Source organism: Gemmobacter caeni (genome assembly GCF_003054195.1).
GTDB lineage: Bacteria > Pseudomonadota > Alphaproteobacteria > Rhodobacterales > Rhodobacteraceae > Gemmobacter > Gemmobacter caeni.
Map to the genome: position 1 here is coordinate 1 of NZ_QBKP01000011.1, position 55,823 is coordinate 55,823.

General features: G+C 65.5%; 54 protein-coding genes and 1 riboswitch. Of the genes, 26 read left to right on the plus strand and 28 right to left on the minus strand.

The annotated features are described in order from the left end of the window. From C8N34_RS26410 to C8N34_RS25975, 4 genes are all read left to right on the plus strand, one after another. The coding region (locus tag C8N34_RS26410) for a hypothetical protein (RefSeq protein ID WP_211317732.1) at positions 1 to 1,451 on the plus strand (1,451 nt) is incomplete at its 5' end. Then, positions 1,429 to 1,926: a phage tail assembly chaperone gene (locus C8N34_RS16190; protein WP_211317733.1), complete on the plus strand. Its 498-nt coding sequence runs from the start codon at positions 1,429 to 1,431 to the stop codon at positions 1,924 to 1,926. The genes C8N34_RS26410 and C8N34_RS16190, both read left to right, overlap by 23 nt. Positions 1,927 to 2,482: 556 nt before the next feature. Next, entirely contained in the window at positions 2,483 to 3,025 is a 543-nt protein-coding gene (locus C8N34_RS16195) for a LysR substrate-binding domain-containing protein (protein WP_277878252.1), read from the plus strand. Positions 3,026 to 3,052: 27 nt separating this feature from the next. Further along, positions 3,053 to 3,250 (plus strand): hypothetical protein, encoded by a 198-nt coding sequence (locus C8N34_RS25975; protein ID WP_145693636.1) that lies wholly within the window; start codon positions 3,053 to 3,055, stop codon positions 3,248 to 3,250. Here C8N34_RS25975 and C8N34_RS16200 read toward each other — a convergent pair. From C8N34_RS16200 to C8N34_RS16230, 7 genes are all read right to left on the minus strand, one after another. Next, a complete protein-coding gene (locus C8N34_RS16200) occupies positions 3,243 to 4,772 on the minus strand; it encodes a M81 family metallopeptidase (RefSeq protein WP_108129662.1) in 1,530 nt (509 codons plus the stop codon). The two genes, C8N34_RS25975 and C8N34_RS16200, sit on opposite strands and share 8 nt — an antisense overlap. 4 nt (positions 4,773 to 4,776) lie before the next feature. Continuing rightward, positions 4,777 to 5,730, minus strand: coding sequence for an ABC transporter ATP-binding protein (locus C8N34_RS16205; protein WP_108129663.1), 954 nt, complete (start codon positions 5,728 to 5,730; stop codon positions 4,777 to 4,779). After that, positions 5,723 to 6,703: an ABC transporter ATP-binding protein gene (locus C8N34_RS16210; protein WP_108129664.1), complete on the minus strand. Its 981-nt coding sequence runs from the start codon at positions 6,701 to 6,703 to the stop codon at positions 5,723 to 5,725. The genes C8N34_RS16205 and C8N34_RS16210 overlap by 8 nt, the downstream gene beginning before the upstream one ends. Beyond that, positions 6,703 to 7,584, minus strand: a complete 882-nt coding sequence (locus tag C8N34_RS16215; RefSeq protein WP_108129665.1) for an ABC transporter permease — start codon at positions 7,582 to 7,584, stop codon at positions 6,703 to 6,705. The genes C8N34_RS16210 and C8N34_RS16215 overlap by 1 nt, the downstream gene beginning before the upstream one ends. After that, positions 7,581 to 8,507 (minus strand): ABC transporter permease, encoded by a 927-nt coding sequence (locus C8N34_RS16220; RefSeq protein WP_054301908.1) that lies wholly within the window; start codon positions 8,505 to 8,507, stop codon positions 7,581 to 7,583. Before C8N34_RS16220 ends, C8N34_RS16215 begins: the two co-directional genes overlap by 4 nt. Positions 8,508 to 8,514: 7 nt before the next feature. Continuing rightward, on the minus strand, positions 8,515 to 10,077 hold the full coding sequence (locus tag C8N34_RS16225) for an ABC transporter substrate-binding protein (protein WP_108129666.1): 1,563 nt from the start codon (positions 10,075 to 10,077) through the stop codon (positions 8,515 to 8,517). A 62-nt stretch (positions 10,078 to 10,139) separates the two neighbouring features. Next, positions 10,140 to 11,036 (minus strand): MurR/RpiR family transcriptional regulator, encoded by an 897-nt coding sequence (locus C8N34_RS16230; protein WP_108129667.1) that lies wholly within the window; start codon positions 11,034 to 11,036, stop codon positions 10,140 to 10,142. A gap of 244 nt (positions 11,037 to 11,280) precedes the next feature. Between C8N34_RS16230 and menC the strand changes: the two genes are divergently transcribed. Together menC and C8N34_RS16240 are read left to right on the plus strand one after the other, a co-directional pair. Then, complete coding sequence (gene menC / locus C8N34_RS16235) at positions 11,281 to 12,414, plus strand: o-succinylbenzoate synthase (protein ID WP_108129668.1); 1,134 nt, start codon at positions 11,281 to 11,283, stop codon at positions 12,412 to 12,414. Then, positions 12,411 to 13,097 carry a GNAT family N-acetyltransferase gene (locus tag C8N34_RS16240; protein ID WP_108129669.1) on the plus strand — a complete coding sequence of 229 codons (687 nt, stop codon included), beginning with the start codon at positions 12,411 to 12,413 and terminating at the stop codon, positions 13,095 to 13,097. The genes menC and C8N34_RS16240 overlap by 4 nt, the downstream gene beginning before the upstream one ends. A 118-nt stretch (positions 13,098 to 13,215) precedes the next feature. Here C8N34_RS16240 and ugpC read toward each other — a convergent pair whose 3' ends face one another. From ugpC to C8N34_RS16260, 4 genes are all read right to left on the minus strand, one after another. Then, positions 13,216 to 14,334: a sn-glycerol-3-phosphate ABC transporter ATP-binding protein UgpC gene (ugpC, locus tag C8N34_RS16245; RefSeq protein ID WP_108129670.1), complete on the minus strand. Its 1,119-nt coding sequence runs from the start codon at positions 14,332 to 14,334 to the stop codon at positions 13,216 to 13,218. Further along, on the minus strand, positions 14,334 to 15,176 hold the full coding sequence (locus C8N34_RS16250; protein WP_108129671.1) for an ABC transporter permease subunit: 843 nt from the start codon (positions 15,174 to 15,176) through the stop codon (positions 14,334 to 14,336). Before C8N34_RS16250 ends, ugpC begins: the two co-directional genes overlap by 1 nt. Before the next feature lie 4 nt (positions 15,177 to 15,180). Further along, complete coding sequence (locus C8N34_RS16255) at positions 15,181 to 16,131, minus strand: ABC transporter permease subunit (protein WP_108129760.1); 951 nt, start codon at positions 16,129 to 16,131, stop codon at positions 15,181 to 15,183. Between the two features lie 75 nt (positions 16,132 to 16,206). Then, positions 16,207 to 17,505, minus strand: coding sequence for an extracellular solute-binding protein (locus C8N34_RS16260; protein WP_108129672.1), 1,299 nt, complete (start codon positions 17,503 to 17,505; stop codon positions 16,207 to 16,209). Between the two features lie 163 nt (positions 17,506 to 17,668). Here C8N34_RS16260 and C8N34_RS16265 point away from each other — a divergent pair, with 163 nt between their 5' ends. Next, complete coding sequence (locus C8N34_RS16265) at positions 17,669 to 18,421, plus strand: endonuclease/exonuclease/phosphatase family protein (protein ID WP_108129673.1); 753 nt, start codon at positions 17,669 to 17,671, stop codon at positions 18,419 to 18,421. On the opposite strand, the gene C8N34_RS16270 is transcribed toward C8N34_RS16265, so the two are convergent. Beyond that, positions 18,366 to 19,886 carry a phospholipase D-like domain-containing protein gene (locus C8N34_RS16270; protein WP_158640717.1) on the minus strand — a complete coding sequence of 507 codons (1,521 nt, stop codon included), beginning with the start codon at positions 19,884 to 19,886 and terminating at the stop codon, positions 18,366 to 18,368. The two genes, C8N34_RS16265 and C8N34_RS16270, sit on opposite strands and share 56 nt — an antisense overlap. Positions 19,887 to 20,112: 226 nt before the next feature. On the opposite strand from C8N34_RS16270, the gene C8N34_RS16275 reads away from it, so the two are divergent. From C8N34_RS16275 to C8N34_RS16285, 3 genes are read left to right on the plus strand one after another with little or no spacing between them, the layout of a single operon-like run. Continuing rightward, on the plus strand, positions 20,113 to 20,607 hold the full coding sequence (locus C8N34_RS16275) for a putative pterin-binding protein (RefSeq protein WP_158640716.1): 495 nt from the start codon (positions 20,113 to 20,115) through the stop codon (positions 20,605 to 20,607). Next, positions 20,604 to 23,204, plus strand: a complete 2,601-nt coding sequence (locus C8N34_RS16280) for a hybrid sensor histidine kinase/response regulator (RefSeq protein ID WP_108129676.1) — start codon at positions 20,604 to 20,606, stop codon at positions 23,202 to 23,204. The genes C8N34_RS16275 and C8N34_RS16280 overlap by 4 nt, the downstream gene beginning before the upstream one ends. A gap of 39 nt (positions 23,205 to 23,243) precedes the next feature. Next, positions 23,244 to 23,864 (plus strand): response regulator, encoded by a 621-nt coding sequence (locus C8N34_RS16285; protein WP_082400770.1) that lies wholly within the window; start codon positions 23,244 to 23,246, stop codon positions 23,862 to 23,864. Here C8N34_RS16285 and modC read toward each other — a convergent pair. From modC to C8N34_RS16305, 4 genes are read right to left on the minus strand one after another with little or no spacing between them, the layout of a single operon-like run. After that, positions 23,861 to 24,967, minus strand: a complete 1,107-nt coding sequence (gene modC / locus C8N34_RS16290) for a molybdenum ABC transporter ATP-binding protein (RefSeq protein ID WP_108129677.1) — start codon at positions 24,965 to 24,967, stop codon at positions 23,861 to 23,863. The two genes, C8N34_RS16285 and modC, sit on opposite strands and share 4 nt — an antisense overlap. Continuing rightward, positions 24,964 to 25,662: a molybdate ABC transporter permease subunit gene (gene modB, locus C8N34_RS16295; RefSeq protein WP_108129678.1), complete on the minus strand. Its 699-nt coding sequence runs from the start codon at positions 25,660 to 25,662 to the stop codon at positions 24,964 to 24,966. The genes modC and modB overlap by 4 nt, the downstream gene beginning before the upstream one ends. A gap of 18 nt (positions 25,663 to 25,680) precedes the next feature. Beyond that, complete coding sequence (gene modA / locus C8N34_RS16300; protein ID WP_108129679.1) at positions 25,681 to 26,436, minus strand: molybdate ABC transporter substrate-binding protein; 756 nt, start codon at positions 26,434 to 26,436, stop codon at positions 25,681 to 25,683. A gap of 60 nt (positions 26,437 to 26,496) precedes the next feature. Continuing rightward, positions 26,497 to 26,862 (minus strand): winged helix-turn-helix domain-containing protein, encoded by a 366-nt coding sequence (locus C8N34_RS16305; RefSeq protein ID WP_229825623.1) that lies wholly within the window; start codon positions 26,860 to 26,862, stop codon positions 26,497 to 26,499. Positions 26,863 to 26,966: 104 nt separating this feature from the next. Then, positions 26,967 to 27,181: riboswitch (cobalamin riboswitch) on the plus strand. A 33-nt stretch (positions 27,182 to 27,214) separates the two neighbouring features. Between C8N34_RS16305 and C8N34_RS16310 the strand changes: the two genes are divergently transcribed. From C8N34_RS16310 to C8N34_RS16325, 4 genes are read left to right on the plus strand one after another with little or no spacing between them, the layout of a single operon-like run. Beyond that, positions 27,215 to 27,583 (plus strand): DUF1636 family protein, encoded by a 369-nt coding sequence (locus C8N34_RS16310; RefSeq protein ID WP_108129680.1) that lies wholly within the window; start codon positions 27,215 to 27,217, stop codon positions 27,581 to 27,583. After that, positions 27,580 to 28,356, plus strand: coding sequence for an ABC transporter ATP-binding protein (locus C8N34_RS16315; RefSeq protein WP_108129681.1), 777 nt, complete (start codon positions 27,580 to 27,582; stop codon positions 28,354 to 28,356). The genes C8N34_RS16310 and C8N34_RS16315 overlap by 4 nt, the downstream gene beginning before the upstream one ends. Before the next feature lie 18 nt (positions 28,357 to 28,374). Next, positions 28,375 to 29,307, plus strand: coding sequence for an ABC transporter substrate-binding protein (locus tag C8N34_RS16320; RefSeq protein ID WP_108129682.1), 933 nt, complete (start codon positions 28,375 to 28,377; stop codon positions 29,305 to 29,307). A gap of 2 nt (positions 29,308 to 29,309) precedes the next feature. Beyond that, the gene (locus C8N34_RS16325; RefSeq protein ID WP_108129683.1) at positions 29,310 to 30,344 is read left to right on the plus strand and encodes a FecCD family ABC transporter permease; all 1,035 of its coding nucleotides are present in this window, start codon (positions 29,310 to 29,312) and stop codon (positions 30,342 to 30,344) included. On the opposite strand, the gene C8N34_RS16330 is transcribed toward C8N34_RS16325, so the two are convergent. After that, complete coding sequence (locus C8N34_RS16330) at positions 30,341 to 31,108, minus strand: ABC transporter permease (protein WP_108129684.1); 768 nt, start codon at positions 31,106 to 31,108, stop codon at positions 30,341 to 30,343. The two genes, C8N34_RS16325 and C8N34_RS16330, sit on opposite strands and share 4 nt — an antisense overlap. An 86-nt stretch (positions 31,109 to 31,194) precedes the next feature. Here C8N34_RS16330 and C8N34_RS16335 point away from each other — a divergent pair, with 86 nt between their 5' ends. From C8N34_RS16335 to C8N34_RS16355, 5 genes are all read left to right on the plus strand, one after another. Next, positions 31,195 to 33,273, plus strand: coding sequence for a 4Fe-4S binding protein (locus C8N34_RS16335; protein ID WP_108129685.1), 2,079 nt, complete (start codon positions 31,195 to 31,197; stop codon positions 33,271 to 33,273). A 13-nt stretch (positions 33,274 to 33,286) separates the two neighbouring features. Then, positions 33,287 to 34,156 carry an FAD:protein FMN transferase gene (locus C8N34_RS16340; protein ID WP_108129686.1) on the plus strand — a complete coding sequence of 290 codons (870 nt, stop codon included), beginning with the start codon at positions 33,287 to 33,289 and terminating at the stop codon, positions 34,154 to 34,156. 93 nt (positions 34,157 to 34,249) lie between these two features. Then, complete coding sequence (locus C8N34_RS16345; RefSeq protein WP_108129687.1) at positions 34,250 to 34,873, plus strand: LysE family translocator; 624 nt, start codon at positions 34,250 to 34,252, stop codon at positions 34,871 to 34,873. Between the two features lie 3 nt (positions 34,874 to 34,876). Then, complete coding sequence (locus C8N34_RS16350; RefSeq protein ID WP_054301885.1) at positions 34,877 to 35,773, plus strand: homocysteine S-methyltransferase family protein; 897 nt, start codon at positions 34,877 to 34,879, stop codon at positions 35,771 to 35,773. Beyond that, positions 35,773 to 36,423: an RluA family pseudouridine synthase gene (locus C8N34_RS16355; RefSeq protein WP_108129688.1), complete on the plus strand. Its 651-nt coding sequence runs from the start codon at positions 35,773 to 35,775 to the stop codon at positions 36,421 to 36,423. The genes C8N34_RS16350 and C8N34_RS16355 overlap by 1 nt, the downstream gene beginning before the upstream one ends. A gap of 1 nt (position 36,424) precedes the next feature. On the opposite strand, the gene C8N34_RS16360 is transcribed toward C8N34_RS16355, so the two are convergent. From C8N34_RS16360 to C8N34_RS16385, 6 genes are all read right to left on the minus strand, one after another. Beyond that, positions 36,425 to 36,841 carry a hypothetical protein gene (locus C8N34_RS16360; RefSeq protein ID WP_054301883.1) on the minus strand — a complete coding sequence of 139 codons (417 nt, stop codon included), beginning with the start codon at positions 36,839 to 36,841 and terminating at the stop codon, positions 36,425 to 36,427. Next, positions 36,841 to 37,233 carry a glycine zipper domain-containing protein gene (locus tag C8N34_RS16365; protein WP_054301882.1) on the minus strand — a complete coding sequence of 131 codons (393 nt, stop codon included), beginning with the start codon at positions 37,231 to 37,233 and terminating at the stop codon, positions 36,841 to 36,843. The genes C8N34_RS16360 and C8N34_RS16365 overlap by 1 nt, the downstream gene beginning before the upstream one ends. Beyond that, complete coding sequence (locus C8N34_RS16370) at positions 37,223 to 39,202, minus strand: AI-2E family transporter (RefSeq protein WP_108129689.1); 1,980 nt, start codon at positions 39,200 to 39,202, stop codon at positions 37,223 to 37,225. Before C8N34_RS16370 ends, C8N34_RS16365 begins: the two co-directional genes overlap by 11 nt. Before the next feature lie 74 nt (positions 39,203 to 39,276). Continuing rightward, on the minus strand, positions 39,277 to 41,253 hold the full coding sequence (locus C8N34_RS16375; protein ID WP_108129690.1) for an oxidoreductase: 1,977 nt from the start codon (positions 41,251 to 41,253) through the stop codon (positions 39,277 to 39,279). Positions 41,254 to 41,342: 89 nt separating this feature from the next. Beyond that, complete coding sequence (locus C8N34_RS16380) at positions 41,343 to 42,020, minus strand: 5'-methylthioadenosine/S-adenosylhomocysteine nucleosidase (RefSeq protein ID WP_108129691.1); 678 nt, start codon at positions 42,018 to 42,020, stop codon at positions 41,343 to 41,345. A gap of 57 nt (positions 42,021 to 42,077) precedes the next feature. Further along, positions 42,078 to 43,523, minus strand: coding sequence for an aldehyde dehydrogenase family protein (locus C8N34_RS16385; RefSeq protein ID WP_108129692.1), 1,446 nt, complete (start codon positions 43,521 to 43,523; stop codon positions 42,078 to 42,080). A 186-nt stretch (positions 43,524 to 43,709) separates the two neighbouring features. Here C8N34_RS16385 and C8N34_RS16390 point away from each other — a divergent pair, with 186 nt between their 5' ends. Together C8N34_RS16390 and C8N34_RS16395 are read left to right on the plus strand one after the other, a co-directional pair. Next, a complete protein-coding gene (locus tag C8N34_RS16390) occupies positions 43,710 to 44,609 on the plus strand; it encodes a glycosyltransferase family 92 protein (protein WP_108129693.1) in 900 nt (299 codons plus the stop codon). Between the two features lie 195 nt (positions 44,610 to 44,804). After that, positions 44,805 to 45,461 (plus strand): peroxiredoxin, encoded by a 657-nt coding sequence (locus tag C8N34_RS16395; RefSeq protein ID WP_054301877.1) that lies wholly within the window; start codon positions 44,805 to 44,807, stop codon positions 45,459 to 45,461. A gap of 92 nt (positions 45,462 to 45,553) precedes the next feature. Here the strand turns inward: C8N34_RS16395 and C8N34_RS16400 are convergent, their stop codons facing one another. Beyond that, the gene (locus tag C8N34_RS16400; protein ID WP_108129694.1) at positions 45,554 to 46,342 is read right to left on the minus strand and encodes a glycosyltransferase family protein; all 789 of its coding nucleotides are present in this window, start codon (positions 46,340 to 46,342) and stop codon (positions 45,554 to 45,556) included. Next, positions 46,335 to 47,534, minus strand: a complete 1,200-nt coding sequence (locus C8N34_RS16405; RefSeq protein WP_108129695.1) for a glycosyltransferase — start codon at positions 47,532 to 47,534, stop codon at positions 46,335 to 46,337. The genes C8N34_RS16400 and C8N34_RS16405 overlap by 8 nt, the downstream gene beginning before the upstream one ends. A gap of 115 nt (positions 47,535 to 47,649) precedes the next feature. On the opposite strand from C8N34_RS16405, the gene C8N34_RS16410 reads away from it, so the two are divergent. The 3 genes from C8N34_RS16410 to C8N34_RS16420 all read left to right on the plus strand — a co-directional run bounded on the left by C8N34_RS16410 (position 47,650) and on the right by C8N34_RS16420 (position 50,437). Then, complete coding sequence (locus C8N34_RS16410; RefSeq protein ID WP_108129696.1) at positions 47,650 to 48,987, plus strand: oligosaccharide flippase family protein; 1,338 nt, start codon at positions 47,650 to 47,652, stop codon at positions 48,985 to 48,987. Between the two features lie 108 nt (positions 48,988 to 49,095). After that, entirely contained in the window at positions 49,096 to 49,311 is a 216-nt protein-coding gene (locus tag C8N34_RS16415; protein WP_108129697.1) for a hypothetical protein, read from the plus strand. Between the two features lie 427 nt (positions 49,312 to 49,738). Continuing rightward, on the plus strand, positions 49,739 to 50,437 hold the full coding sequence (locus tag C8N34_RS16420) for a sugar transferase (RefSeq protein WP_369814578.1): 699 nt from the start codon (positions 49,739 to 49,741) through the stop codon (positions 50,435 to 50,437). A 74-nt stretch (positions 50,438 to 50,511) separates the two neighbouring features. Here C8N34_RS16420 and C8N34_RS16425 read toward each other — a convergent pair whose 3' ends face one another. Both C8N34_RS16425 and C8N34_RS16430 read right to left on the minus strand, forming a co-directional pair. Next, entirely contained in the window at positions 50,512 to 51,786 is a 1,275-nt protein-coding gene (locus C8N34_RS16425) for a Wzz/FepE/Etk N-terminal domain-containing protein (protein WP_108129698.1), read from the minus strand. Between the two features lie 6 nt (positions 51,787 to 51,792). Then, the gene (locus C8N34_RS16430; RefSeq protein WP_158640715.1) at positions 51,793 to 52,674 is read right to left on the minus strand and encodes a P-loop NTPase; all 882 of its coding nucleotides are present in this window, start codon (positions 52,672 to 52,674) and stop codon (positions 51,793 to 51,795) included. A 325-nt stretch (positions 52,675 to 52,999) separates the two neighbouring features. Between C8N34_RS16430 and C8N34_RS16435 the strand changes: the two genes are divergently transcribed. Beyond that, a complete protein-coding gene (locus C8N34_RS16435) occupies positions 53,000 to 53,953 on the plus strand; it encodes a glycosyltransferase family 2 protein (RefSeq protein ID WP_108129700.1) in 954 nt (317 codons plus the stop codon). Positions 53,954 to 53,968: 15 nt separating this feature from the next. Here the strand turns inward: C8N34_RS16435 and C8N34_RS16440 are convergent, their stop codons facing one another. After that, entirely contained in the window at positions 53,969 to 54,706 is a 738-nt protein-coding gene (locus tag C8N34_RS16440; protein ID WP_407646056.1) for a WecB/TagA/CpsF family glycosyltransferase, read from the minus strand. A 216-nt stretch (positions 54,707 to 54,922) separates the two neighbouring features. On the opposite strand from C8N34_RS16440, the gene C8N34_RS16445 reads away from it, so the two are divergent. Then, on the plus strand, positions 54,923 to 55,819 hold the full coding sequence (locus C8N34_RS16445) for an acyltransferase family protein (protein WP_158640714.1): 897 nt from the start codon (positions 54,923 to 54,925) through the stop codon (positions 55,817 to 55,819). Positions 55,820 to 55,823 lie beyond the last annotated feature (4 nt).

A 55,823-nucleotide genomic window follows, 5' to 3' on the forward strand; every position in this document is an offset into this window, starting at 1 on the left:
CCGCCTATGAGGTCAGCGCCCGGCTGATCTCGGGCCGCAAGACCGCCTGGACCGGCTGGCTCGGCGCCACCACCGCCAGCCTGAAGCTCGGCCCCACCGATCTCGACTGGTCGCAGCTGGAGACGGAACTCCTCGGCCAGCTCGATGACCTGCAGCAGTGGATCGACGGCGGGCTGGATCAGGCGGATGCGGCGCTGGATGATGTCCGGGCGGAACTTCTGGGGCAGCTGACCGACCTGCAGGGCTGGGTCAGCACCGAACTGGATCTGGTCGACGATACGCTGGACGATGTGCGGGCGGAGGTGGCCGGTCTCACCACCGCCCAGGCCGCGCAGGCGGCCGGGCTTGCGGCGCAGGCGGCGGCTTTGGCTGGTGAGGCGGCGGCGCGGGGGGATCTGGCCCTGACCACCGCGCAGCATTACCGCGATCTGGCCCGCTCGATGCAGGCGCTGCGCGATTATGTGGCCGAGCTGGATTATCAGTCCTACAGCGCCCGCGAGGAGCTGCGGCGCCAGATCGGCGTGGTGGTCGAGGGCTATGCCGCCTCGTTCGACGAGCGGATCACGGTCGGGGCCAGCGCCACCGGCGCCATTGCCGAACGGGTCACGGTTCTGGAGGCGGAGGGCCAGAGCCTCGGGGCGCAGATCCTCGCGGTGGATACGGCCCGGGTCGATGGCGAGAATGCGCTGGCCCAGCAGATCGCTGCCGTCTCCGTCGGCACCAATACCCAGTTCGACCATGCGAAGATCTGGTACTTCGACACGACGGCCGAAGGCTGGACCGGATCCCCCTCGGCGCCCGCTGCGGCGGGCGGATACCTGCGCCCGCCGACCGGCGCCGGGGCGTGGATCGCCTCGCCCGGCGGGCTTGCCGTGGACACGCAGGTCTATTCGCAGGTCCGGGCGCGGCTCAGGCGGGTCGGGTCACCCGGCTGGACGGGCATCCTGTGGTGGCAGGCCGCCGGTCAGGGCTGGGGCGCCGGGCGCAGCCTTGCCATCCCCGAGCCGGTCTGGGTCGACGGGATCACGGATATCACGGTCACGCCGGACTGGGCGGGCCTGCTCGACCAGATCCGGCTGGATCTGGCATCGGCACCCGACGGCAGCAACTATATCGAGATCGACTGGATCGCCATCGGCCGTCCCTCGCCGGGGGCCAGCCGGGCGGAGCTGGTGGCCGAACGCACGGCGCGGATCTCGGCCGATGCGGCGCAGGCCAGTGCCATCACGGAACTGCAGGCCAGCCTGACCGGCGTGGGCGGCGTGGCCAGTGCGACGGCCAGTGCGGTGCAGGCGCTGGATGGCCGGGTGAGTGTCGCCGAGGGGTATCCGCGCCCGCAAGCCGGACCCGTCGGTCACAGCTGGCTGGAACGCCAATATGCGGGTGTTCCGGCGCTATTTCTCCGCAGTCCAGTTCCAGAGGTGAACCATGGTCGCATTTGTCGTTTATGATCCGACAGATCCCTATTCGGGCGACGAATATGCCGTGCTGCGCTATGGCGATTGCGCCGCCGAGGACGTGTCGTCGCAAGGCGGATCTGACACCGCCATGGTGGTGCCAGAGGCCTCCATGGTCAATTTCCAGTTTGCGGCCCAGATCCTTGAGAACCCGCCCGAACCCAGCGGGTCATGGACGGCGCTCATGCTGGTGACGCCTGCCACCGGCCATATCGGCTTCATGTTCGGCTCAGCGATCAGCAGCGATGTCGATGTTCTTCAGCAGCGCGATCAGTTGCTGAGCGACAGCGACTGGACGCAGTTGGCCGATGCCCCCCTCACGCCCGCCAAACAGGCCCAATGGGCGACATATCGGCAGGAACTGCGCGATATCCCCTCCCAGCCCTGCTATCAGATGCACGCCGGAAGGCGGTGGCGGAAGGTGTGGTCAACATCACCCCGTCAAAGGCATCTCGCAGCACCGTGCTGAGGGTCGCCCCCTCGCGCCGCCCCTGCGCCAACACGCCCGCGAACTCGCTGATGTCGCACAGGAGGCGCTTGTCCAAGACGCCGGGGTCGTTGTGTTCCTTGTCACCAGTCGTCCACGAATAGGGGTCACGGACCTTCTGGATCAGCCCTTCGCCCGTTGACAGCGCCGTCAGCTTTTCAAGGGGAAGCAGGCCGTAGGGGCAGAGGTTGCGCTCGACTGCCTCGAACAGCCTGTTCGGCATTTCGGAACTGGTGCCTTTGCGACCCTTCGCTGTGGGACCGACGATCAGCGCGAACACCGTTGCTTTCGAGCCTACTGGTTCCAAGGTAGCCGTAAGCGCAGCCGGGGTTAAGATCGACGTCGCCTGGCAGTGGTTGACCTCGCTTGCACCAAGATTAGGCAAACACAGCGAATGCCCGGTTTAACGGGCCGTGCCGCAGTATTGCCTGATGCAGGCGAAGGGCCGATGTGGGTCGTCTTCCACATGGCGCTGAGCATCAGCAACGGAGCCAATGGGGTGTGGAGGCATGCAATTGGAGCATAGCTCTGCCTTCAGTTGCTGGCCCGGTATTTTTGTCGCGCTACAAATCCCCATGCCGATCAGCAAAACGCCCCCGCACCGCTTGGCGCGAGGGCGCTCCGTCACCAGCGTCATGGGCTCGGCGAAGGCCGATGGGCAGGGATTGAGGCGCATCATATCATGGATGCGCCCATGACACCGTTCTGCATGCCCGGGACGGACTTGCAAACCCCGGCAAACCTGTCCCGTCACACGCTTCTGCGAAGCTATCGTGTCGATGAGTGGCCTGCGTGGTTCGCGCAGGCGGGTGAGAGATGTCCCTCACTGACGGGGCCGGTTCTGGACAGTTCGATCGGGCTTGGAGACCTTGCTGCCAGTGGCTTCGGAGTTGCATTGCTTCCTGTGCCGATGTTCGAGCGTCATGTTCGGTCAGGCCGTCTGGTGCGGCCCTTCGCCACGACCGTCACCCTCGGGAGCTATTGGCTGACGGTTCCCAAAGAGCGACGAATGACAGACGCCCTGGTCACCCTGCTGGACTGGATGCGCGAAGCTTCGAGCCGCCAGGGGAGTCTTGAGTGACAGTGTCCGCAATGGGCTCCGAGCACCATGCTGCGCCACAGCAACTGGCAGGTTCGGAGCCCTCAGGGATTTGGTGAAGCCATCGAATTTGAGCGCCGCACCGTAAAGACATTCGACCACGCCAACTGGGCGAAGCGCGTCGAGCCTGCAATTCCAGCCGCTTTTGGCCCGATCTGCACCGGGATTGCAGCCATCGGCAAAGGCAGGCGTCCGGCTCTCAGCTGACGCGGAACTCAGGCGTGCCGGAAATCTCGTCGAGGGGCCAGATCGGTCTGCGGACCTTCGTGTAGGTGCGGATCTTGTAATCCGGTGAGGCGATGGCGCCGCAGTCACAGACGATGACCTCGGCTGCGATGGGCTCGAAGGCCGCGCGGAAGTGTTGCTGCGACTTCAGGCCCAGCACCGAGCATTGCTCGGGGATGATGCCGAAAGCCTTGAACTGTTGCAGGTCATAGGCCTGGCCGCGCTCGGTTACGATCAGGATATCGACCCCGTTCACCCGCAGCACGGCGGTCTTGCCGAACCGGAAGGTGATGCCACCGATCACCGGCCCGTCGCCAACCAGCAGGCCTTCGGCGGAGAGGTGGCGGATCTCGCCGGTCAGCATCAGCGGGTCGCCACCGAAACGCGGGTCGCTTTTGCCACCGACCGCGAGGGTGACGATGTCCCCCTCCTGAGACTGGTGCAGGATCGCAGCGGCTTCCGGGTCGATCATCGGGCCGAAGGCCGCATTCTCCAGCCCCAGATCCAGCATTCCGGTCAGAAGGTTGGTGGCATCGCCGTAGGCGCCAGCTCCGGGATTGTCCGCGAAATCGGCAATCACCAGCGGGCCGGGACGGGTGGGCTTGAAGGCGCGTACATAGTCAGCGGTCTCCGTCACGCTGAGGAAGCGGTTCACGCAGGAATTGCGCGCCTCCCAGATCGACTGTGCCAGATCGCGGGCGATCTCCTGTGCCCGCGCAGCGGCACCGGCGGTCAGCTCATCATAGCTGACGAGCACAGATGGCCCGGCTTCCAAAATATCGGCATCGGCAAAGCCCGCATTGACCGAAACCGCCAGGATACCCGGCTCGGTTTCGTAGCGGCGGGCGCGGTCGTAAAATTCCATCGTCGGCATCACATCCGACCGCCCGCCATTCGCCTCGTCCAGCATTGGCAACTTGAGCCGCAGAGTGCAGCCTTTTGCACTGCCCTCCATCAACCGCTTCAGGACGCGGGCTGCCTGCGCGCCGGTCTCGACATGGTCGATATGGGGGTAGGTCTTGTAGGAAACGGCCACATTGGCCCCGGCGGCCATTTCCGGCGTGGTATTGGTATGCAGGTCCAGCGTGATGCCGATGGGCAGATCCGGGCCGAGGATCGCCCGCAAGCGGGTGATCAGCTCGCCTTCGGGATCGTCAAACCCTTCTGCGCCCATGGCGCCGTGCAGGCCCAGCAGAACCCCGTGGATGCGGCCCTTCTGCGCGCGGGCCGCATCGGTGATGATGCCCGCCAGATGCTCGAAGGCCTCGGCGGTGACAATCGGGCCGGGGGTCGCGGTTGCCGAAAGTGCATGCGTCACCTGCCAGCCCTCGGCCTCGGCGACATCAAGAAACCCCTTCAGTTCGGCCCGGCCTTCCCGCCGCTGTGCGATGGCCTCGGTTCCGGTGGCCAGAATCTCCACCCGGTATTCGTCAAGCCCGGTGCGGCCCGTATTGAAGGTGCTGCATTCCTGGATCAGCTCGGCAGTCAGGATATGGAAAGACATGACATCAGGCCTCGATTGGGTTGAAACAGCTCACACGGCCGATGGTGGTGGCCGTGGGTTGCGGCAGTTCGCTGCGGCAGCGGTCCTGCACGCGGGGGCAGCGTGGGGCGAAGGGGCAACCCAGCGGCAGAGCGAAGGGCGAGGGGATCTCGCCCTCCAGTGGCACGATGGTGGCGCGGGCTTCGGGGTCGGGCACGAAGGAGGATTCCATCAGTGCCCGTGTATAGGGATGGCGCGGCGCGGCATGGGGATCTTCCATCACCTCGACCACGGACCCCAGATACATCACCACGATGCGTGAGCAGAAGTAGCGCACCAGCCCAAGGTCATGGCTGATGAACAGATAGGTCAGGTCGCGCTGCCGGTGCAGATCCTGCAAGAGCGCGATGATCTGCGCCTGGATCGAGACATCCAGCGAGGCGGTCGGTTCATCCAGCACCACAAAATCGGGTGCATAGGCCAGTGCGCGGGCGATCCCGACACGCTGGCGCTGGCCGCCGGACATCTGGTGCGGATAGCTTTCGGCAAAGCTGCGCGGCAGGCCCACCTGATCCAGCAGGTCTTCGACCCGGCCGGGGGGGACCGGCTCTCCCAATGCGCGGAACGGCTCCTTGATGCAGTCGCGCACGGTGTATCGCGGGTCCAGCGAGGAATAGGGGTCCTGAAACACCATTTGCAGCTTCTTGCGCAGGGATTTCAGGGCCCGCCCGCCAAGATGGGTCACATCCTGCCCCTCGAAACGGATCGTGCCATCGCTTGGCTCAAGCAGCCGCATGGCAAGACGGGCAAGGGTGGATTTGCCGCAGCCGCTTTCGCCCACCACACCCACGATATCACCGCGTGCCACTTGCAGGTCGACACCGCGCACGGCTGTCATGCTGCGGGCAGGGCGCAGAAAGCCGCCGCCGGTCGAGAAGCGCCGGGTCAGTCCCGACAGGGCAAGGATCGGTTCAGACATCGAGGGCCTCGGGCTGTGCGGCAGTGCCTTGCGGATGATGACAGGCGACCAGGGCGGCGCCCTGCGAATGCGGCAGGGGCCGGGTGGTGTGGCACAGGGCATCCGCGCGGGCGCAGCGGCTGGCAAAGCGGCAGCATTCGGCGCCGTAATTCAGCGCCGAGGGCACGGTGCCCGGAATGCCCTTCAGCGCACCGGGCGCCATGCATTCGCGCGGGATGCAGCCAATCAGCGCCGCCGAATAGGGGTGGCGCGGCGTGTCGAACAACTGCCCGACAGGCCCGCTTTCCGCCACGCGGCCCGCATACAGCACACAGACCTTGTCGCAGATCTGGGCCACCACGCCCATGTCATGCGTGATCAGGATGAGGCCGATGTTGCGCTTCCTCACCAGCTCGGAAAGGATCATCACGATCTGGGCCTGCACCGTCACATCCAGCGCGGTGGTCGGCTCATCCGCGATGATGAGATCGGCATCGGCGGCCAATGCCATGGCAATGACCACCCGCTGCTTCATCCCGCCGGAAAGCTGATGCGGATAGGCGCGGGCTACGGTCGCCGCCTCGGGGATGCGCAGCCGCGTCAGGATATCGACGGTATGTGCCCGCGCCGCCTTGCGCGACAGGCCCAGATGCAGCCGCGAGACCTGATCAACCTGATCGCCGATGGTTTTCAGCGCATCCAGCGCCGACATCGGGTTCTGGGTGATGAAGGCGATCCGTTTGCCGCGCAGCTTGCGGTAGGCCGGTTCGGGCAGGTCCGAAAGCTCCTGCCCGTCAAAGGCGATGCTGCCGCCGGTGATCCTGCCGCCGATGCGGCGCACAAGGCCGGTCAGCGCCAGCGCGGTCAGCGATTTGCCCGAGCCGCTTTCACCGACCAGACCCAGCACCTGCCCGCGATCAACCGAGAAACTGACCCGATCCAGCAAGGCGACCTTGCCGATGGACAGCGAGAGTTCCTTGACTTCCATCAGCATCAGGCGGTCCTCACCCGTTCGCGGACGTCCAGCTTGTGCAGCAGTGCGTCGCCGAACATGTTGATTGCCACCACCGTCAACGCGATGCAGAGGCCCGGGAACATGATGATCCACGGCCCCTTGAACAAAAGCCCGGACCCCGAGGACATCATGCCGCCCCAGGACGGGGTCGGGGGCTGCGCGCCGAGGCCGAAAAAGCCCAGCGTCGCCTCCAGAATGATCGCATCGCCGGTCGCCAGCATCCCGGCCACCAGAACCGGCCCCAGACAGTTCGGCAGCAGATGGCGGAACAGGATCGCGGCATTCGATGCCCCCATGCCGCGGGCCGCCTCGACAAAGGTTTCCGATTTCAGCGCCATGACCTGCGCGCGGGTCAGGCGGGTAAACTGCGCCAGATAGGCGACGCAGATCGCCACCAGCGTTCCGGTCGTGCCGGGGCCGATGATCGCCACCAGCATCAGCGCGACAAGGATTTCGGGAAACGCCCAGGTCAGATCGACGACGACCATCACCGCGCGGTCGAAACGCCCGCCGAAGTATCCGGCGCTGGCGCCCAGAACCATGCCGCAGAACAGCGAAATTGCGATGGCCACCGCCGAGACCGACAGCGAGGTCCGCGCGCCGTAAAGAATGCGGGTCAGCACGTCGCGTCCGAATTCATCGGTGCCCATGGGGTGGCTGAGGTTGGGGGCCTGAAAGGCTCCCGGCAGGTTCTGCACGTCAAAGCCGTAGGGCGTCAGCCAGGGTGCGAAAAGGGCGCCCAGCACGACAAGGATCAGGAAGGTGCCGGCCACACCGCCTTTCCAGCTTGCAAGAGCCTGGACAGGGGCCGAGCGGCGCAGCGCGGGCAGCAGGCCCGAAACAGGAGCGGTCACGGTCATTTCAGATTGTCCCGGATGCGCGGGTCCATGGCGGCCTGCAACAGGTCTCCCAGCAGGGTGCCCAGCAGAACCGCCATGGCGAGGATCAGCAGCGAGGCCTGAACGACCGGATAATCATGCTGGTTCAGGGATTTGATCAGAAGCGAGCCAAGGCCGGGCCGCGCAAACACCACCTCTACCGTAACGGCCCCGCCCAGAATCCAGCCGATCCGCAGCGCCAGAATGGTGACGACCGGGATCAGGGCGTGGCGCAGGACGTGCCGCAACTGGATGACCACGGGATGCACGCCCTTGGCATGCAGCAGCATCACGAAGTCGCGCCCCTGCGCGTCGATCATCGCCACCCGCGTCACCCGCGCCACCAGTGCGGTGCCGCCCAGACCGATGGTGACCACGGGCAGGATCAGGCTTTCCCAGCCACGGGCACCGGACACCGGGGTCCAGCCCAGCGATACTGAAAAGACAAGGATCAGCAGCAGCCCGATCCAGAAATTCGGCAGCATGGACCCAAAAAGCACCCCGCCCATCAGTCCCTGATCCAGCCAGCTTCCCTTGAAGCTGGCCGCGATGATGCCTACCGTGATGCCCAGCACGGTGGAGACCAGCAACGCCAGCCCGCCCAGTGTCAGCGAATAGGGCAGGGCCTGGCCGATCAGGCTGGCCACGGGGCGGCGCTGCACGATGGCATTGCCGAAATCCCCCTGCACCACATTGCCGATCCAGTAGAGGTATTGCTCGTACAGCGGGCGGTCGAGGCCGTATTTCTCGGTCAGGGCCGCCCGCTGATCGGGCCCCGCCCCGATCCTGAGCAGATTGTCGATCGGATCACCCGGCAGCATGTGGATCATCAGGAAGATGATCACCGACACCGCAAGGAACACCGGAACCAGCATCAGGATGCGTCGGATGGCGAAGCCCAGCATCTTGCGCTTATTCTTTCACTTCAAGCTGAAGGAAGCCCAGCGTGTTGAAGCGCGCAGCATGAAGCGGTTCCGGCAGGGTCACGCGGTCGGTATTGTAGCCCATCAACTGCACCGGCTCGTAGATCGGGGCATAGGGATACAGCGAGTTGATATACTCGTGATAAGCCCTGAAGTTCGCCTCGCGTTCGGCCGAGTTCTTGGCCCCCGTCATCGCCGCCGCCTTCAGCTCTTCCGCCTTGGGATCATTCAGCATCGAGATGTTGGGATAATAAAGCCGCTCGCCGCTGAAGAACCACTCCAGGATGTCGGCATTGTCCCAAAGATAGGTGCGCACTGCCAGCTGCTGTTCGCCGGTCTTGTATTGGTCGCGGATCGCCGCATTGTCGAAGGTCAGGATTTCGGCCTCAAGCCCCACCGCCTTCAGCTGCGCCTGCACCACTTCCGACAGGCGGCGGAAGATGCTGTCCGACTGGGTCCACAGCGTCACTTTCAGCTTCTCGCCGCCTTTTTCGCGGATGCCGTCAGCCCCTTTCGCCCAGCCCGCGTCATCCAGTGCCTTGTTGGCGCGCTCGGGGTCATAGGTCATGCGGTATTCCGGCGCGATCTGCGATTCCGGCAGCGCCGAAATCAGGAAGCCATCGGCCGCCTTGCCCCGCCCACCAAACACCGCCTCGACGATTTCCTGCCGGTTGATGGCAAAGGCCACCGCCTCGCGCACCTTGATGTCATCGAAGGGCGGCTTGGTCACGTTGATCGGCATGTAGACAAGATCGGTGCCCGGCAGTTCCAGCAATTTCAGATTGCCGCTGCCTTCGACCTCGCCCACGAAATCGGTGGGCACGTTCATCAGCATGTCGACGCCGCCGGTCTTCAGTTCAAGGAACGCAGTCGAGGCTTCGGCGATTTCCCGCAGGGTCAGCGTTTCGATCTTGGCCGGATGGCCGGTCGCATCACCCGGTCCCCATGCGTAATCGTCATTGCGCAGCAGAACGGTCTGATTGCCGATCTCGAAGCTGTCCAGCTTGAACGGCCCGGTGCCGACCACCTCGGCCACACCGAATTCCTCCCCCAGCTCGGTGAAGGCGGCCGGATCGGGGATCGAGGCATAGACCGTCGACAGGTTGTAAAGCAGGTTCGGCTCGGGCCGTTTCATCACGAATTTGACTTCGGTATCCGAAACCACCTCGGCGTGGTCGATGGCGTCGAACAGATACTCGTTCTCGGACCCCTTATACAGCGGAAGCCAGTCGACAACGGTCTGCGCCGTGAACGGGGTGCCGTTGTGGAAGGTGACACCGGGCTTCAGCTTGAAGGTCCAGGTCATGCCATCCGGCGCTTCTTCCCAGCTTTCGGCGAGGTTCGGCACATATTGCAGGTTCTCGTCCTTGGCGACGAGACGGTCATACATCAGCCAGGCGCCAACCGACAGCAGCGTCGCCGATACCGGATTGTACGAGGTGGCGCCCGTCTCGTTCTGCGAGAGGACGGCAACAACGTCCTGTGCCTGTGCGGGCACCATCAGCCCACCGGCAAGGGCCGTTCCAAGCAGCAACTTTCCAAGGGATTTCATACGGACTTTCCTTCCTGTTGAGACGCCGGTTCCGGTTCAGGCCGGCCGGCTTTGTTAAAGCGTCACCTCTGGTGACCCACGAATTGCTGATAGTGGCGGCTGATCGCGTTCAGGCGCGCTTCGATACCGGGGCCCAGCTCTCCGAAGATCCGGTCGACGAGCAGGTTGATCAGACCTGCAATCTGGCCGGTGGCATCCCAGTAATGGTTGAAATCGGTCTCGACCCGCAGCACCTCGTCGGCGACCTCGGTCGCCCAGCCGCAATAGGGATCGGTGATCAATGTCACCGGAATGCCCTGTGCCCTGGCTGCCTTGGCAAGATCATAGGCAAGACGCGAGTAGCGCCGCGTCTCGATGATGACCAGCGCGGTGTTCGCCGGCTCATCCAGAAACACCTCGGCAAAATGGCCGCTGTCCAGGGCCAGCGACGTGACACGCGGGCGCAGATAGCTCAGGTTATGGGCCATGTATTGCGCCAGACCGCGTTCGGTCTGGAAGCCTGCGATCTGCACATGGCCGACCGTGGCAAGACGCCGGGCGCACCGCGCGAACTCTGGCCCCGCCGCCGTTTCATGGTTGCGCATGACGGCATGGATTTCGCGCTCCAGCGCGGCGGTGCCGCCATCGGCCTTGCTGCCCTCGCTGCGGGCAAAGCGTTCGGCCAGTGCCACCCCCTTCAGCCAGGGGCTGTCGCTGACGGCGGCAATCGCCTTCAGATCAGCCTCAGCCTTCAGCGCCTCTTTCATCTCTTTCAGGTTGCGATAGTCCAGAGCCCGTGCAAGGCGCCCGATCGACACTTCCGAAACCCTGATCCGGGCGGCGAGGCTGGCTGCGGTTTCAAATGGCAGGTCGGCTATATGGTTCAGCAGATAGGCCGCGATTGCGCGTTCAACCGGGGTGCCGGTGCCCAGAATCGCCTCAAGCCGGGCGTGCAGGCCTGTTCCTTCGGCTTGTTCCATCGGCTTCCCCAAGGCGTTCAAGGGCCGGAGCGTCCCTTTGCCGAAAGGGCCGCGCCTGCGGTTGCTCAGTGCTTCAGTCCGCTTGGAATCGACAATGACAGCAAACTAACATTCGGTCAATCTTGACCGTAAACTAAAAATGGATTTCTCTGAGCCGGTCGGCGCGCCCGGAGTACCGTGCATCCCGAGTGCCTGAACCCGGCCAAACCCGTCGCGGGAAACCCCGTTTCGTAAAGGAAGACCCATGCCGCTTTCGCCTCTCCGCGAACCTCTGGTGATCGACTCGGCCGAGTTGCGGCTGATTGAATTGCCACTGTTGCAACCCTTCACCATTGCCACGGGCACCATGGTCCGGAAGGTCATGCCGATTCTGGTGCTGCGCGGCGGCGGACACGAGGGCTATGCCGAGGGCGTCGCCGATGTGCTGCCCGATTACCTGCCCGAAACGCTCGCCTCTTCCATGATGATGCTGCGCGACGTGTTCCTGCCGCAGGTCGTGGGCAAGAGCTTTGCCAATCCGCAGGAAATCGAACGTCTGTTCCGGCCCTGGCGAGATCACCAGATGGCCAAGGCGACGGTCGAGATGGCGTTCTGGGATCTGTGGGCCAAGGTGCAGGGGCTGCCCCTGTGGCAGGCTCTGGGCGGCACCCGGTCCGAGATCGAGGTGGGTGTTTCACTGGGCATCAAGGATATTCCGCGCACGTTGCGGGATGTCGAGATTCATGTGCAGCAAGGTTATCGCCGCATCAAGCTGAAGGTGATGCCGGGCCATGACCTGAAGCTGCTCGATGCGGTGCGCGCGGACTTTCCCGATACTCACCTGACCATCGACGCGAATTGCTGCTACACGCTGGCCGATATGCCGGTGCTGCGTCGCATGGATGACTATGCGTTGGACTATATCGAACAGCCGCTGGCCTGGAATGACCTGCATGATCATGTGCGGCTGCAGGCGGCGCTGCGAACCCCGATCTGTCTGGACGAATGCATCCGTACGCTGCCCGACTGCCGCAAGGCACTGGTCTCTGATGCGGGCCGGGTGATCAATATCAAGGTCGGGCGACTGGGGGGCCATACCGTTGCCAAACAGGTGCATGACCTGTGCCTGTCCCATGACGTGCCGGTCTGGTGCGGTGGCATGCTGGAGGCCGGGATCGGCCGGGCCCATAACATCCACCTTTGCACGCTGGAACAATTTTCGCGGCCGGGCGACACCTCGTCATCGTCGCGCTATTTCGAGCGCGACATTGTGGTCGAAAAGCTTGAAACGGAAAACGGCCTGATGCCGATACCGCGGAATGGGGCAGGGATCGGTGTCACGATGGACTGGGATTTCCTGGACAGCATCTCGACTTCGGTTCAGGCGTTCCCGGCATGATCACCTATCGCGACCTGCACGGTCTGGCCGAGTTTCAGGCCGCTTATGACCTGCAACACTCTGTCTGGGGGATGGATGATCTGGCGGACCCGCCGGACCTGCTGATGGTGGTCCAATCCGAGGGGGGCATTGTCGCCGGCGCCTTCGACGGGGAGCGGCTGGCCGGGTATGTCTTCGGGTTTCCGACTGCCGATCCCGCCGTGCAGCACAGCCACCGGCTTGCCGTGCTGCCCGAATATCGCGGGCAGGGGCTGGGCGTGGCGCTGAAGGCCTATCAGAAAGACTGGTGCCAGTCGCGCGGCATTCGCCGCATCCGCTGGACCTATGACCCGCTGATGACGCGCAATGCCAATCTCAACATCAATAACCTCGGGGCCTTTGGCACGGGTTATCTGGTCAATTACTACGGATCGGGTGGCAGCTATCAGGGCGGCGTCGAAAGTGACCGCGTGGTCGCCGAACTGTTCGTGACAGGGCGCCCCGAAGTGCGGGCCGAGGACAGGGTTGCCGTGGTGCCGGATTTTCACAGGCTGCTGCGCAGTGACGAAGCTGCCGCCCGCGCTGCCCGCACCGAAGGTCGCCTGGCCATGCAAAGCCGCTTTGAGGCGGGCCTGCAAATCATCGGCTTCGATCCGGGGTGCAGCACCTATATCTTCGGCCGGCTTCTGCCCGAAGTCGCCTGACCGGATCGGCAGTCGCCCACGTGCTTTCCCTTCAGGATGGCACCATAGTCAGCCTGCACTGCCTGACGCGTTTCCCGATGTCGCCGCCCGGTGCAGATCGCCTGGGTGCGCGCGGGGGTTACAGCAGCGGACGGGCGGTTGCACCCGCCATCTCTTCCGTGGCACGCGCCGGTCGCGCGCCCGTGCCGGAGGCGGGCAGGCGCTTGCCCGACGCCGTGTCGAAGAGGTGCAGCGCACCAGCGCGGATCGCAAGATGAACCGCGTCGGACAGTGCCACATCGGGGGCCACGGCAAGCGTCAGCGGCTGGCCCTCGACATGGCCATGTACCAGACGCTGCGCGCCCAGTTCCTCGATGAAATCGACGCGGAAGGGCAGGCCGTCGGCGGCAAGATACAGGTCTTCGGCCCGTACACCGGCGGTCACCTGCCCTTGCGCGGCAGTATTCACGCCCAGGGGCAGATCTGCCCCGCCGATATGAAGCCGCGTGCCTCGAATCTCGGCGTCGAGCAGGTTCATCGCGGGCGAACCGATGAAGCTCGCCACGAAGGTCGACGCAGGGGTGTGATAGATGTCCAGCGGGGCACCGACCTGTTCGATCCGGCCCGCATTCAGCACGACCAGCCGGTCGGCCAGCGTCATTGCCTCAAGCTGGTCATGGGTCACATAAAGCGAGGTGGTCCCCAGACGCTTTTGCAACCGCCGGATTTCGCCGCGCATCGAGACGCGCAGCTTGGCATCGAGGTTCGACAGCGGCTCGTCGAACAGGAAAGCGGCGGGTTGGCGCACCACGGCGCGGCCCATCGCCACGCGCTGCCGCTGCCCGCCCGACAGCGCGCGCGGCTTGCGGTCCAGATAGGGGCCAAGCTCCAGCATGCGGGCGGCTTCGGCCACGCGGGTCGCGATTTCGGTCGGGGGCGTGCGGCGGTTCTTCAATCCGTAGGCCATGTTCTCGCGCACCGTCATATGCGGGTAAAGCGCGTAGTTCTGGAACACCATGGCGATGTCACGGTCGGCCGGGTCTACCCCGTTCACCAGCCGGTCACCGATGCGCACCTCGCCTCCGGTAATATCCTCCAGCCCGGCCACCATGCGCAGCAGCGTGGATTTCCCGCAGCCGGACGGCCCGACCAGCACGATGAACTCGCCATCGCGGATCGACAGGTTGATGTCGGACACCGAAGGCGCCGAAGCGCCGGGATAGGTCTTGGACACGTTGCTGATGTCGATGGAGGCCATCACTTGTCACTTTCCGTCAGGCCCTTGATGAACCAGCGCTGGAACACCACCACCACCAGAACGGGCGGGGCGAGGGCCAGAATGGCAAGGGCGAAGGCTTCGTTGTAATCAGGGATCTGGCTGCCGACCCAGACTTGCAGGATCTGCTTGATGCCGCGCATCAGCGTGAAGAACCGCTCTTCCGTGGTCATCAGCATCGGCCAGAGGTACTGGTTCCAGCCGTAGACGAACATGATGATGAAAATGGCCGCCATCATCGTGCGCGACAGCGGGATCAGCACGTCGATCAGGAACTTGAAGGGCCCGGCGCCGTCGATCCGCGCCGCCTCCAGCAATTCATCGGGCACGGATTTGAAGAACTGCCGGAAATAGAAGGTGCCGGTGGCAGAGGCCAGAAGCGGCACGATCAGCCCGGTATAGCTGTTCAGCAGGCCCAGATCGGACATCACCTGATAGGAGGGCATGATCCGCACCTCCAGCGGCAGCAGCAGCGTGGTGAAGATGATCCAGAACAGGAAGCTGGCGAAGCGGAACCGGAAATAGACCAGCGCATAGGCCGCCGCCATCGACAGCACGATCTTGCCGACCGCAAAGCCGATGCCAAGGATCAGCGAGTTCATCATCATGCGTGTTCCGGTCACCTGCCCGGTAAAGCCGCCCTGCCGGGTCAGCACGGTCGCATAGGTCTCGGCCCCGTGGCCGCCGGGGGTCAGGAACAGGCCGTGGCTGTGGATCTCGACCGCCGTATGGGTCGAGGTCATCACGGCCACGGCAACCGGCAACACCATGAACAGCGTGCCGAGGATCAGGACGAAATGGTCGAAGGGGCGAACGCGGTTCATGGGGTCATCCGTAATGCACGCGGCGTTCCAGCCAGCGGAACTGCACCAGTGTCAGCCCCAGCACGACCACCATCAGGATCACCGATTGCGCCGCCGATCCGCCGATGTCATTGCCGCGGAACCCGTCGTTATAGACTTTGTAGACAAGGGTGATCGGGTTGTTGGCGGGTTTGTCCTTCACCATCACGTCGATCACGGCGAAGGTGTCGAACAGCGCATAGGTGATGTTGATGATCAGCAGGAAGAAGGCGGTCGGCGCCAGCAGTGGCAGGATGGCGGTCCGGAACCGGGTGAAGCCGTTCTTGCAGTCGATCACCGCCGCCTCGCGCACCGAGGCCGGGATGCCCTGAAGCCCCGACAGGAAGAAGATGAAGTTGTAGGGCACCTGCTTCCAGACCGAGACGAGGATCATGGCGAAGGCGGTATCCCAATAATTGATGCCGACCTGCATGTTCCAGCCGAACTGTGCGGCCAGCGTCACGAAGGGGCCGATATGCTGGTCGAAGAGCATCATCCCCATCAGCCCGGCAACCGGCGGCGCCACCGCATAGACGGAAATCAGCGCCGTGCGGTAGGTGGACCGGCCCCGGATCACCTTGTCGGCCTTGACGGCGAACAACAGGCCCAGCCCCAGCGAAAGGGCGGTGACAAGGGCGGTGAACAGTGTGGTGAAGCCAGCAATGCGGCGATATTCGGCAGATCCCAGCGCGTCGCGGTAATTGTCCAGCCCGACAAAGCTGGCGCCAAAGCCGAACGGGTCTTCCAGATAGAAGGACGAGGTGATGGCCTGCGCCGAAGGCCAATAGAAAAACACGAAGATCACCGCCAGTTGCGGCAGAAGGAACAGCCAGGGCAGCAGCGGCCGGTCGAACTGCACACGTTTTGCCGGCTCGGCCGGGCGCCGGGGTTTGCGTCGCGGGCGGGCGGCGCCGGTCGGTTGGGTCACATCGGTCATCGGCGCTTTCGCAGGGTCATCAATGCGGAAAGCCGGGCCCATCGACATGGGCCCGGCAAGAAAGCACGGCGGGCCTTAGCCCGAGGTCTTGGCGAAACGGGCCAGCAACTCGTTGCCTTCAGTCTCGATGGCCTTGAACGCGTCCTCGACAGTGGTTTCGCCCGAGAACAGTTTGTTGAACTCGCGCTCCTCGATCACGCGGATCTGCGGATAGAAGCCCAGACGATAGCCTTTCGACCATTCACCTTGCGGCAGCATGAGCTGCTTGATGCCCACTTCGGCCTGCGGATGCTGGTCATACCAGCCGTCGGCCTTCGACTTCTCGTAGGCGGCGGTGGTGATGGCGACATAGCCGGTGGCCTGATGGTAGAAGGCCTGAATCTCGGTCGAGGTCAGGAAGCTGAAGAAATCAGCGGTACACTTGTTCTCAGCTTCCGGCTTGCCCGAGAAGGCGAACAGGGCGGCGCCCCCGATGAAAGAGGATTTGTTGCCGTCGGCGACGGTTTCGTCATAGGGCATGAAATCGGCCGAGAACGGCATGGTGGCGGTCTTCGACAGCCCGCCGAACGACCCGGACGAGCCGATCCAGAACGCGACCTTGCCTTCCTCGAACGGCTTCTGGTTGTCCGACCAGCCCGCGCCGTAGAAGCCCAGCCAGCCCTTGTCGTGCCAGTCTTTCACGCGGGTCCAGAAGGCGATCATTTCCGGCGCGGTGGCGCGCAGTTCGGTGCCGTCAAAGCTGTCGTAGCCATTGGCATTGGTCGCCATCTGGACATTGTTGCGCGAGAAGAAGTTCTCGAAGAACATCCAGGTCAGCTGGCTGGCGGTCAGCGGGATATAGCCCGCCTCTTTCAGCTTCGGCGCCACTTCCTCGAACTCGGCCCAGGTCTTCGGCGCGGTCACACCGGCCTTGGCCAGCGCCTCGTCGTTCACATACATGATCGGCGCGGAGGAATTGAACGGCATGCCGATAAACTTGCCCGAGGCATCGGCATAGAACCAGCGCACGCCCGGAATGAAGGCATCGCGGTCGAAGCTGTGGCCGTTCTGGGTCAGGATGTCCTCGGCCGCAATGGTCGCACCCTTGGCATTGATGATCGTCGCGGCGCCCGCGTCAAAGATCTGGATGACGTTCGGCTGCTCGCCCGAGCGGAAGGCCGCGATACCCGAGGCCAGCGCCTCTTCATAGGTGCCCTTGGAAACCGGGGTGATCGCGCAGCTTTGCTGGGCCGCGTTGAATTTCTCGGCGATCTGGTTGATCACCTGCTCGTTCGCGCCGCCCATGCCGTGCCACCAGGTGATCGGGGTCGCATCGGCCAGTGCCGCCTGTGCGGCAAGGCTCAGCGCTGCCGCCATCGCAAAAGTCGTTTTCATCGGGTGTCCCCTGTCTTGTCGGTTTCACCGCGTCCTAAGGCCTTTGTGTAATGGGATGTTGACGGCTGTGTCCGAGATTTGTGACAGGCCGCTGAACTGCCAGGGCCGCGCGGGGCGCGGGATGACCCTTGTATCCGGGCCTCTGGCGGGGCAAGCATCAGCCATGCAGCCCCCTGTCCTTACCGTCGCCACCTACAATGTGCAGAAGGGAATCGGTACCGATTTCCGGCGTGACCCGCATCGCACGGCGCGGGTCATTGCCACGCTGGGCGCCGATATCGTGGCCTTGCAGGAGGCGGACCGGCGGTTCGGGCAGCGTCGCGGTGTTCTTGATACGGCGGCGCTGGCGGCGGAAACCGGGCTTTTGCCGGTGGATGTGCCGCAGCGGCTGGGCGGTGCGGCACATGGCTGGCACGGCAATATCCTGTTGGTCAGGGCGGCGCGGATCGAGGCGGTGCATGTTCTGCATCTGCCCGGCCCCGATCCGCGTGGGGCGCTGGTCGCGGATCTGGAGATGGCGGGCCTCGGGCCATTGCGGGTGATCGCGGCGCATCTGTCCCTGCTGGCCTCGGCGCGGCAGCGGCAGGCGCGGCTGTTGGCCGAACTGGCCACGGATGCCGACCGGCCGGTCATCGCGCTGGGAGATATGAATGAATGGCGCCGCTGGCCCAGCCGGTCGCTTGCCGCCCTGGACGAACAGCTTGGGCCACCCGGCATGGCGGCCAGCTTTCCCGCACCCTTTCCGCGTCTGGCGCTGGACCGGATCTATGCGGGGCAGGGGCTGGAACTGCTCGGGGCTGCGGTGCATGACACGCCGCTGGCGCGCCGCAGTTCCGACCATCTGCCTGTGGTCGCGCGGGTCAGAGCAGCCACTCTATCGGCAGACGCCCCGCCAGACGCAGCAAAAGACGGCTGAGCGCCGATGTGCCGGGGTCGCTGTCATGTTCGGCCACCCCGCCTTCCGGCAGATCCTCGCGCCAGATCAGCCGGTGCCCGCGCGGTGTTTCGCGCAGGCCAAGATGATAGACGCTTTGCCGCATCTCGCTTTCCAGAAGCCGGGTGAACTCGGCCGCCAGATCGGCGGCGTCGATGATCAGCCCGATTTCGGTGTTCAGATACATGGACCGCTGGTCGAGGTTGAATGACCCGACGAACAGCCGACGCGCATCCACAACGAAGGTCTTGGCATGCAGGCTGTTGCGGCTTGGGGTGCCGCGCAGCCGTTCACCCAGCCGCCGCCTTTCAGGCTCCAGCCCCTCGCCGCCCTTCAGTTCAGCAATCTCGACCCCTGCCATCAGCAGTCTGCGGCGATAGCGCGCGTAGCCGCAATGCACCATGGTCACATCGGTGGATTGCTGGCCATTGGTCAGAATGCGCACCCGCACCCCGCGCCGCGCCAGCGCCTGAAGCCGCCGCAGGCCCGCGCCGCCGGGCACGAAATAGGCCGAAACGATATCGAGACTGCTCTGTGGTTGTGCCAGAAGCTCGCTGATCCGGTGAATGGCCAGCCGCCGCAACCCTGCGCGGCCCAGAACCTTTTCAGGATCGTCGCTGACAACCTCGACCCCGCCGATAGCGGGGACGAGTGCCCCCGACAGAAGTGCGTCCACCGGCGTGGCCTCTCCCGTGGCGGCGTCGGAACGGGCGGCGGGCGGGGGCATCGGCCGGGCGGAGACCAGATGCCGCACGGGGATTGCCGCGCGTGCGGTCCAGTAACGTTCGAAATCCTCGGTCACCATCTGCCCGACCGGGCCAAGCCCGAACACGTCGAAGTCGATGAAGTGATACTGCCCGTTCCCGGCGAAATACTCATCGGCGATGTTGCGCCCGCCAAGGATGCAGCAATCCCCGTCAGCCACCAGCGCCTTGTTGTGCATGCGCCGGTTCAGCCTGCCGAAATCCAGCGCGAGGTTCACATTGCGCCAGCGCCGCAGCAGCGCGGGATTGAACAGCCGCACAGCCACGCCGGGCGACGAGGCCAGCGCGGCAAGCGCCGGGTCCAGCCCCTGTGCGCCAAAATCGTCGATCAGAAGGCGGATGCGTACGCCGCGATCTGCCGCCGCCTGCAAGGCGTGCAGCAGATGGCGACCCGAGTCATCATCGGCCCAATGGTAGTATTGCAGATCGAGACTGCGCCGCGCGGCCTTGATCAGGGCCAGCCGCGCGTCAAATGCCTCGGTTCCGTCCCTCAGCAGGGTGAAGCCGGATCGTGCCTCCGGCAGGTGCAGCGCCGCGACTTGGTCCGCCAGGGGGGAGGCGAAGGTGCCGACCGGGGGATCAGTCTCGTGACCCCGGCGGGCCAGCCGCGCGAAGGACAGGCGCAGCCAGAGTGTGGCCAGAACCAGCAGTGCCCCGAAACTGGCCACGACCGGGATAAGCATAGGTGTCCCTCCGATGCATCTGGCCGGTGGTCCGGGGTCCGGTGCCTGGCCCGCAGCCCCGGCATCATGTGGCGAACCCCTGCGGATGTCGAGCATTGCCGTTCCGGGCCCCGGCCAGGGCACCCGTGCGGTCTGACTGACCTTAAGTATGGGTTGGCCTTTTGGGGCTGCCGGACTTTCCTTGGGGTTGATATGATCGGTCGGATTTTGCTTTCGGATTGGAACCATGACCCGGATGTTGCCCGCGCGAAACGTGCTGTTGGGGGCCAGCCTGTCGCTTTGTGCCTTCGCTGCCGTGGCGGCCGGGCAGGAAGATGTCTTGCTGACGGTGACCGCTGCCGATGGCGCGCAGCACGATTTCGACCGCGCGGCGCTGGAGGTGCTGCCGCAGGTCAGCTTCACCACCAGAACCATCTGGACCGAAGAGCCGACCACCTTTACCGGGCCGCCGCTGAAGGCTGTTCTGGAACAAAGCGGAATCGAGGGCGGGGATGTGCAGCTTCTGGCGCTGAACGATTACGCCATTGACCTCAAATGGGCCGAGATCGAGGAAAAGGCACCGATCATCGCAACCCGGATCAATGGCGCGGAATTTACGGTGCGCGACAATGGCCCTTTGTGGGTGATGTATCCGTTTGACAGCGACATCCGCTATCAGGATGAAATCATCTATGCCTCAAGCGTGTGGCAACTGATCGCCATTTCTGCTGTCACGCCGTGAGCGAGGGGCAGGAACCCCCTGACGGGCGGGCCCCGCGCTGGCTTCTGGCTGTGGTGCTGTTGCCGCTGGTGTTGCTGGGGCTGGGCCTGCTGTCAGTGAACGCCTATCAGATCAGCCTGCGGCTGGACGATGCGCGTGTGTCGCAATCTGACAATACAAGCTGGCTTTTCGCGCAGCTTGAGGTCGAGGAACTGAAAGCCCGCATGGCCCTGAACCGGGCCATTCGCTTTCCCGATGATCCCGAATCCCTGCCGCAGTTGCGCCGGGCGTTTGACATCTATCTCAGCCGGTTGAAGGTGATCGACGGGTATCTGCGCCAGTCGGCGGCGCTGAACCAGATGCGCCAGAGCAGGAACTGGCGCATGATCGTGCGCGAAAGCGCCAATCTCACGCGCCAGATCGACGTGCCGGATTATCTGTTGCGACCGTCGCTGACCCGGATCGAGCCGATGGCGGACCGCCTGGCCGGTTTCATGCGGCCCTTCGTGGTCGAGGCACTGGCCGGAATCGTTGAGGCCAATACCCAGCGCCGGGCCGAGCTGGGCGCGCTGATGACCCGCAGCGCGTTGCTCGCGATGGTACTGATCGTAATTCTGCTGGGTGTCAGCGCCATGATGATGCTGTTGTCCCAACAGCTTTATACTCAGCGCCGGGCCGAATGGCGGACGCGGTCGACCCTGGAAAAGACGCTGGCTGCATCGCTTGACGGGGTGATCGCCGCGCGACCGGATGGGGGCATCCTGCGCGTCAATCCTGCGGCAGAGCGTCTGTTCGGCCTGCCGCGCGACCGCATTGTCGGCACCGATCTGCAAAGCCTGTTGCCGAGGGCGCGCTCTGTCCGAGACGACGGGGACGAGACCGCAACGCTGGTCGATCCGGTCGGGCAGATGCTGCGGGGCGAGCTGCCGCCCGGCCGGATCGCGCTGGAAACCCGCCGCCCCGATGGCACGCCGGTCACGCTGGAACTGGCCGTCGCGCAGGACCGCGACAGTGACGGCGCGCCGGTGCTGTTTGCCTTCCTGCGCGACATCTCGGATCTGGTGCGGGCCGAGCGCGATCTGCGCGAGGCGCATGATGCCGCCGTGGATGCGGCAGAGGCGAAGTCGCGTTTTCTGGCGGTGATGAGCCACGAGATGCGCACGCCGCTCAACGGGGTGATTGCCGCGCTGGATCTGCTGCACCAGACTACCAGCCTGACCCCGGTGCAGGGCAGGTATCTGGGCATCGCGGAATCAGGGGCGCAATCGGCGCTGGACCAGATCAACAACGTTCTGGAACTGACCCGCCTCGATGCCGAGGCGCTGCGCGCGGAAGAGATGACCTTCGATCTCAACGCGGTCATCGAGGATCTGGCCGAACAGATGGGGCCACTGGCGCAGCGCACGGGCAACCGGATCGTGCTTGACCTGCCGCCCGCCGATGTGGCGCAGGTCTCCGGCCCGCGGCGCATCTTCGTGCAGACCCTGCGCAACCTTCTGGGCAATGCCACCAAGTTCACCTGTCAGGGCACGATCCACATTGTCCTGCGGGTGCATATCGCAGGCCCGTCGCGGCTGGTGCGGGTCGAGGTGCACGATACCGGCTCGGGCATCGCCGCCGACAAGCTGGGCCGCATCTTCGACGTGTTTGAAACGCTTGACGGCGGATATGACCGGCGGGTCGAGGGGACCGGGCTTGGCCTTGGTATCGCGCGCCGGTCGGTCGAACTCATGCAGGGCGAGATCGGCGTGACCAGCCGCGAAGGGGCGGGCAGCACCTTCTGGTTCACCGCCCGGATGCAGGCGCCGCAGCGGGGCGGCGTGATGCCGCTGCCGCCTGTCCAACCAGATACGGCGGATCTGCCCGCGTCGCATGTCCTGCTGGTCGAGGACCATCCCACCAACCGCGCGGTGGCACGGGCGATGCTGGAACATCTGGGCCAGCGCGTGCAGGAGGCGGAGAGTGGCGAAGCCGCCCTGCAGGCCGTGCGCGAAGGCGAGTTCGATCTGGTCCTGACCGACGTCAGCATGCCGGGCATGGACGGGCTCAGCATGGCCAGCCAGATGCGGGCGATGGGGGTCACATCGCGCATCATCGCCGTGACCGCCCATGCCCTGCCGGAAGACCTGCGCCGCATTCGTGCGGCGGGTCTGACCGAAATTCTGGTCAAACCCATCACCATTGCCCGGCTGACCGATATCCTGCGGGCCGGTGTCGGCCCCGAGGCCGAAAGTGCGCTGCCCACACTCGATCCCCGCATCGCGTCAGAACTGCGCGGTTTCCTGACGCCCGAAGCCTGCCGGGACACGTTGGATCAGCTTGATGTTGAAGCCCGGCAGCTGTTCACCTTGCTGGACGGGCCAGTGGGCGAAGGTGCCCGTCTGGCAGAGGCCGCGCATCGCTTCAACGGGGCCTGTGCCCTGCTGGGGGCAAAGCGGATTTGCGCGCAACTGACCGAGGCCGAAGGCGCCGCGCGGTCTGGCGGGCGCATGGCAGTGCATCATGCGCGGCTGACAGCCGAATGGGCGCGTCTGAGGCGACAACTCGTCACGGCCTTGCTTGCGGAGACCGCGCAAAAGGCAGATACTCCACCGGGCAAGCCGCCAGCCGGATATTAGGCGGTCGACACTGCTGCGCAGTAATCAGGAGGAGCTGTCTTGGCTGAAACGCCGCGCGTGAGCCTGCTTATTGCCGACGATCACCAATTGATCCGGGATCTCGTTGCCACGCATTTGCGCGCGCAGGGCTTTGACGAGGTCGTGGCCGTCGAAAGCTTCGAGACGGCCCGCACGGCCATCGCCCGCCATGGCTGCTTTTCGCTGGTGCTTCTGGATCTTTCGATGCCCGGCGTTCACGGCATGGATTCCGTGGCGGCACTGATTGCGGAAAATGCGGGCGGGCGTCTGGCGGTTTTCTCCGGTCAGGCGCAACCCGAGATGGTGACTGCCGCGCTGGCGCGCGGGGCCAGCGGTTTCATTCCCAAAAGCACACCGGCGCAGGAGCTGGCGGCCGCGATCCATCGCATTCTGGGGGGCGAGATCTATCTGCCCGAAGGCTTCGATCCGGTTGCCCCCCGGCCCTGGCAACCCGATCTGACGCCGCGCGAACGCGAGACTCTGGGCTTTCTGCGCGACGGGCTGATGAACAAGGAAATTGCCCTGCGCATGGGGCTCAGCGAGGTGACGGTCAAGATGCACGTCAAGTCGATCTGCGCCAAGCTGAACGCACGCAACCGCACGCATGCGGTCATCCTCGCCTCGGCGATGATGCTGGATTAGGGACTGTCCGCGCCGGGTCTGCCATGGCCCACGTTTTCCTGCGCGACAGAGACCGCCTTCAGCACAGCATGAATCTGCTGACCGGGCTTCAGCCCCAGTGCGGCGGCAGAGCGGCGTGTGATCCGGGCCAGCAGCATCTCGTCCCCCGTCTCCAGCTGCACCAGCGCACCCGGGCCTTCGCCCAGCCTGACCTCCCGCACAACGGCTGGCAGGATGTTCAGCGCCGAAATCCCTTTGGGGCGGCTGGTCGCCAGCATGACATCCTGTGCGAGGATGCGCAGGCGAAAACTGTCGCCCGCCCGGCCCGCCACGCGCGGCAACCACAGCGGACCTGCGCTACAGTCCAGACGGCTGAGCCCGTCCTCGTCCGGCACCGCCAGCCGTGCGGAGAGGATCGCCCCGGCTTCGCGCAGTCCCAGCGCAGGTGCGGCGGCGGGGTCGGACAGGAGTTCGGTGGCCGGGCCTGCGGCGGCCACGCGGCCCGCCTCGATCAGCACCAGCGTGGTGGCCAGCCGCGCCACCTCGGGCATGGAATGGCTGACGTAGAGGATGGGCAGATGCAACTCATCCCGCAGCCGCTCCAGATAGGGCAGGATTTCGGCCTTGCGCGCCTCGTCCAGCGCCGCAAGCGGCTCGTCCATCAGCAGAAGGCGCGGTTCCGACAGGATGGCACGGCCCAGGGCGACACGGCTTTTCTCGCCCCCTGACAGCGCGGCGGGACGCCGGGCGAGCAAGGGGCCGATCCCCAGCATATCGACCACGCGGGCGAAATTGTCCGGTCCCCGGCGGTGCGCGAACCAGCGGCCATATAGCAGGTTCTGCCGCACGGTCAGATGCGGGAACAGCCGAGCGTCCTGAAACACATACCCCACCCTGCGCCGATGTGGCGGCAGGAAGGTGCGGGTTTCGGTATCCAGCAAGACCTCGCCCCCTGCGATGATGCGACCGTGGTCAGGGCGCAAGAGACCCGCAACAGCATTCACCACCGTCGTCTTGCCGGAGCCGGAACGTCCGAACAACACCGTCACACCCGGCGGTGCTTCGAACGCCACATCCAGCGTGAAGTCGCCAAAGCGATGGGACAGGTTCACCGATAGCGTCATGTCCCGGCGATCCTGCGCGCGACGGCCCGGCTGATCCATTCCGACAGCATCAGTGCGGCCATGGCGATGCCCACCGCCACCAGCACCAGACGCGCGGCCTCCTTCTCTCCGCCGGGCACTTGCAGAAAGGCATAGATGGCGGAAGGCAGTGTCTGCGTCTGGCCAGGGATGTTTGACACGAAGGTGATGGTGGCGCCGAATTCGCCCATCGCCTTGGCGAAGGCAAGGATGGTGCCCGCCAGAACGCCGGGCAGGATCAGCGGCAGCGTCACGGTCAGGAACACCCAAGGGCGCGAGGCACCCAGCGTGCCTGCTGCCTGTTCCAGCTTGGGGTCCACCGCCTCCACCGCCAGCCGGATGGCCCGCACCATCAGGGGAAAAGCCATCACGGCGGCGGCCAGCGCCGCGCCGGTCCAGCGGAAGGCCAGCACGATGCCGAACAATTGGTCGAGGATCTGGCCCACCGCGCCCTTGCGCCCGAACGTCAGCAACAGCAGATAGCCCGTCACCACTGGCGGCAGGATCAGCGGCAGGTGGACGATGCCGTTCAGCACCTGTTTGCCGCGAAATTCCCACCGCGCCAGCGCATAGGCGGTCAGAATTCCAAAGGGCAGGCTGGCGGCCACGGCCCAGAGCGAGACGCGCAGTGACAGCGCCACGGCGCGCCATTCGTCGGGGGATAGCCAGTCTGTCATATGCCGCCGGTCGGGCCCTTACTTCAGGATCGCGAAGCCCTGCGCGCTGAAGGCCGCATGCGCTGCCTCGCCCGAAAGCGCCTCGTAAAAGGCTTTGTCCGCCGCATCTGCCGCCCCGGTCAAGAGGGCAGCGGGATAGACGATGGCCGGATAGCTGTCGGCGGGGAAGGTGCCGACCACGGTCACATTGTCATCAGCGGCAGCGTCGGTGGCATAGACGATGCCATAGGGCGCCTCGCCGGTGGACACCAGTGCCAGCGCCGCGCGCACGTTGTCGGATTGCGCGACGGCGGGTTCCACCTTGTCCCACTGACCCAGCGCCGTCAGCGCGGCTTTGCCATATTGCCCGGCAGGCACGGAATCGACCATGGCCATCGCCAGTTTCCCGTCGCCCAGCAACGCGGACAGATCGAAGCCCGCCCCGATCTCAACCGGCGCCGCATCCTTGCCATGCGCGATCAGCACCAGCGTATTGCCCAGCAGATCCTCGCGCGTGCCCTCCACGACCAGCCCGGCGTTCTGCACCTCGTCCATCCAGTTCGGGGCGGCAGACACGAAGATGTCGGCGGGCGCCCCGGCAACGATCTGCTGCGCAAGCTTGCCCGAACCCGCATAGCTGATCACCACCTGATTGCCGGTTTCCGCCTGCCACTGCGAGGCCAGGTCATCCAGCGCGTTCTTCATCGACGCGGCGGCGAAGACCACGACCTCCTCGGCGGCGGCAGGGCTGGCAGCGAGGGCGAAAGCAAGCGTAAGGGCAAGACGGCGGGACATGGGAGACTCCGATATGTTTCGGAAAACATATCTGGCAGGCACCTCCCGGTCACGCAAGCGTTATTTTTTTTCAGACATATCCGCCTTGGTCGCAGGGGCAAGCAAGGCCTCCAGCGCGGTCACCTCTGCCGCCCCCGCCTGTTCGGCGGCCTCCAATACCGCAAGGTAGCGGCGCAGCACCTCTTGCCCGGTCTCTGTCACCTGCGCCCCGCCGCCGCCCGCCCCGCCCCGCGCACTGCTGACCAGCGGCTCACGGAAGGCCGCGTTCATTTCCTCCACCAGCGACCACGCCCGCTTGTAGCTCATCTGCATCTGTCGCCCGGCTGCGGCGATCGAGCCGGTCTCGCCAATGCGCTGCAACAGCTCGGCCTTGCCGGGGCCAAGCATGGCGGTGTCGAACAGGATGCGCAGCTTCAGCTTGGTCATCGGCGGGCCTTTCCGGGTGTCTCGGGCAATCATCGCCGCCGGCGCGCCGACAGGCAAGGGTGCGCCGCTTGTCGTGCCCGGGCTTGACGGCGGCGCCGAGTCATGCGCTTCTGGCCGCCGATGGTTCCCGGCAAATGCGACGCCGGGTGAAAAGGGAACACGGTGCGGTGTAGCCATCAGGCGCCAATTCCGTGACTGCCCCCGCAACTGTAAGCGGCGAGCGACCCCCAATGCCACTGGACCCCGAACTGCGGGGCCGGGAAGGCGGGGCAAGCTGCGACCCGCGAGTCAGGAGACCTGCCATCGAGAACCGCAACAACCACCGGGCGGGGTGCCCCGGGAAGGAGATCGTATGGACAGATCCCCGCGCAGGCCGATGGCCGCGCTTTCCACCGAAACCGGCGCGCGCCCCGCGCCGCATCAGATGCTTGTCTGCCAGTCCTGCCCACATGTCGGGCGCGAATGCAGACCCGGCCTGAACCTGTTGATCCAGCTGCGCGGCGCCCTGGCGCTGGCGGGTGTGGGGGCAGAGTTCGAGCTGTCGGGAACGCTGTGCGTCGAAGGCTGCCAGCGGCCCTGCACCCTGGCCTGGCGGGTCGCCTCGGGCGAGACCTGGCTGTTTGGCGATGTCGAAGATGGCCAGGATATCGACGCGCTGGTGGCCGGAATCGTGCGCCCTGCGGCTGCGGTCATCCGCACGGCGGCGGGGGCGATCCAATGACCCCGGCGCTGGAGTTCCGCTCGGTCTGCTGGGGTCCGAAGGACCGGCCCGACATCCTGACCGATATCAGCTTTTCCGTTCCGCAGGGGCAGATCATGGCGATCTGCGGCGCGAACGGGGCGGGCAAGACCTCGCTTCTGCGGCTGATCTATCGCCACCAGCCGCCCCGGCGGGGCACGGTATCGGTTACAGGGCGCGACCTGTGGCTCATGTCAGCGCCCGAGGCCGCGCGCATCGTGGCTGCCGTGGTGCAGGAGCAACCCACCGATTTCGTGCTGAGTGTGCGGCAGATCGTGGCTTTGGGCCGCTTGCCGCATCGCAAGGGCTGGGGCAGCGGGCTCGCTCTGCCCGGTGAGGCTGATTGCGCCATCATCGACGCCGCCATGGCCCGGCTGGACCTGACAGCCTTCGCAGACCGCAGTTTCGGCACCCTGTCCGGGGGTGAAAGGCAGCGTGTCATGGTTGCCCGTGCCCTTGCGCAAGAGCCGCGCATTCTGGTGCTGGACGAGCCGACCAACCATCTGGACATCCGCCACCAGCTTGATCTGTTGCGGCTGCTGCGCGATCTCGGCCTGACAGTGGTGACCACGCTGCACGATCTGCCGCTGGCGGCGGAATTTGCCGAACGCATGCTGATCCTGCATGGCGGCCGTATGCTGGCGGATGGTCCGCCCGATCAGGTGCTGCACGAGGATCTGCTGCACACCGCCTTTCAGGTGCGGGGCCGGATCGACCACAGCGGCACCGGCCCGCGCCTGTCCTTTCACCTCTGATCCGATCAGGAGTTTCCGATGATCCGTCTCGCCCTTGCGGCGCTGCTGCTGTCTGCCAGTGCGGCTGCTGCCTTCCCCGTCACCGTCAAAAGCTGCGACCGTGATGTGACCTTCGACGCCGCACCCACGCGCGCAATTTCCAATGATGTGAACCTGACCGAAATGATGCTCGTGCTCGGCCTGCGCGACCACATGGTCGGCTATACCGGCATTTCCGGCTGGAAGACGCTGGACCCCGAAATGCGCGAGGGCGTCGCCGAATTGCCGGAGCTTTCGGCCAAATACCCCAGCAAGGAAGTTCTGGCTGCGGCGGAGGCTGATTTCTTCTTCGCGGGCTGGAATTATGGCATGAAGGTCGGCGGCGAGGTTACGCCCGAAACGCTGGAACCTTTCGGCATCAAGACCTACGAACTGACCGAAAGCTGCATCCATATCGGGCCGAAAGCACGCAGCACGATGCAGGACATGTATCAGGACATGCTGAACCTTGGCCGCATATTCGGCGTCGAGGATCGGGCAGAGGCGCTGGTCGCAGGTTACAAGGCGCGGCTGGCCGAGGCGACGAAGGGCGTGGACCACGACCATCCGCTGCGGGTCTTTGTTTACGATTCGGGCGAAGAGGCGCCGTTCACTGCCGGCAAATACGCCATGCCGACCGCACTGATCGAGGCGGCGGGCGGCGTCAACATCATGGATGATCTGGACAAAAGCTGGGCCGAAGTGGCGTGGGAGCCGGTGGTGGCGCGCAATCCGCAGGTCGTGGTGATCGTGAACTACGGCGATGTGACGGCGGAACAGAAGATCGCCTTCATGAAGGGTAATCCGGCCTTCGCGGATATCGACGCGGTGAAGAATGATCGCTTCGTCGTGCTGGAATATGTCGAGGCGACGCCGGGGCCGCGCAATATCCGCGCGGTCGAAAAGCTGGTCGCCGGGTTCGCGGGCCAGTGACGATGCGGCTCGCCCTGCGTCGCGCCCTGCCGCGCCGGGCGGGCCTTGCCCTTGCCGTGCTGCTGGGGCTGGCGCTTTCGGTCAGCCTTGCGGTTTCGGTTGGATCGGTCGCCATCGCGCCGGGCACCGTCTGGGGGGTATTGCTCGACCGGCTGCTGCCCGGGCTGGTGACGCCCGACTGGGGTGTGGGGCAGGCGAATATCGTCTGGCAGATCCGCCTGCCGCGCGTGCTGCTGGCGGCTCTGGTCGGCGGCGGGCTGGGTCTGGTGGGCGCGGCGCTTCAGGCCGTTACCCGCAACCCGCTGGCCGATCCGCATTTGCTGGGCATTTCCTCGGGCGCCGCGTTCGGTGCGATTGCGGCTCTGTTACACACGGGCATGTTCCTTGGCCTGCTGACCGTGCCGCTGATGGCCTTCGGCGGGGCGCTGGCGGCCACGGCGCTGGTGCTGGGCGTTGTGGCGCTGACCGGCGCGGGGGCGGCGGACCGGCTGGTGCTGGCGGGGGTTGCGGTCAGCTTTATCATCATGGCCGGGGCCAATATCCTGATCTTCCTCGGTGACCCGCGCGCCACGCATACCGTGGTGTTCTGGATGCTGGGCGGGCTGGGCCTTGCGCAATGGTCGCATCTTCTCTGGCCGCTGGCGGTATTGCTGCCGGTGGGCCTGTGGCTCTGGTCGCGGGCGCCGGTGCTGAACGCGATGAGCCTTGGCGACGAAACCGCCGTAAGCCTTGGGGTCGAGGTCACGCGATTCCGGCTGGCGATCTTTGTCGCCGCCGCGCTGATCACCGGGGTGATGGTGGCCTTCTCCGGGTTGATCGGCTTTGTCGGGCTGATGATGCCGCATCTGGTGCGGATGCTTGTCGGGGGCGACAATGCCTGCGTGCTGCCCGGATCGGCACTGGCGGGGGCGGTGTTCCTGATCGGGGCTGACGCTGCGGCGCGGGTGGTGCTGGCGCCCGAAGATCTGCCCATTGGCGTCGTGACCGGCCTGTGCGGCGGGCTGTTCTTCATCTGGCTGATGGCGCGACGGCGCTAACCACGCCGCCAGCGCGCCGCGCGGCGTTCGGCGGGCTGGATCAGCGCAAGGTCGATCACCAGCATCACCGCGACGAAGGCCAGTGCATAGGCCAGGACGCCCGCAATCTCGAAAAGCTGGAATTTCAGGTGGATCTGAAAGCCGATGCCGCTGGAGCGGCCCAGAAACTCCACCACCAGCACGATCTTCCAGATGATCGCCAGCCCCGCCCGCGCGCTGGCCACCAGAAAGGGCGCAAGCTGCGGCAGCAGCACATGCCGCGCCCAGATCAGGCGCGACAGGCGAAAGACGCGGGCCATGTCGTTCAGCTCGGGTGACAGCGTGCGCGCGCCTTCCCGCATGGTCACCAGCACCATGGCGGTCTTGTTGATGGTCACGGCGGCAATGGCGGCCACCTCATTCAGCCCGATCCACAGATAGCACAGCACGATGACGACCAGCGCGGGCAGATTGAGGAAGATCAGCACCCAGGGGTCCAGCCAGCGGTTCAGCCGGGGCAACCGGCCCAGCGCCACCCCCAGTACCGTGCCGAGCGCCATCGACAGGCCGAAAGCAAGTGCCACCCGCACCAGCGTCGCCGTCATGTGATGCCACAGCCGCCCTGATCTGGCCTCCTCCCACAGGACCGCTGCCACTTCGGGTGGGGCGGGCAGGATGCGCGGCTCGCCCCGCAACAGCGACAGCGCCCACCAGAAGGCCACAAAGCCGGTGAGCGACAGCAGGAAGATCAGCCGGTCGGCCGGGGTGCGGGCGGAAGGCTCCATCCTCCGACCATAGCGCCGCCCACTGCCGCCCGCGCTGCGACCTTCGTCCAATTTTCGGGCAGGCGCGCGAATGCCTAGTCTGGCGCATGCGTATCCTGCACCTTGTTCTTTGCTGGGTTCTGATGACCGGCGCCGCCCTTGCCGCGCCGCTGGACCGCGACCAGATCGCGGCTTTCGTCGTGCCGCCCTATGCGCTGGGCGAGCCGGTGAATGACAAGGGGGTCTGGAGCCTTCTGAACTCTGGCGGGGCCGAGGCGGGCTATGTGTTTGAAACCGCGATCATGGCGCCGCTGCCCGGCTTTTCCGGCGGGCCGATCAATATGCTGGTGATGCTGGATCTGGATGGCCGCTTTATCGACGTGCGGCTGATTTCGCATAACGAGCCGATCTTCGTCTCCGGTCTGGGCGAGGCGCCGTTCCGCAAGTTTCTGGAACAATATCGTGGCCATTCGATCAATACCCCGATGGTGGTGGGTGTGCCCTATGGTGATGCCGGTGCGGGCAGCGGGCTGGTCTATCTGGACGGGGTGCTGAAGGCCACGGCCTCGGTCCGCATCGCGCACGAATCGATCCTCGCGGCCACGCTGGAGGTCGCGCGGGAAAAGATGCAGGGCATCAAGTCCGTGCCCCCCGCCACCCCCGACCCCGCGCATGACGAGGCGTTGGACTGGCAGGCACTGGTGGATCAGGGCATCGCGCGGCACTTGCGGGTTACGAATGCCGAACTGGACGCGGCCTTCGCTGGAACGATCTGGGCAGATGACGACCCGGAGGCGCAGGCCGATCCGCAGGGATTGTTTCTTGACCTCTGGCTGGTGGACATCGGGCCGCCCAGCATTGCGCGGGCCGTGCTGGCGCCGGATGCGCTGACCGATCTGAACCGTTTCCTCAGCCTTTCCCCGACCGAAGAGCCGTTGTTGCTGATCGACAGCGGGCGGCACGGGCTGGTCAGCGCGGATTTCGTGCGCAACACCGCGCCCGATTTGCTGGGCGCCGAACAGGACGGGCTGCCGGTGGCGCTGCGCGATGCCGACATGATCTTCGACACCCTGCCCGGCGTGCCCGAAGGCACCGCGATGATCCTGCGCAGCGACCGGCGGCTGGGCTTCGATCCGGCGCGCGACTGGACCCTACAGGTCAAAGCGGTGCGCGAACACGGCATGTTCCAGCCCGAGATCGGATCGACCACCTTTACTCTTGCCGCAGGCACGCCCGAACGGTTCTTCCTGCGCGCCAAGCCTGTCGAGGCTCTGCCGCAATGGCTTGAGGCCGCGCGCAACCGGGCGCCCGACCTGATCGCGCTGGCGCTGCTGCTGCCGGTTCTGCTGCTGGCGCTGGGGCCGGGGATGAACCGCCTGTCGGGGCATCGCCATTTTACCGCGATCCGGCTGGCGGTTCTGGCCGGAATGGCCGGTTTCGTGGGGTTCTGGGGGCAGGGGCAACTGTCCATCGTAACGCCGCTGGCGGCGCTGCGCACCGCCAGCGATGGCGGCAGTTTTGCCTACCTGCTGTATGATCCCTTCTCGCTGGTGGTATGGGCGGCGGCGGTGCTGGGGTTCGTGCTTTGGGGGCGCGGGCTGTTCTGTGGCTGGCTTTGCCCCTTCGGTGCCTTGCAGGAATTCGCCCATCACCTTGGCCGCCTGCTGCGCCTGCCGAAGATCGAGCTTTCGGTGCTGTGGGATGCACGGCTGAAACGGGTGAAATACCTTCTGCTCGCGGGGCTGGTGCTGACCGTTTTCATCGCGCCCGACCGGGTGGATACCGTGGCCGAGGTGGAGCCGTTCAAGACCGCGATCACCACGCATTTCATGCGGGAATGGATCTTTGTCACCTATGCGGGCTTCTGGCTGGTGCTGGGTCTGTTCACCTTCAAGGGCTTCTGCCGCTATATCTGTCCGCTTGGGGCACTGATGGCGATTGGCGGGCTGCTGCGCGGGCGCGACTGGATCGCGCGGCGCAAGGAATGCGGCTCACCCTGCCAGTTATGCAAGGTGCGCTGCAATTACGGAGCAATCGCGGCGGATGGGAAGATTGGCTATTCTGAATGTTTCCAGTGCCTTGATTGTGTGACGATCCATAATGACGCGAAACAATGCGTGCCTTTGGTGCTGGCCGCGCGTGGCCGTGCGATGCGGAAACGCGCGGCGCCGGTGGCCGCGAAATGACGGGGGCGTTGCGATGATCAGGCGGCGGCGGTTCCTTCAGATCATGGCGGCTGCGGCGGCGTTGCCGGTCCGGGCTGGGGCCGGGGCGCGCTGGCAGGGGCAGGCTCTGGGGGCTGACTGCGACGTGCTGCTGGCCGGACCGGGGGCTGAGGCTGCGCTGGCCGGGATCCCACCGCTGTTGGAGCGGGTAGAGGCGGCCTTCAGCCTGTACCGCGAGTCCGAACTGACCCGGCTGAACAGCACAGGCCAGCTTGAGCCCTCCGCCCTCTTTGCCGAAATGCTGCCGCTGTGTGACCGGCTGCACGGATTGACTGACGGTGCATTCGATCCCAGCGTGCAACCTGTGTGGCAGGCGTTGCGGGACGGGCGCGATCCGGTTGCGGCACGGGCGATGGTCGGCTGGAGCCGGGTTTCCCGGCGCGATGGCGGGGTGCAACTGGCACCCGGCCAGGCGCTGACCTTTAACGGCGTCGCGCAGGGTTTTGCCAGCGATCTTGTCCGTGATCATCTGGCGCGGCAGGGCTTTGACCGGGCGCTGGTCAACATGGGTGAATATGCAGCCCTAGGCGGGCCGTTCCGGCTGGGCATTGCCGATCCGGTGGCGGGAGAGCTTGCCGAATGGCATCTGCGCGGCACCGCCATGGCCCTGAGCGCGCCGGGCGCCACGCTGATCGGCGGAGCGCCACATATTCAGCATCCGCAGGGGCGCGCGCCGCTGTGGTCCAGCGTCGCGGTCGAGGCGGACAGCGCCGCGCTGGCCGACGGTCTGTCCACCGCGCTGGTGTTCCTGGACCGCGCAGCGATTGCAGACCTGAAGTCCCGGCTGCAGGGTCTGCATCGTGTGGCGCTGGTTGATCGGGCGGGCAATCTGACAAGCCTTTGACCCGCAGGGCGGCCGCGTTGCCGAACCGCCATCGCGCCCCTTGCCATCGGACCTGCGCCAGCCGACTGTGGCCGGATGCCAGAGGAGGCCCCGATGTTCGACCTGTTAGCCCTGATCCCCGCGCCCGAGCTGGCCGCCTTTCTGGCGGCGGGGATCGTGCTGAACCTTACCCCCGGTGCAGATGTGATCTTTGCCACCGCCTCGGGTATGGCAGGTGGACCGAAAGCCGGGGCGGTGGCCGGGCTCGGGGTCGGGCTGGGCGGGCTTTGGCATGTCGGGCTGGCAGCCGCGGGCGTCAGCGCGCTGGTGGCGGCGCATCCCGGCGCGCTGGTGGCACTGAAATGGCTGGGCGCGGCCTATCTTCTGTGGCTGGCGTGGAAAAGCTGGCACGCCGGACCAGCCACCGAGGCGGGGCGTGGTATCGCCAGCCCGCTGCGCGCGCTTTGGCGCGGGTTCCTGACCAATGCCTTCAACCCGAAGGTGGCGCTGTTCGTCATCGCCTTCCTGCCGCAGTTCACCGATCCCGCGCGCGGTCCGGTCTGGCAGCAGATCGTTCTTCTGGGTGTGCTGTTCACTTTCACCGGCACCTTGATTACATGCAGCTATGGCGCGCTGGCGGGCTGGGCGGGTCAGACACTGGGCCGCCGCATGGGCGTCCTGAACAAGGTGGCGGCCGTGATGTTCGGCGGACTTGCCGCCCGGCTGGTATGGGAGTGAACCATGGCTAAGATCGCGCTGCTTGACGGCGGTATGGGGCAAGAGCTTGTGGCGCGTTCGGGGGACGAGCCGACCCCGCTGTGGGCCACGCGGGTGATGCTGGACCATCCGGGTCTGGTGCGGGCCATCCACGACGATTACTTCGCCGCCGGGGCTACCATCGCCACCACCAATACCTATGCCATCCACCACGACCGGCTGGAACGTTTCGGGCTGGATGGTCAGTTCGCCGCCCTCCACTTGGCGGCGCTGGAGGCGGCAGAGGCCGCCCGCGCCGCGCATGGGTCCGGGCGGATCGCCGGGTCCATCGGCCCGCTGGTCGCCACCTACCGCGACGACGTGGTCCTGCCTGTGGACGAGGCCGCGCCGAAAGTGGCCGAGATCGCGCATCTTCTGGCCCCGAAGGTGGATTTCATCCTGCTGGAAACGCTGTCGACCGTGGCACAGGCCGAAGGGGCGCTGAAAGGCGCGGTGCAGGCGGGCAAGCCGGTGTGGTTGTCGGTTTCGGTCCATGATCGCCAAGGCGACCGCCTGCGTTCGGGGGAGCCACTGGCTGATCTGGCGCCGCTGGTGGCGCACTATGGTCCGGCTGCCGTCCTGGCCAATTGCTCCGTCCCCGAGGCGATGGGCGACGCGCTTGCAGTACTGGGCAGCTTTGGCCTGCCCTTCGGCGCCTATGCCAACGGCTTTACCCATATCTCTGACGGGTTTCTGGAGGATGCGCCGACGGTGGCGGCACTGACTCACCGCCATGACCTGACGCCCGAGAAATATGCCGATTTCGCAATGGGCTGGGTGGGGCAGGGTGCCAGCATCGTGGGCGGCTGCTGTGACGTCGGCCCCGCGCATATTGCCGAGCTTGCACGCCGCCTGCGCGAGGCCGGTCACGAGATCGTCTGATGCCGCCCTATGAATACAACCCGCCCGATGTGCCGCTGTCGATTCTGCACCATGACAGTGCCATTCTGATCGTGGACAAGCCGGCGGGTCTGCTTTCGGTGCCGGGAAAAGATCCCGGCAAGGAAGATTGCCTGATCGGGCGCCTGCGCCGGGTCTTTCCCGAGGTGCTGTTGGTACATCGGCTGGATTGTGACACGTCGGGCGTCATGGTCTTTGCGCTGAACAAGGCGGCACAGGGCAATCTGGGCCAGCAGTTCGAAAAGCGGCAGACGAAGAAAGTCTATATGGCGCGGCTCTGGGGCCATCTGGAGCCGAAAGAGGGCACCGTGGACCTGCCGCTGTGTGTGGACTGGCCGAACCGCCCGCGGCAGCATGTGAACCACGAACAGGGCAAGCCTGCGATCACAGACTGGCGCGTGCAGCGCCATGACGGCAAGACCACCCGCGTGCGGCTGATGCCGCAGACCGGGCGCAGCCATCAGTTGCGCGTGCACATGCTGGAGCTTGGCCACCCCATTCTGGGCGACCCGATCTATGCCACGGGCGAGGCACTGGATTATCCGCGTATGATGCTGCACGCCGAAAGCCTGCGCATTCGTCACCCGGAAACCGGGAAAAGCCAGACCTTCAGCGCGCCCGTTCCGTTCTAGTCTAGCGCCGCAACTTCAGCGCCAGCAACAGACCGGCAATGAAAGCCCCGCCAACGGTTGCCATCGGCGCTTTGGCAAGCACATCGGCGCCGGTGCCCATCAGGGCCGCCATTTCCGCCTGTCGCATCTGCAATTCGGCTTCGGCCCGCCGGAGACGCCGGTTCCTGCCGCGCAGGGTTGCCATCAGGGCCGTGGCAAGCGCGAGGATCAGAAAGCCCGCCGACATCAGCAGCGAAGCGATGATCGGCCCCTGCCAATGGGCGAGGCCAAGCCAGGCTGCGGCGGCAAGAAACCCCAGCGCGACGAGCGCCAGAAGCCCGGCCAGAATCAGCAGGGCCGCGCGGCGCAGCGCGTGAGATGCCTGCGCCGCCGCATTGGCCGAAGCCGCCCCGGCGGCGAGCCGCAACAATCCCAGCATCAGCGACGGCCCAGCAACAGGCCGAGGAAAAGGCCTGCCAGCGCGGCGATCCCGGCGGATTTGAGCGGATGGGCGCGGATCTCGTCTTCCAGATCAGCCAGACCCTGTTCGGCCTGAGCCTTTGCGGCGCGGCCCTGCTCTGCCAGCTTCGACGCCGCTGCCTCGCCCTTGGCACGCAGTTTATCGGCTTCTTCCTTTACCACCTCGCCGACGGCGGCCCCCTGAGCCACACCAAAATCGGCAAGGGTCTGGGCGATGCGGGCAAGATCGTTCCGCAGATCGGCGATCTGGCCTTCCAGCCGGGCGCGTTCCGACCCGGCCAGCGCATCTTCGGCGCTGGTGGCGGCTTCGTTCACGGCATTGGCGGCGGCTTGGGCGGGGTTACGGGCCATGGCTGGCTCCTTCTGCTGAAACATCTGGTATGCCCACGCTGATCTTGCGATTGCGCGGGCGCGATCTGGCGCGCGCCGTTTCGGGCAGGGCGCGCGCCTCTTCCTGAGAAACGGCTCCGGCGACGGCTGGTTCCATTGCAGTGGCGACAAAATCGGCGCCGATCTCCTCCGCCTCCCGCAGTTTTGCGGGATCGACCTTTTCAATGATGCGCCAGCCTGCCTCCGGCGAAGGCGTGGTGTCCGGCATCTGCCAGAGAACCACACCCACGCGCAGGCGCGGATGCGCCCGCTTCAGCCGTCGCACATGCAGAAGCGATGCGCGCGAAGGGGCGGGGTCCAGAAAACACAGGATCACGCAATCCTGCGCGCCTGGGTCCAGCGCCTGCAGGCGGGCGGGCGAAAGATCGCTGTGCGGGTGGTGGCGGGCATCGGCCCCCTCTGCTGCCAGCGCCTGTGCCAGCATCGCCGCAGAGACATCGTCCAGCGCCGAACGCCCGCCGATGCACAGGATGCGGCGACCTTCGGCGGGCAGCGGTTCTGTCTCCGCGCGGGCCTCGTCCAGCTCTTCGTCGATGACGACATGCAGATCGCCGATCATCGTCATCGCCACACGCGCCAGCCGTACTTCCTGTTCCCCGGACAAGACGCCGCGCGACCAGTCTGCCTGCGCCATCATCAGGGCTGGCAGGCCGACATCGCGGTAGTAATCGGCCAGCCAGTCCTGCTCCAGCGCCTCTTCGGCGCGGAAGGTTGCCTCGATGGCGTCGCCCGCCAGCCAGCGCTGGTAAAGCCGGGCGTGGGGGGCCAGAACGGGTTCATCCCCGAACAGGATGTCGAACAGCTCGAATTGCGGGATGTGGCGGCCCAGCACGACCAGGCACACGGTCAGGGGGGTCGACAGCACCAGCCCCAGCGGTCCCCAGATCCAGGTCCAGAAGATCGCGCTGACGATAATGGCCAGAGGCGACACGCCGGTGCGCGACCCGTAAAGCCATGGCTCGATGACATTCGAGGTAATCAGCTCCACCGCGATGAACAGCGCGGCGGTCCACAACAGCGCCGACCATTCAGGGCTGACCGCGAAGGCCAGAAACAGCGGGAAGGCGGCGGAGAGGATCGAGCCGATATAGGGCACGAACCGCAAGACCAGCGTCAGCAGCCCCCAAAGCAGGGCATTGGGCACGCCGATCAGCCAAAGCCCGATCCCGATGGGCAGGGCGTAGATGATGTTCACAAGCAACTGGATCAGCAGGTAGCTGGCGACGCGCGATCCGGCATCCTCCAGTACCTGCGTTGTACGGTGCAGGTCGTTGGAGCCGATCAGCCGGATGAATCGGTCGCGCAGTTCCTCGCGCTCCAGTAGCATGAAAACCACGACGACGATAACGAGGCCGGTGGTGGCGATCGGGCTGACGAGGGGGAGCACTAGATCCTGCAACATGGCGACCGGGCTTTGCGGCTCTACCACCTCGACCTTCAGGGGTTTGCGGTCAGCGGTTTCGGCGGTCGTATCACCCGGCAGTGCCGTGCTGATTTCGGCGTTGATGGCCGTCACCATGCCGGTCACGCGTCCGATGATGCCGTGGCGATCCCCCTCTGCCTGCAATCCCTCCAGCTTGGTGATGATATTGGCCTGAAATTCCGGCAGATTACGCGCCAGAGTCGATAACTGGCTGGCCACGACCAGCGAGAAGGCCCCGATCAGGGTAAAAGCCAGAAACACCACGAGCAGAACCGAGGCCGTGAGCGGCACGCCCCGGCGCCGGATGCGGTTGACAAGGGGCGACAGCGCGAAGGTCAGAAGGACGGCAATGGCAAGCGGCAGAAAAACCGCCTGTCCGACGTACAGCACCGCTGCGACCGCGGTGATGGTGGCCAGGCCGGGCAGGGTAATCCTGCGGGCCTGGGGCACCTCTTCCGCGTCTGACGGTGGCGTGGCCGCGGCAAGCCGCAGCGCGGTATTCGGCATGGGGCACCTGAAAGACAACGGCTACCAGTCTCAACGCCGAGGCTGGCGCGGTGGTTCCCGTTCGTCAAGCGCCGTCAGAGCGTCAGCGCCACCTTGCGCCCCTCGTGCAAGGCATAAGCCGCCAGACGCGGTGCGGCGCAATCGCCGATCCGGTGCAGGCGTTTCCCCGGCAGGGCTTCGGGGAAAGGATCGAAGGCGATATTGGTTGTCGCCATCACAAGGGCCGAGGCGGGCAGAGTGACTTCGGCCCCGGTCAGCAGGCTGCGGATCGTCGCGCCGTTGCCGTGCCAGCGGGCGATGACGTGTTCGGTATGGAACTCTGCCCCCGCCCGCGCCAGCCGTGCCCGCGCCGGGCCATCGGCGGAGGTGCGGGTGACCTCTTTCCCGACATAGGCATCGGGGGTGACAAGGATTACCTTCTTCCCCTGTTCCGCCAGCGCCAGCGCCGTACCGACCCCGCGCCAGTTTCCGCCCTCGTCATACAGCATCACCGTATCCCCGAGCCGCGCCTCACGCCGCATCACCTCTTCCGGGGACCAGACATGGCCCGCCTCCAGCCCCGGCAACTGTGGCTCTGCCGGAAGCCAGCGCTGCCGCGCATCGGTGTCGGGCAGCGAGCCGGTGGCAAGGATCACCTCGGTCGCCGGATGGGCGGCAAGGTCATCCTCGTCCAGATAGGTGTTCAGCCGCAGGCGCACGCCCAGTCGTTCGAACTGGCGTTCATACCACTCCATCAGGTCAAGGATCTGCGCCCGGCGCGGCTGCATTCCGGCAAGCCGGAACTGCCCCCCGATCTGGCCGGAGGCCTCAACGATTTCGACCCGGTGGCCACGCTCTGCCGCCGCCCGCGCGGCTTCCAGCCCCGCCGGACCGGCGCCGACCACCAGAACGTCGCGCGGCGTCTCTGCCGGGGTGAAGCGGTCGCCGCCCCATTCGAACTCGCGTCCCGCGGAAGGGTTGATGAGGCAGGAAATCCAGTAGTCCCGTGACCGCCGCCCCCAGCACATCTGGTTGCAGGAAATGCAGCCCCGCACATCACTCGCCCGTCCCTCGGCTGTCTTGCGCGCCAGATGCGGGTCGGCGATCTGACCGCGCACGATGGACACCAGATCAGCCTGCCCGGAGGCGATGACCGATTCCGCATTGTCCGGTGTGCGGATATGCGCCTCCGACGTGATTTTGGCGTGTTTCACCAGTGATTTCAGTTGCTCGGTGACCGGCGCGGTCATCTTGTCGGCGAAGAAGAAAGTCGGGATCAGCCGTTCGAAATCCAGATAGCCGCCATGGCCGACGGTAACGTAATCGACATGGCCGGTCGCATCATGCAGGGCGATGATCTCGCACAGCGCTTCGTTCGACAGCGTGACGCTGTGGGCGTCGGAACTCGACACCGCAAGCCCGATGATGAAATCCTCGCCACAGGCACGGCGGATATTCTCGATCACCAGCCGCGACAGGCGGGTGCGGTTTTCAAGGCTGCCGCCCCATTTGTCATCACGGGTATTGGACCATGGCGTCCAGAACTGATCGAGCAGCGAGTGATAGGCTGCCCAGACCTCCACCCCCTGAAAGCCCGCTTTCTGACAGCGGAGCGCGGCGGCGGTATGGGCCACGATGATCTCTTCGATCTCTGTCTCCGTCATGCGGTGCGAGCCGTCACTGTCGTGATAGCTCGGCCCGCCCGACGGAGACCAGTGCGGCGAAAAACTCAGGTCGGAATCGCCATGCGCCCCGACATGGTAAAGCTGTTGCAGGATCACGGAGCCCGCAGCCTTCACGTCCTCAGTGATGCGGCGGAACGGGGCAATGACCTCGTCCGAGTCATGCAGGAAATTACCGCGTGTCAGCACCCCGGTGCGATGCAGCGGCACCGGCTCGCACACGATCATCGCGGCGCCGCCAAGCGCGCGTTCCAGCAGATAGCCATGGGTGCGCGGGCCGGGCAGGCCCATCTCGGCCATGTTGTTGGTATGGGCACCAAAGACGATGCGATTGCGCAGGGTCTGCCCCCGCAGGGTCAGCGGCGACATCAGGCGGGGGTGCTGGGTCATAGCGTGGCTCCTTGGCTGGGATCAGCCTAGCCGCGCCGATTTCCGCCTGCGTCTGCCGGGGGCGACATCAGAAGGGCGCAAATGCGACCTTAGGACCGGAGGGCGGCCATTCCGCCGGTTTCCAGCGCCTGTGCCAGCAAGCCGACAGCCTCGGCCAGCCGCTCGTCAACGACATGCAGGTACTCGTGCCAGTCGTGCACACCCTCCAACTCCTTGTCGCCATCGGAAATCCCGCGCAGCGCGATCAGCGGCAGTTCAAAGCCCTGACAGGCCCGCAGCGCCGCCCAGGTTTCCATATCCACCATATCCTCGGGGATGGTCTGATAGGCGGCGCCCGAGACGACATTGGCGCCTGTCGACAAGCTCGCCTCCGGCACGCCCGGAATGCGCAGTGGCAGAGGCAGCGTGGCGGGCAGGCCCGACAGCGGGGTGATGCCCTTCGGAAATCCCAGTGCCGATGCATCGATGTCGCGCCAGCTGACACTGCTGGCCTGATACACGCCCGTCTTGTGCAACCGCGCCGATCCGGCGGAGCCAAGCGAGACCACCAGTTCCGGCAGCGCGTCCTGCGCCAGAAACACCCCCAGCGCGCGTGTCAGTGTCACTCCCGCCTCCACCGGACCGATGCCGCACAAAAGCGGACGGAACAACCCGGCCAGATGCGGGCCATATTCCGCCTCGGCCGCCATCACGAACAGCACGTTGAGCCCGGCAATACGGGTCAGCTCGACAGTCTGGCCAGAGGGGCCGGGCAGGGGATGGATCATGGCAGGAACTTTCTGAAACGGCCCCCGGAAGGTGGCCGTTTCAACGCGCGCGGTCAATCAGTCGGCGTCACTGTCCCAGCCGGAGATTGCCTTGACCTCAAGGAATTCCTCGATCCCCCAGTGACCACCCTCACGCGCGCGCCCCGAAGCCTTAACGCCCCCGAAAGGTGACCCGGCACCACGCGACTTGCCGTTCATCTCGACCATGCCCGACCGCAGGCGCCGCGCGAGACGGTTGCGTCGCGCGCCATCGCCGCTTTGCACGTAATTGGTCAGGCCATAGGGAGTGTCATTTGCAATGCGCACCGCATCCTCTTCGGTGTCGAAGGGGATGATGCTCAGCACCGGGCCAAAGATTTCCTCGCGCTCGATGGTCATGCCGGGGGTGACATCGGCAAAGACGGTGGGCTTGACGTAGAAGCCGCGGTTCAGATGCTCGGGCCGGCCAAGACCACCCGCGACCAGCCGCGCACCTTCCTCAATGCCCTTCTGGATATAGCCCTGAATCTGCTCCCACTGGCGTTTGTTCACCACCGGGCCGATGTGGCGGCCTTCGGCCGAAGCCGGGCCGACCTCGATCGAGGCCGCGACTTCCGCAGCCTTTTCCACTGTCCGGTCATAGATCGATCGTTCCACCAGCATGCGCGAGGGCGCGTTGCAGGACTGGCCCGAGTTGTTCATCATGTGCCGCACGCCGCGTTCCACCGCCTTTTCATCGGCATCGGCGAAGATCAGATTGGCACCCTTGCCACCCAGTTCCAGCGTCACACGCTTCAGCGTCTCGGCAGCGGCCTTGCTGATGGCGCGGCCCGCACGGGTAGAGCCGGTGAAAGAGATCATCTCGACATCCGGGTGCTCCGACAGGCGGGTGCCCACACCCATGCCATCACCGTTCACCAGGTTGAACACGCCCGCAGGCAGCCCTGCATCATGGCAGAATTCGGCGAACAGCATCGAGGACAGCGGCGCCTCTTCCGAGGGTTTCAGCACGCAGGTGCAACCCGCCAGCAGCGCCGGAATGACCTTGAGCGTGACCTGATTCATCGGCCAGTTCCACGGCGTGATCAGGCCGACGACGCCAATCGGTTCCAGCGCGATCCGGTCATTCGGCGCATGCGGTCCCAGCGGGCGCACCCATTCGAATTCGTCGAAGGCCGTCAGGAAGTTCGACAGGTGCCACGGCAGGCAGGGCGCCTGACTTTCGCGTGCGAGTTTCATCGGCGCGCCCATTTCCATGCTGATCGCCTGCGCCATTTCCTCGGCGCGCTTTTCGTATTCGGCAAGGATCTTCGCCACATAGGCGCGACGCTCGGCCGGGGGGGTGACCGACCAGCCTTCAAAGGCGGTTTTCGCAGCAGCCACCGCGCGGTCGCAATCGGCCGCCGTGCCCAGCGAGATCACCGCACAGGGCTCTTCGGTGGACGGGTCGATGACCGCACAGTCATTGGGGGCCAGCGGGGCGACCCAGCCGCCATTGATATAGAAGTCGCGTTTCTCGATCATCGTATCCTCCGGGTGGTCGCCGCGATCATAGGCCGGGCGCGCGGATCAGCAAGGAAAATTTGATCAAATCATCCAGTGCCCTTCGCGCCAGTCTAGCAGGCCACCCGGCGGGCGAAAGCCCCGGCGCGACAAATCCTGTCGCTCGCAGGGTTTTGCACCGGGCTGCGCGGGCTGATAGGAAGGGCCATGTTCGGATTCCTGTCACGCACACGCAGCATCACCAGCCTCGGCCTCACGCCGCCCGCCCCGTTGCCCGGTCGGCAGGGGCTTGCGCTTGTGCTGATCGTGCGTAACGAAGCGCGCCACATCGGCGAATGGGCGCGCTTTCACCAGCGCGCGGGCGTGGCGCATATCCATGTCTACGACAATGGCTCCACCGACGGCACGCTGTTGGCGCTGGATCAGGCGGTCGGCGATCTGGCCAGCATCATCCCGTGGGATCAGAAGCTGTGCGACACCCGCCGTGGGCTGGAGATCCACAATCAGGTGCTGGCCTATGCCCATGCTACCCGCAATTTCGGTGGCCGCTATCGGTGGATGAGCTTCATCGACGTCGATGAATTCCTCGTGCCGAAACAGGCGGCCACACTGCCCGAGGCGCTGGCGCATCTGGAAGGCTGCGCCAATATCAGCCTGCCCTGGCACATGTTTGGCCGTTCCGGCCATGTTGAACCGCCGGAAGGCGGCGTGGTGCAGAACTTCAGCCTCCGCAATCCCGACCCGATGAGCGAGGCCAAAGGACTGCGTAACTTCAAGATGATCGTCGATCCCTGCGCGGTGATGGCGCTGAAGGTCCACGAGATTGAAACCGGCGGTGGCATCACCTGCAATGACCGGGGTGAGGCCTTCACCAACCGCAGCCGCACCGACCGCAGTTTCTATTCCGCCGATCACATCCAGCTTAACCACTACTACACCCGATCCGACAGCGAGTTGCGCGCCAAGATCGCGCGCGGCCCCAACCTGACCACCCCCGACGCTGATCATCTGCGTCGGGTCATGCGCAAGGTTGCGGCCATCGAGGCCGACGAGGTGCCCGATACCGCCGCCGCCGATTTCCTCGCCCGCAGCGGTGGCGCGCTCTGAACCGCAGAACAATGTGACGCTTCCCGCCGCCCGGCCTGAACGGGGCAGGGCAGGCGCGCACGCTGCCGGATTGATGTTCTGAAACCCCGCCGGATCTGCAACCGGCAGTCCTTTTTGCCGCAGATGCGGAAAAGGGGGTGTATCGGCGGGACGAATCTCCTATCTCACATTCAGCAAATGTCATGTGAGGAAACCATGTCCGTCCGCATCAACGACACCGCCCCCGATTTCACTGCCGAAAGCACGGCCGGAACGATCAGGTTCCACGACTGGCTGGGTGACAGCTATGGCATCATCTTCAGCCACCCGCGCGACTTCACCCCGGTCTGCACCACCGAATTTGGCGCCGTGGCGCAGCTTTCGGGCGAGTTTGCCAAGCGCAAGACCAAGGTGATCGGCGTTTCGGTCGATTCGGTCGAAGAACACCAGAAATGGAAGCGCGACATCGAGGCTTTCGCCGGTTCGCCCGCCGATTTCCCGATCATCGACGACACGTCGCTGACCGTCGCCAAGGCATATGACATGCTGCCGGCCGATTATTATCTGCCCACCGAAGGCCGCACCCCGGCGAACACCGCCACCGTGCGCACCGTCTATATCGTGGGGCCGGACAAGAAGATCCGCCTGACCATGTCCTACCCGATGTCGGTGGGCCGCAACTTCGCGGAAATCCTGCGTGCGCTGGATGCCGTGCAGGCCACCGATGGCGTGCCGGTCGCCACCCCCGCCAACTGGGTGCCCGGTCAGGATGTCATCGTCGCGCTGAGCCTCAATGACGCCCAGGCGAAAGAGAAGTTCGGCGATCTAGACATCAAGCTGCCTTACCTGCGCTTCGCCAAGCCGCAGAACTGAGCCTGAAAAAGCCCCGCAGCGATATCCTGCTGCGGGGCTTTCCCTTGCTTCTTGCCCAAATACTCAAAAAAGCCGCCGCGGCATGCGCCCGCTCAGGCAGAGGCGCCCAGATCCAGCCAGCCACAGCGCCGGGCCAGATCTTCGGCAGCCATTTCCGTCCCCACCGCCATGCCAGCCCGGAACCCGGCAGATTGACGGGCGCGCCACAGATCGCGCCGCAGATGCAGGCCCGACCGGCTGATCTTGGTGATTGGCGTCAGTAATGGCAGCCGCGCCGCCCATTTCCGCTGCACCGCACGGTAGCATTCCACATAATCCGGCCCCAGCGCCTCGTGGAAGCGATCATTGTGGATACAGGGCAGGCCGACTGCCCACGCCCCCAACCCGCGTACGCGGGCCTGCGTCACGATATCGGTGCCATACATGTGCCAGCCGGACAGCGTCTCGTCGAACCGCAGGCCCGAGGCGCGGTTCAGCACGATCACCATTTCATCAAAGCTTTGCACCGGCACCGGCGCCATGGGCACGCGGCCCACGATCATGCCCAGAGAGGATGACCAGACCGGGCCGATATGCGCCCCGTCCAGCCCGACACCGAACGCCCCGATCAACCCCCAGCCGGAGTCGCGCGCCTCGACCTCGGCGATGCGGGCGGCCAGCAGGCGTTCCCATCCGGCAGGGAAATAGACGTCCTGATGGGCGAAGATGACCACGGGCGCAGTGGTCGCATCCAACGCGCGGTTGTAGGCCCGCGCGGCGGAAGGCGCATTCCATTCCTCATGCAGGCGGATGCCGTTTCGCAGCAAGGGGGAACGCGACAGGTTATCGGCCAGAATGTCGACCGATGCGCAGGCCGCGGCGACAACAAAACGATCAGGCATTGGCGCCCCCGCGGATCAGCAGCGCCAGCCTTGCGGCCTCGGTCTCGACATTGTGGCGGGCGAAAACGCGATACCGCGCGGCGACACCCATTGCGGCGATCCGCTCCGGCGGGGTTTCGGCCAGCGTGTCGATGGCCGAGGCCAGCGCGGCCGCATCCCCGGCCGGAACCAGCCATCCGGTATCGGCCGTCACCAGTTCGGGCAGGCCCGCGATCGCGGTGGCGATCACCGGCCGGCCAGAGGCCATGGCCTCCATCGCGACGACAGGCAGGCCCTCGGCAAAGGATGGCAGGATCAGCGCCTGCGCCGCCGCCAGTTCCTCGCGCACCTGTGCCCCGGTCAGCCAGCCGGTCAGGGTGACATGGCGGCGCAGTGTCAGGCTTTCGATGCGTGCCTCGATCTCGCCCCGCAATTCGCCGTCGCCCACCAGCGTGACATGCAGGTCAGGGTGGCGCCGCGCCGCCTCGGCAATAGCCTCGATCAACAGGGGGAAACCCTTCTGCTCGAAGAAGCGCCCGATGGCGATGAGCCGCAGTTTGGCCGGAATCGGAGCCGGGGCAGGGAAATGCCGGGTCTCGATGCCGCAATGGACCACCTTGATCCGTGGCCAGTGCGCCAGTTCGGCCCAGCGGCAAAGCTGGCTGCGCCCGAAGGAGGATACGGCGACTGTGAATTCGGCCCCGGCGATCTTTTCCCGCAGCGAAAGCGCGACCGGGGCATCGAATTCCTCGGGCCCATGCGTGGTGAAGGACCAGCGCGGCCCGCCCAGCAGGCGGCAGAGATGGGCGACCGTCGCGGGATTCGTGCCGAAATGGGCATGCAGATGCCCGATCCCCAGCGCCTTGCAGCGCGCGGCAAGAAAGGCGGCCTCGGCCAGATAGACCAGATGCTTGCGCCTGCGGCCCGCCCGGGCGCCCATCCGCAGGGCGGCGGCAACGGCGCCGGGGGTCGCGAAAGGATGGCGCAGCATCCAGCCAAGCGCACCGGCCAGAACGGCAAGCTTGCCGCGCTCCAGCAAATGCTCTGTGCGCGCATCCTCGGCCTTGTCATCGGGGTCGTTCAGCATCGCGCGGTCGGATCGCATGGCGAAGCGCTGCACCGAAAAATCCAGCTTCTCCAGCGCCTGAATTTCGCGCCGGATGAATGTGTGCGAGGCACGGGGGTAAGTATTCACAAGATAGGCGATTTTCACGGGTAAAGCCGGTGTCTGCAAGAGGTGTGTCCTGATTTCCTACCCTATTGGCAGAAGCTTGTGGCCGAAGAATGGCGCGATTGACCGGATCGCGGGTGCCGCCTAGGGTCGCGCCATGACCGAAGCGGCCCGTTCCAGCCTGTTCGCCCGCGTGATGCGCGGATCGGCCCTGACGGCGGGGTCTTATGCCATCACGCAGGCATTGCGGCTGGCCTCGAACCTGATCCTGACGCGGCTGCTTTTTCCCGAGGCTTTCGGCCTGATGGCGCTGGTCTCGGTGTTTCTGGTCGGGCTGGCGATGTTTTCCGATGTGGGGATCGGCCCCGCCATTTCGCGCAGTCCGCGCGGCGATGAGCCGGCTTTTCTGGATACGGCATGGAGCCTTCAGGTCGGGCGCGGGCTGATCCTGTGTCTGGCCACCTGTGCGCTGGCATGGCCCGCAGCCCGGTTCTACGAGGCGCCCGATCTGGCGGCGCTGCTGCCTGCGGCGGGGCTGACCCTGTTGATCGCCGGGTTCAACCCGACGCGGATCGAAACGGCCAACCGTCATCTGCTGATCGGACGGCTGACCGCGCTGGACCTGGCTGCGCAGGTCGCAGGCATTCTGGCGATGGTGGGGCTGGCGTTGCTGTGGCACTCGGTCTGGACACTGGTTCTGGGGGCGATTGTCGGGTCATTCGCCAAGCTGGGGCTGACCCATTTTCTCCTGCCCGGCCCGCGAAACCGCCTGCGATGGGAGCCGGAGGCGGGGCGCGAACTGATCCATTTCGGCAAGTGGATCTTCCTGTCAACCGCCTGCGGCTTCCTGCTGTCGCAAGGCGACAAGGCGATTCTGGGCGCCTTTCTGCGGCTGGACGAGCTTGGGGTTTATAACATCGGCTACTTCCTTGCCTCGTTTCCGGTGCTGCTGGCGGGGGCGGTGACCTCGCGCATCCTGATCCCGATCTATCGCGATCAGCACCCGGCGGCGGCGGCGCAGAACTTCGCCCGGCTGCGCCGCTTGCGGTTCGCGCTGACCGGCGGGGTGCTGGCGCTGCTGGCGGTCATGGCCTTTGCCGGGCAGCCGCTGGTGCATCTGCTTTATGACGCACGTTATGCGCAGGCGGGGATCATCGTGGTAATGATTGCCTGCGCGCAGATGCCCCTGGTGATCGGCATGACCTATGATCAGTCTGCCCTGGCGGCCGGGGATGCGCGCAGCTATTTCTGGGTGATGGCGGCGCGCGCGGCGGCGCAAAGCGGGGCCTTCCTGGCAGGCGCGGCCCTGTGGGGGCTGGGTGGCGCCCTCGCCGGGCAGGCCCTTGCCTATCTGGCGATGCATCCGCTGCTGATCTGGCTGGCCCGCCGGCATCGCGCATGGGATGCGCTGCATGATCTGGTTTTCTTTGTCGTGGCCGCTGCCCTGGCGGCGGCGGCGCTTTCCGCCAATCATGCCGCGATTTTCGGAGTCTGAGAGGATTGCCGTCAAAGCGCTGAACTCGTGCCGTGTTTTCGCCGCATTTCGCCGACAGGCTGGTGTTAGGTCGTGCTGTGCGGCCAAAGCGGAATCGGGAAAAGCGCTATGTTGATCGGAATGCTCCTTTGCGGTGTGCTGGCCGGGTTCGGCGGTGCGCTTTGGGGGCTGATCGCGGCAGAATCCGTTCTGATGGCTGTCGTGCTGTATCCGGTGGTAGGGATCGCAGGGGTGATGCTGTTTGCGGCATTGGCCATGCTGCGCGCCGGTTTGCCCGGGTATGAGCCGGGGCAGGAGGCGCAGGCCCCCCGGCAGACGGCCTGAATATCGTTTACGGAAACAGTGCAGCGATGAAGCGCCAGCCCGTCGGGCGGGCTTATATGCATTTCCGCCCCTCATCGCTTTCCGCCTGATTGCTCAGGGTAGGCGAATCACCGGGCGGATCACCGGCATGACCCGTGGCAGGAAAATCTCCCTAAAGTTGTGGCTTCTGATTTGTGGCAGCATTGGGGCGGCAATGCGGCAAAATTTCCCCCTCGAATCACGGTTAACGGAACCTTAATTTCTGCGTTTGCAGTCGCCAATGCAGGGGCTGCCCCGGTACAATGCGTAACTGGGGGCGTTACTTCTGAGTGCTTGCGATGTTCTGCGAAACACAAGGTTCTTGCCGGTTTTTCCGGGCTGCCGTCATGGCAGTCCCGAAAGGTTTTGTCTGGAATGTCACGGCTTTGTTGACTGGTGGCGAACAATGATGATCGGATTTCCCCGGCTTCAGGCGGCTGCGCCTGTCGCGCTCGATACGATGGCGACGCCGCGCGCGGCGTCCACCCCGGTTGCGCGGCGCGGGCTATACCGGCATTTCCTCAAACGCAGCATTGATGTCGGCGCGATCCTGCTGGCAGCCCCGATCGTGGTGCCCCTGGTCGCTGTTCTGGCGGTGGTGGTGACCCGTGATGGCGGCCGCGCCTTCTATTCCCAACAGCGCGTGGGTCGGCACGGTCGGGCCTTCCGTATGTGGAAACTGCGTTCAATGGTCAGCGATGCCGATGAACGTATGGCGCAATATCTTGCGGCAAACCCCGACGCGCGCGCCGAATGGGACGAGACGCAGAAACTGCGGAACGATCCTCGGGTGACGCCGCTGGGCCGGTTCCTGCGCAAAAGCTCGCTCGACGAACTGCCGCAGCTCTGGAATGTGCTGATCGGGGATATGAGTCTTGTCGGCCCGCGTCCGATGATGCTGAACCAGCAGGCGCTGTATCCGGGCATGGCCTATTACGCGCTGCGTCCGGGGATTACCGGCCTGTGGCAGACCGCAGGCCGCAACCGGACCACGTTCGAGGCACGGGCTGAGTATGACGCGCAATATGAACAGGATCTGTCGCTGCTGACCGATGCAAAGATCATGCTGCGCACGGTTGGTGTGGTCGTGAACGGCACCGGCTGCTGACCACCGCCTGAATATCGCAGTTATGGAAACAAAACCCCGCATCCTGCGATGCGGGGTTTTTGCTGGCGATCCGTTCAGCTGCGCCGCAACTGCCTGCCGCGCAATCTGTGCCACAACCTCGTCACCCAGGGCTCCGAGGTGGCGGGGTGCAGGTTCAGCACCGGCAGGGTGATGACCGGACGGATATCCAGCTCCCGCTCCATCTGCCGGGCGGACCGCAGAACCGGGTTCAGCAGATCCAGCAGGAAGGCCAGCACGATCCCGAAAATCAGGCTGCCGACAGCCCCGGCCAGTGCGATCTTGCGTCCGCCGCCGCCCGTGGGCGAGGCGGGGGCGATGGCCCGTTCCAGCAACGAGAAATGCTCGGCGTGGTTTTCCTCTTCCAGCCGCAGCGCGGTTTCGGCCTCGGCCTTGCGCGCGGACACCAGATCGTACTGGCTTTGCAACTGCTGCAACTGCCGCGCATAGGCTGAAAGCCGCCGCTCCACCTCGGGTGCCTGCGCGGCCCGCTGATCCAGCGCGGCCCGCTGGGCCTGCAAGGCAACCTGCTGGCTTTGCAGAACCCCTTCCTGCACCTTCAGTTCGTCAATGCGGCGCCGGTCGGTTTCGCGCAGCCTGTCCTTGCCTTCCAGCGCGCCGCGTTCGCCCTGAACGGCCAGAATGTCCTGCGACAGCCGCCGCAGATCGCTGTCCAGCGCCGCGCGGTCGGTCGCGGCATCGCTGCCCGCCTGCGCGACCGGGTTCGCATTCTTGAAAACCGCGATCTCGGCCTCAAGTGCCACAATCTCTTGCGAGACGCGCGCTTCTTCCGCCTGGAAGAAGCGCACCGTATCCATCGCGCGGCTGGTTTGCCGGGCGACAGACATATCAAGCACACTTTGCGCCAGATCATTCGCCACGCGCGCGGCCTTTTCCGGGTCGTCCAGCCGCGTGGTGATCATCAGCGCCGAAACGGTGGTCGGTGCACCGAAGTTCTGTTGTGCGGCCGAAGCGATGCTTTGAAAGGTGATCGAGGCCCGAAGCGCTGCAATCTGCTTGTCCAGTGGCAACGCCGCCGCCTCGCCGCCGAACAGCCCGTGCCGTTCGATCATGGCGGCAAGGTTCTCGCGCGTGGTCAGCCGCTGTTCAATCACTTGCAGTACGCGGGCCGACTGGGCACCGGCATTCTGCTCCTGCCCGTCGATCACCGGGCTTTCGACCTGGATCACCGCGCCGGTTTCATAGGTCTTGGGCCGGGTCACGCCGACCATGAACGAGACGATGGCGCCGAACAGCACCACAGCCGCGATCAACAGGCGGCGGCGGCGCAGCAGGCTCAGAAATTCCTCGACGCTCTGGATCGGTCCCATACGGTTTTACCTTTTACCCTTGCCATAACGATAACGCCGCCGCCGCCCGTCATCGGCGCGGTTCAGAACAACGCCCATCAGCGGCACGCGGCCCTCGAACAGACGTTCGCAGGCTCTGACATCCTCGGCGGTGGTGCGCGTGGCATCGGCGACCAGAAGCACGCAATCCACCTGCGGCAGGACCGAGATCACATCGTCGTTGCCCAGCGCGTGCGGCAGGTCGATGACCACAGCCGAGGGGGCAAGATGATCGACAATCGCCTTCAGCGTGCCGACGCTGCGCGGATCAAGCAAGGTTTCCGAACCTGCCGCCACCGCTTCGCCGTTCAGCGCCAGCGCCAGCCGGTCACCGACGCGCCGCAGATGGGATTCCAGCGGCTGCTCGCCGGTCAGCACCTCGTGCAGCGGGCCGCAGTGAACGCCGAACAGCCGCGCCAGATCGGGGTGGCGCAGTTCCAGATCCATCAGTACCGTGCGACAGCCAGGTAGGCGGGCCAGTGCCAGCGCCAGATTGGCAGCGACAAGGCTCTTGCCGCAGCCATGGGTGGGCGAGGTCACGGCGATGCGTTTCCACCCGCGTTCCTGCATTGCCTGCCACACGCGGGTGCGCAGAATGTCGAACTGCGCCGTCACCGGGTTTTGTTCCGACAGCGCGAAAACACCGTTTCCAGCCAGAAAATCGGGGTTCAGCACCGACTTGCCCAGCGATTCCCACACCTTCGCGGGATCATGCCGCGGCTCTTGTGGCGGGGGGACGACCTGAAGCGCATCGGAGCGCGGCACAAGCGGCGCCAGCGCGGTGCTGCGTGGCCGGAACAGGGCAATGGCCCCCGGACGCGGGGGCAGATCTGGTTCGAGACGAGAGGAAAAATCGCTGTCTTTACGCATCCCGGGCCCAATATCTGCACGAGAAACGTGCTGGGGGACCAATATCCTGTGTGTCGTCATCGGTCGCAGCGGGCTCCGGGTCATGCAGCCCAAAGGCTGCGGTTAAGGATCGGCCCGATGCAAGGCGAGCCGGTGAACCGGATATAGTGCCGGTCCCCGTGCCACCAAACAGCACATGACCGGATTCGTCCGGGCCCCCGCCCAGTGCTGCATGGCTAGCAGAACCGGGCCTAAAATGAAAGAGTGGCGGGGGCTTGCAGGTGTGAAGCGTTGCACGCAAGTCTCGGGCAGGGGCCGGTTTTCCGGTAAGCGTGCGAGGGGCGGTATGGCCGGTGGTCAGGTGGATGCGGTGGTGATCGGGCGCAACGAAGGGGCGCGGCTGACGGCCTGTCTCGACAGTCTTGCCGGGCAGGTGCGGCGGCTGGTCTACGTCGACAGTGGCTCGACGGATGGCAGCCTCGCCGCCGCCGGCACTCGCGGGGCCGAGGTGGTGTCGCTGGACATGACGCAACCCTTTACCGCCGCGCGGGCACGCAATGCCGGTCTGGCGCTTCTGGCTGATGATCCGCCGCAGTTCGTGCAATTCGTCGATGGCGATTGCGAGGTGCGGCCAGACTGGATCGCAACGGCGGCTACCTTCCTGCAAGACCATCCCGAAGTGGTGGTGGTCTGTGGGCGGCGGCGCGAGCGGTTTCCCGAGGCCTCGGTCTGGAACCGGCTGTGTGATCGGGAATGGGATACGCCGGTGGGCGAGGCCACGGCCTGTGGCGGCGATGCGCTGATGCGCCATGCGGCGGTTGCAGCCGTCGGCGGCTATGACCCCACACTGATCGCGGGTGAGGAGCCGGACCTGTGTCTGCGCCTGCGCCGGGCCGGGGGGCGCATCTGGCGGCTGGAGGCCGAGATGACATTGCATGATGCGGCGATGACCCGCTTCGGCCAGTGGTGGCGCCGCAGCCGCAGGGCCGGGCATGCCTTTGCCGAAGGAGCCTGGCGTCATCGGTCCGGGACGGAGCGGCACTGGCAGCGCGAGACGCGCCGCGCCCTGCTCTGGGGTGTCGGCGTGCCGGTTGCCGCCGTGCTGGCAGGGGTTCTGCATCCGGCGGGCTGGCTGTTTCTGGGGCTCTGGCCCGCGCAGGTCTTGCGGCTGGCGCCGCGCATGGGGGGCGAAGCGGCAGTGTTCACCGTGCTGGGCAAGCTGCCCGAGGCGCAGGGTGTGATCGGCTATCATCTGGGGCGCCTGAGGGGGCGGCAGCGCGGGCTGATCGAATACAAGTGACGCCCGGCGCAGGCCTCAGGCCCGCCCGGCAGGGGGGGCCATGCGCAGGGCCAGCGCCTTGCGCATCTCGCCCGGCAGCAGTTTGGCGCAGGCCCAGTAGCGCGGCGCCAGCCGTCTGGGATTGCCCAGCATGCGCCAGGCCCATTCCATCGCGATGCTTTGCACCCAGTCCGGTGCGCGCACCTGTGTTCCCGCCAGAAAATCCAGCCCCGCCCCGACAGAGGCAAAGCCGACATGGGGCGCCAGATCGCGACCGCGTGCGGCAAGGATTTCCTGTTTGGGGGCGCCGAGGGCCAGAAAACACAGGCCGATCCCGGCGGTTTCCAGCATGCGCAGATAGCGTGCCGCCTCTTCCCCGGCGGGATCAAACCCCATCGGCGGCGCGATGGTCAGCGCCACATCCAGCCCGCGTGCCTCGACCCGCAGCGCCTCAGCCGCCGTGGCCAGCGCTGTTTCGGTCGAGCCGAGCAAGGCCACCTTCACCCCGGCCTGCGCGGCCAGCCGGGCCAGCGGCAGAACCATGGTCGAGCCGGGCACAAGGTCGACCGGCTGCCGTGCCAGACGCGACAGCCAGACGATCGGGTTGCCGTCCGCCACGACGAAATCCTGCGCGGCATAGGCCGCGCGAAAGGCCGGGTCGGTGTTGAGCTTGACCAGATGATCCAGATTGATCGTGGCAAGGGCAAAGCCCTGACGTGCGGCAAGGCGCTGCCGCACGGCGGCCAGAAGGCTGGCCGCATGAGGTACGTTCACGGGAATCGTTGTGTCATCTATGGTGAACTGCACGGCATCTACTCGATAATCGGGTGCCGCTGGGTATCACGAAACGGCGCGACGTTCACCCCTTGCCGGTCCAACCGCCCGGGCTGTGTCAAAAACACTCTGTTTCCGGCAAACTGCATGGCGCCGCATGCAGGACAGTTGCCCGAAACCGGGCTGCTCGCTTAGCCATGCAACATGAACAACCCGATGCCCCAGAAGGCGGCCGTGCAACACCGGCAGTCCATCGACCTTGCCCGGTTCGTCGCCGCTTTCGGCGTCGTGGCCGCGCACGCACTGGCCTCGCCGCGCGACTGGGTTGGCCATCTGTCGCTGGGGCTGTTCCTGATCCTGACCGCTTTTCTGGCGATCCAGTCGGCTGAGCGGGCAGGGGGCAGCTATCCGTGGCTGGCGCGGGCACGGCGGCTGGTTCTGCCCTGGCTGTTCTGGTCGGCGGTGTTCCGGCTGCTGGACGTCCTGCTGTCGCATGATCCCGCGCGTCTTGTTCCGCTGACCGATCCGTGGAGTCTTCTGATCGGCTCGACCATCCATCTGTGGTTTCTGCCCTTCGTGATGCTGGTCATGGTGCTGGTGCAGCCGGCGGCGCGGCTGATCCGGACCCGGCGCGATCTGGTGGCCGGGGCGGGGCTGATGCTGGGCGTCGGGCTGCCGCTGTTCTGGTTGCATGAATTCGTGCCGATGCCCGATCCTTTGCCTCAATGGGCTTTCGGCCTGCCGCTTTACATCTACGGCCTGTTGCTGGCGCCTGCGCACCGCCTGAACCGGCCTCTGGTGCCGCTGGTGGCCATGGCGCTGCTGGCGGGGGCGGGCTGGGCGATGGCGGGCAAGCCCTGGGCGCTGACGCCGCTGATTGCCGCCCTGGGGTTCGAGCTGTTCTGGCGCTTGCCGCTGCGCCATCGCCTGTTGCCCGCTCTGGGCCGCGTTGCCTTCGGCATCTATCTGATGCATCCGTTCTTCATGCTCGTGGCCTACAAGATTTTCGGTGCAGGCGTGGGGTTCTGGACCCGGACGCTGACCGCTTTCCTGCTGTCCTGGGCCGCCACCGCCGTGGCGTTGCGTCTGCGCGTGATCCGCAGGTTGGTCTGAGGCG

Coding starts and splice junctions, on each gene's coding strand:
- C8N34_RS16190 (WP_211317733.1), top strand. CDS start 1,429: ATGGTCGCATTTGTCGTTTATGATCCGACAGATCCCTATTCGGGCGAC.
- C8N34_RS25975 (WP_145693636.1), top strand. CDS start 3,053: ATGCTGCGCCACAGCAACTGGCAGGTTCGGAGCCCTCAGGGATTTGGT.
- C8N34_RS16200 (WP_108129662.1), bottom strand. CDS start 4,772: ATGTCTTTCCATATCCTGACTGCCGAGCTGATCCAGGAATGCAGCACC.
- C8N34_RS16205 (WP_108129663.1), bottom strand. CDS start 5,730: ATGTCTGAACCGATCCTTGCCCTGTCGGGACTGACCCGGCGCTTCTCG.
- C8N34_RS16210 (WP_108129664.1), bottom strand. CDS start 6,703: ATGCTGATGGAAGTCAAGGAACTCTCGCTGTCCATCGGCAAGGTCGCC.
- C8N34_RS16215 (WP_108129665.1), bottom strand. CDS start 7,584: ATGACCGTGACCGCTCCTGTTTCGGGCCTGCTGCCCGCGCTGCGCCGC.
- C8N34_RS16220 (WP_054301908.1), bottom strand. CDS start 8,507: ATGCTGGGCTTCGCCATCCGACGCATCCTGATGCTGGTTCCGGTGTTC.
- C8N34_RS16225 (WP_108129666.1), bottom strand. CDS start 10,077: ATGAAATCCCTTGGAAAGTTGCTGCTTGGAACGGCCCTTGCCGGTGGG.
- C8N34_RS16230 (WP_108129667.1), bottom strand. CDS start 11,036: ATGGAACAAGCCGAAGGAACAGGCCTGCACGCCCGGCTTGAGGCGATT.
- menC (WP_108129668.1), top strand. CDS start 11,281: ATGCCGCTTTCGCCTCTCCGCGAACCTCTGGTGATCGACTCGGCCGAG.
- C8N34_RS16240 (WP_108129669.1), top strand. CDS start 12,411: ATGATCACCTATCGCGACCTGCACGGTCTGGCCGAGTTTCAGGCCGCT.
- ugpC (WP_108129670.1), bottom strand. CDS start 14,334: ATGGCCTCCATCGACATCAGCAACGTGTCCAAGACCTATCCCGGCGCT.
- C8N34_RS16250 (WP_108129671.1), bottom strand. CDS start 15,176: ATGAACCGCGTTCGCCCCTTCGACCATTTCGTCCTGATCCTCGGCACG.
- C8N34_RS16255 (WP_108129760.1), bottom strand. CDS start 16,131: ATGACCGATGTGACCCAACCGACCGGCGCCGCCCGCCCGCGACGCAAA.
- C8N34_RS16260 (WP_108129672.1), bottom strand. CDS start 17,505: ATGAAAACGACTTTTGCGATGGCGGCAGCGCTGAGCCTTGCCGCACAG.
- C8N34_RS16265 (WP_108129673.1), top strand. CDS start 17,669: ATGCAGCCCCCTGTCCTTACCGTCGCCACCTACAATGTGCAGAAGGGA.
- C8N34_RS16270 (WP_158640717.1), bottom strand. CDS start 19,886: ATGCTTATCCCGGTCGTGGCCAGTTTCGGGGCACTGCTGGTTCTGGCC.
- C8N34_RS16275 (WP_158640716.1), top strand. CDS start 20,113: ATGACCCGGATGTTGCCCGCGCGAAACGTGCTGTTGGGGGCCAGCCTG.
- modC (WP_108129677.1), bottom strand. CDS start 24,967: ATGACGCTATCGGTGAACCTGTCCCATCGCTTTGGCGACTTCACGCTG.
- modB (WP_108129678.1), bottom strand. CDS start 25,662: ATGACAGACTGGCTATCCCCCGACGAATGGCGCGCCGTGGCGCTGTCA.
- modA (WP_108129679.1), bottom strand. CDS start 26,436: ATGTCCCGCCGTCTTGCCCTTACGCTTGCTTTCGCCCTCGCTGCCAGC.
- C8N34_RS16305 (WP_229825623.1), bottom strand. CDS start 26,862: ATGACCAAGCTGAAGCTGCGCATCCTGTTCGACACCGCCATGCTTGGC.
- C8N34_RS16310 (WP_108129680.1), top strand. CDS start 27,215: ATGGACAGATCCCCGCGCAGGCCGATGGCCGCGCTTTCCACCGAAACC.
- C8N34_RS16315 (WP_108129681.1), top strand. CDS start 27,580: ATGACCCCGGCGCTGGAGTTCCGCTCGGTCTGCTGGGGTCCGAAGGAC.
- C8N34_RS16320 (WP_108129682.1), top strand. CDS start 28,375: ATGATCCGTCTCGCCCTTGCGGCGCTGCTGCTGTCTGCCAGTGCGGCT.
- C8N34_RS16325 (WP_108129683.1), top strand. CDS start 29,310: ATGCGGCTCGCCCTGCGTCGCGCCCTGCCGCGCCGGGCGGGCCTTGCC.
- C8N34_RS16330 (WP_108129684.1), bottom strand. CDS start 31,108: ATGGAGCCTTCCGCCCGCACCCCGGCCGACCGGCTGATCTTCCTGCTG.
- C8N34_RS16335 (WP_108129685.1), top strand. CDS start 31,195: ATGCGTATCCTGCACCTTGTTCTTTGCTGGGTTCTGATGACCGGCGCC.
- C8N34_RS16340 (WP_108129686.1), top strand. CDS start 33,287: ATGATCAGGCGGCGGCGGTTCCTTCAGATCATGGCGGCTGCGGCGGCG.
- C8N34_RS16345 (WP_108129687.1), top strand. CDS start 34,250: ATGTTCGACCTGTTAGCCCTGATCCCCGCGCCCGAGCTGGCCGCCTTT.
- C8N34_RS16350 (WP_054301885.1), top strand. CDS start 34,877: ATGGCTAAGATCGCGCTGCTTGACGGCGGTATGGGGCAAGAGCTTGTG.
- C8N34_RS16355 (WP_108129688.1), top strand. CDS start 35,773: ATGCCGCCCTATGAATACAACCCGCCCGATGTGCCGCTGTCGATTCTG.
- C8N34_RS16360 (WP_054301883.1), bottom strand. CDS start 36,841: ATGCTGGGATTGTTGCGGCTCGCCGCCGGGGCGGCTTCGGCCAATGCG.
- C8N34_RS16365 (WP_054301882.1), bottom strand. CDS start 37,233: ATGGCCCGTAACCCCGCCCAAGCCGCCGCCAATGCCGTGAACGAAGCC.
- C8N34_RS16370 (WP_108129689.1), bottom strand. CDS start 39,202: ATGCCGAATACCGCGCTGCGGCTTGCCGCGGCCACGCCACCGTCAGAC.
- C8N34_RS16375 (WP_108129690.1), bottom strand. CDS start 41,253: ATGACCCAGCACCCCCGCCTGATGTCGCCGCTGACCCTGCGGGGGCAG.
- C8N34_RS16380 (WP_108129691.1), bottom strand. CDS start 42,020: ATGATCCATCCCCTGCCCGGCCCCTCTGGCCAGACTGTCGAGCTGACC.
- C8N34_RS16385 (WP_108129692.1), bottom strand. CDS start 43,523: ATGATCGAGAAACGCGACTTCTATATCAATGGCGGCTGGGTCGCCCCG.
- C8N34_RS16390 (WP_108129693.1), top strand. CDS start 43,710: ATGTTCGGATTCCTGTCACGCACACGCAGCATCACCAGCCTCGGCCTC.
- C8N34_RS16395 (WP_054301877.1), top strand. CDS start 44,805: ATGTCCGTCCGCATCAACGACACCGCCCCCGATTTCACTGCCGAAAGC.
- C8N34_RS16400 (WP_108129694.1), bottom strand. CDS start 46,342: ATGCCTGATCGTTTTGTTGTCGCCGCGGCCTGCGCATCGGTCGACATT.
- C8N34_RS16410 (WP_108129696.1), top strand. CDS start 47,650: ATGACCGAAGCGGCCCGTTCCAGCCTGTTCGCCCGCGTGATGCGCGGA.
- C8N34_RS16415 (WP_108129697.1), top strand. CDS start 49,096: ATGTTGATCGGAATGCTCCTTTGCGGTGTGCTGGCCGGGTTCGGCGGT.
- C8N34_RS16420 (WP_369814578.1), top strand. CDS start 49,739: ATGATCGGATTTCCCCGGCTTCAGGCGGCTGCGCCTGTCGCGCTCGAT.
- C8N34_RS16425 (WP_108129698.1), bottom strand. CDS start 51,786: ATGGGACCGATCCAGAGCGTCGAGGAATTTCTGAGCCTGCTGCGCCGC.
- C8N34_RS16430 (WP_158640715.1), bottom strand. CDS start 52,674: ATGCGTAAAGACAGCGATTTTTCCTCTCGTCTCGAACCAGATCTGCCC.
- C8N34_RS16435 (WP_108129700.1), top strand. CDS start 53,000: ATGGCCGGTGGTCAGGTGGATGCGGTGGTGATCGGGCGCAACGAAGGG.
- C8N34_RS16445 (WP_158640714.1), top strand. CDS start 54,923: ATGCCCCAGAAGGCGGCCGTGCAACACCGGCAGTCCATCGACCTTGCC.